General features: G+C 70.9%; 51 protein-coding genes (1 of these 51 cut by a window edge). 17 read left to right on the plus strand and 34 right to left on the minus strand.

What is annotated here, in order from left to right:
- Positions 1–148 precede the first annotated feature (148 nt).
- Together ACZ6K0_RS25070 and ACZ6K0_RS25075 are read left to right on the plus strand one after the other, a co-directional pair.
- Positions 149–1,054: a 5'-3' exonuclease gene (locus ACZ6K0_RS25070; protein ID WP_376411497.1), complete on the plus strand. Its 906-nt coding sequence runs from the start codon at positions 149–151 to the stop codon at positions 1,052–1,054.
- Between the two features lie 82 nt (positions 1,055–1,136).
- The gene (locus tag ACZ6K0_RS25075; RefSeq protein ID WP_376411482.1) at positions 1,137–1,973 is read left to right on the plus strand and encodes a siderophore-interacting protein; all 837 of its coding nucleotides are present in this window, start codon (positions 1,137–1,139) and stop codon (positions 1,971–1,973) included.
- An 80-nt stretch (positions 1,974–2,053) separates the two neighbouring features.
- Here the strand turns inward: ACZ6K0_RS25075 and ACZ6K0_RS25080 are convergent, their stop codons facing one another.
- A complete protein-coding gene (locus tag ACZ6K0_RS25080; protein WP_469234576.1) occupies positions 2,054–2,686 on the minus strand; it encodes a MerR family transcriptional regulator in 633 nt (210 codons plus the stop codon).
- Positions 2,687–2,909: 223 nt separating this feature from the next.
- Between ACZ6K0_RS25080 and ACZ6K0_RS25085 the strand changes: the two genes are divergently transcribed.
- Positions 2,910–3,818: a hypothetical protein gene (locus ACZ6K0_RS25085; RefSeq protein WP_469234693.1), complete on the plus strand. Its 909-nt coding sequence runs from the start codon at positions 2,910–2,912 to the stop codon at positions 3,816–3,818.
- The gene (locus ACZ6K0_RS25090) at positions 3,815–4,240 is read left to right on the plus strand and encodes an ABA4-like family protein (protein ID WP_376407607.1); all 426 of its coding nucleotides are present in this window, start codon (positions 3,815–3,817) and stop codon (positions 4,238–4,240) included. Before ACZ6K0_RS25085 ends, ACZ6K0_RS25090 begins: the two co-directional genes overlap by 4 nt.
- Before the next feature lie 26 nt (positions 4,241–4,266).
- Here the strand turns inward: ACZ6K0_RS25090 and ACZ6K0_RS25095 are convergent, their stop codons facing one another.
- Positions 4,267–5,094: a DUF2182 domain-containing protein gene (locus ACZ6K0_RS25095; RefSeq protein ID WP_376407605.1), complete on the minus strand. Its 828-nt coding sequence runs from the start codon at positions 5,092–5,094 to the stop codon at positions 4,267–4,269.
- A 200-nt stretch (positions 5,095–5,294) separates the two neighbouring features.
- Here ACZ6K0_RS25095 and ACZ6K0_RS25100 point away from each other — a divergent pair, with 200 nt between their 5' ends.
- Positions 5,295–5,948: a DUF1326 domain-containing protein gene (locus ACZ6K0_RS25100; protein WP_469234573.1), complete on the plus strand. Its 654-nt coding sequence runs from the start codon at positions 5,295–5,297 to the stop codon at positions 5,946–5,948.
- A gap of 7 nt (positions 5,949–5,955) precedes the next feature.
- On the opposite strand, the gene ACZ6K0_RS25105 is transcribed toward ACZ6K0_RS25100, so the two are convergent.
- The 14 genes from ACZ6K0_RS25105 to ACZ6K0_RS25170 form a co-directional block, all read right to left on the minus strand.
- On the minus strand, positions 5,956–6,765 hold the full coding sequence (locus ACZ6K0_RS25105; protein WP_469234571.1) for a class I SAM-dependent methyltransferase: 810 nt from the start codon (positions 6,763–6,765) through the stop codon (positions 5,956–5,958).
- An 84-nt stretch (positions 6,766–6,849) separates the two neighbouring features.
- The gene (locus tag ACZ6K0_RS25110; protein WP_469234570.1) at positions 6,850–8,244 is read right to left on the minus strand and encodes a cytochrome P450; all 1,395 of its coding nucleotides are present in this window, start codon (positions 8,242–8,244) and stop codon (positions 6,850–6,852) included.
- Between the two features lie 176 nt (positions 8,245–8,420).
- Positions 8,421–11,246, minus strand: a complete 2,826-nt coding sequence (locus ACZ6K0_RS25115) for a DEAD/DEAH box helicase (RefSeq protein ID WP_376407597.1) — start codon at positions 11,244–11,246, stop codon at positions 8,421–8,423.
- 44 nt (positions 11,247–11,290) lie between these two features.
- Complete coding sequence (locus ACZ6K0_RS25120) at positions 11,291–12,220, minus strand: diacylglycerol kinase (protein ID WP_469234568.1); 930 nt, start codon at positions 12,218–12,220, stop codon at positions 11,291–11,293.
- A 42-nt stretch (positions 12,221–12,262) separates the two neighbouring features.
- Positions 12,263–13,171, minus strand: a complete 909-nt coding sequence (gene tatC, locus ACZ6K0_RS25125; RefSeq protein WP_469234692.1) for a twin-arginine translocase subunit TatC — start codon at positions 13,169–13,171, stop codon at positions 12,263–12,265.
- A gap of 104 nt (positions 13,172–13,275) precedes the next feature.
- Positions 13,276–13,569: a Sec-independent protein translocase subunit TatA gene (gene tatA, locus ACZ6K0_RS25130; RefSeq protein WP_376407593.1), complete on the minus strand. Its 294-nt coding sequence runs from the start codon at positions 13,567–13,569 to the stop codon at positions 13,276–13,278.
- A gap of 186 nt (positions 13,570–13,755) precedes the next feature.
- Positions 13,756–13,953, minus strand: coding sequence for a hypothetical protein (locus ACZ6K0_RS25135; RefSeq protein ID WP_376407591.1), 198 nt, complete (start codon positions 13,951–13,953; stop codon positions 13,756–13,758).
- 35 nt (positions 13,954–13,988) lie between these two features.
- Positions 13,989–14,252: a CpXC domain-containing protein gene (locus tag ACZ6K0_RS25140; RefSeq protein WP_056650226.1), complete on the minus strand. Its 264-nt coding sequence runs from the start codon at positions 14,250–14,252 to the stop codon at positions 13,989–13,991.
- Between the two features lie 75 nt (positions 14,253–14,327).
- Positions 14,328–15,281 (minus strand): helix-turn-helix transcriptional regulator, encoded by a 954-nt coding sequence (locus tag ACZ6K0_RS25145; protein WP_376407589.1) that lies wholly within the window; start codon positions 15,279–15,281, stop codon positions 14,328–14,330.
- Between the two features lie 16 nt (positions 15,282–15,297).
- Positions 15,298–16,254, minus strand: coding sequence for a helix-turn-helix transcriptional regulator (locus ACZ6K0_RS25150; RefSeq protein WP_376407587.1), 957 nt, complete (start codon positions 16,252–16,254; stop codon positions 15,298–15,300).
- A gap of 139 nt (positions 16,255–16,393) precedes the next feature.
- Positions 16,394–16,765, minus strand: coding sequence for an FKBP-type peptidyl-prolyl cis-trans isomerase (locus ACZ6K0_RS25155; RefSeq protein WP_376407585.1), 372 nt, complete (start codon positions 16,763–16,765; stop codon positions 16,394–16,396).
- Between the two features lie 43 nt (positions 16,766–16,808).
- The gene (locus ACZ6K0_RS25160; protein ID WP_376407583.1) at positions 16,809–17,750 is read right to left on the minus strand and encodes an FKBP-type peptidyl-prolyl cis-trans isomerase; all 942 of its coding nucleotides are present in this window, start codon (positions 17,748–17,750) and stop codon (positions 16,809–16,811) included.
- A gap of 119 nt (positions 17,751–17,869) precedes the next feature.
- The gene (gene pafA, locus ACZ6K0_RS25165) at positions 17,870–19,231 is read right to left on the minus strand and encodes a Pup--protein ligase (RefSeq protein ID WP_056650240.1); all 1,362 of its coding nucleotides are present in this window, start codon (positions 19,229–19,231) and stop codon (positions 17,870–17,872) included.
- Positions 19,232–19,300: 69 nt separating this feature from the next.
- Positions 19,301–20,575, minus strand: a complete 1,275-nt coding sequence (locus ACZ6K0_RS25170; protein WP_376407580.1) for an MFS transporter — start codon at positions 20,573–20,575, stop codon at positions 19,301–19,303.
- Between the two features lie 192 nt (positions 20,576–20,767).
- Here ACZ6K0_RS25170 and ACZ6K0_RS25175 point away from each other — a divergent pair, with 192 nt between their 5' ends.
- Positions 20,768–21,787 (plus strand): LacI family DNA-binding transcriptional regulator, encoded by a 1,020-nt coding sequence (locus ACZ6K0_RS25175; protein WP_376407578.1) that lies wholly within the window; start codon positions 20,768–20,770, stop codon positions 21,785–21,787.
- Between the two features lie 88 nt (positions 21,788–21,875).
- Here the strand turns inward: ACZ6K0_RS25175 and prcA are convergent, their stop codons facing one another.
- The 5 genes from prcA to arc form a co-directional block, all read right to left on the minus strand.
- Positions 21,876–22,628 (minus strand): proteasome subunit alpha, encoded by a 753-nt coding sequence (gene prcA, locus ACZ6K0_RS25180; protein WP_376407576.1) that lies wholly within the window; start codon positions 22,626–22,628, stop codon positions 21,876–21,878.
- A 46-nt stretch (positions 22,629–22,674) separates the two neighbouring features.
- Positions 22,675–23,514 carry a proteasome subunit beta gene (prcB, locus tag ACZ6K0_RS25185; RefSeq protein ID WP_376407574.1) on the minus strand — a complete coding sequence of 280 codons (840 nt, stop codon included), beginning with the start codon at positions 23,512–23,514 and terminating at the stop codon, positions 22,675–22,677.
- Between the two features lie 161 nt (positions 23,515–23,675).
- A complete protein-coding gene (locus ACZ6K0_RS25190) occupies positions 23,676–23,888 on the minus strand; it encodes a ubiquitin-like protein Pup (RefSeq protein WP_024755474.1) in 213 nt (70 codons plus the stop codon).
- A 159-nt stretch (positions 23,889–24,047) separates the two neighbouring features.
- Positions 24,048–25,559 carry a depupylase/deamidase Dop gene (gene dop / locus ACZ6K0_RS25195; RefSeq protein WP_376407572.1) on the minus strand — a complete coding sequence of 504 codons (1,512 nt, stop codon included), beginning with the start codon at positions 25,557–25,559 and terminating at the stop codon, positions 24,048–24,050.
- Between the two features lie 200 nt (positions 25,560–25,759).
- Positions 25,760–27,526, minus strand: a complete 1,767-nt coding sequence (arc, locus tag ACZ6K0_RS25200) for a proteasome ATPase (protein WP_141298694.1) — start codon at positions 27,524–27,526, stop codon at positions 25,760–25,762.
- A 242-nt stretch (positions 27,527–27,768) separates the two neighbouring features.
- Between arc and ACZ6K0_RS25205 the strand changes: the two genes are divergently transcribed.
- Positions 27,769–28,080, plus strand: a complete 312-nt coding sequence (locus tag ACZ6K0_RS25205) for a ferredoxin (protein ID WP_376407569.1) — start codon at positions 27,769–27,771, stop codon at positions 28,078–28,080.
- 4 nt (positions 28,081–28,084) lie between these two features.
- Here ACZ6K0_RS25205 and ACZ6K0_RS25210 read toward each other — a convergent pair whose 3' ends face one another.
- From ACZ6K0_RS25210 to ACZ6K0_RS25220, 3 genes are all read right to left on the minus strand, one after another.
- Positions 28,085–28,669 carry a hypothetical protein gene (locus tag ACZ6K0_RS25210; protein ID WP_376407567.1) on the minus strand — a complete coding sequence of 195 codons (585 nt, stop codon included), beginning with the start codon at positions 28,667–28,669 and terminating at the stop codon, positions 28,085–28,087.
- A 272-nt stretch (positions 28,670–28,941) separates the two neighbouring features.
- Entirely contained in the window at positions 28,942–29,829 is an 888-nt protein-coding gene (locus ACZ6K0_RS25215; protein ID WP_015032448.1) for a tRNA (adenine-N1)-methyltransferase, read from the minus strand.
- A gap of 26 nt (positions 29,830–29,855) precedes the next feature.
- Positions 29,856–30,989, minus strand: coding sequence for a site-2 protease family protein (locus ACZ6K0_RS25220; protein ID WP_376407627.1), 1,134 nt, complete (start codon positions 30,987–30,989; stop codon positions 29,856–29,858).
- Between the two features lie 180 nt (positions 30,990–31,169).
- On the opposite strand from ACZ6K0_RS25220, the gene ACZ6K0_RS25225 reads away from it, so the two are divergent.
- Both ACZ6K0_RS25225 and ACZ6K0_RS25230 read left to right on the plus strand, forming a co-directional pair.
- Entirely contained in the window at positions 31,170–32,072 is a 903-nt protein-coding gene (locus tag ACZ6K0_RS25225; protein ID WP_469234563.1) for a RecB family exonuclease, read from the plus strand.
- Positions 32,073–32,118: 46 nt separating this feature from the next.
- The gene (locus ACZ6K0_RS25230) at positions 32,119–32,793 is read left to right on the plus strand and encodes a response regulator (RefSeq protein ID WP_376407563.1); all 675 of its coding nucleotides are present in this window, start codon (positions 32,119–32,121) and stop codon (positions 32,791–32,793) included.
- A 125-nt stretch (positions 32,794–32,918) separates the two neighbouring features.
- Here ACZ6K0_RS25230 and ACZ6K0_RS25235 read toward each other — a convergent pair whose 3' ends face one another.
- From ACZ6K0_RS25235 to metH, 4 genes are all read right to left on the minus strand, one after another.
- Positions 32,919–34,499, minus strand: a complete 1,581-nt coding sequence (locus ACZ6K0_RS25235) for an ABC transporter substrate-binding protein (protein WP_376407561.1) — start codon at positions 34,497–34,499, stop codon at positions 32,919–32,921.
- Between the two features lie 113 nt (positions 34,500–34,612).
- The gene (locus tag ACZ6K0_RS25240) at positions 34,613–36,202 is read right to left on the minus strand and encodes an ABC transporter substrate-binding protein (protein WP_376407559.1); all 1,590 of its coding nucleotides are present in this window, start codon (positions 36,200–36,202) and stop codon (positions 34,613–34,615) included.
- A 463-nt stretch (positions 36,203–36,665) separates the two neighbouring features.
- On the minus strand, positions 36,666–37,364 hold the full coding sequence (locus ACZ6K0_RS25245) for an HAD family hydrolase (RefSeq protein WP_376407557.1): 699 nt from the start codon (positions 37,362–37,364) through the stop codon (positions 36,666–36,668).
- A gap of 247 nt (positions 37,365–37,611) precedes the next feature.
- On the minus strand, positions 37,612–41,142 hold the full coding sequence (gene metH / locus ACZ6K0_RS25250; protein WP_469234560.1) for a methionine synthase: 3,531 nt from the start codon (positions 41,140–41,142) through the stop codon (positions 37,612–37,614).
- A 243-nt stretch (positions 41,143–41,385) separates the two neighbouring features.
- On the opposite strand from metH, the gene ACZ6K0_RS25255 reads away from it, so the two are divergent.
- The 6 genes from ACZ6K0_RS25255 to ACZ6K0_RS25280 all read left to right on the plus strand — a co-directional run bounded on the left by ACZ6K0_RS25255 (position 41,386) and on the right by ACZ6K0_RS25280 (position 48,792).
- A complete protein-coding gene (locus tag ACZ6K0_RS25255; RefSeq protein ID WP_376407553.1) occupies positions 41,386–42,150 on the plus strand; it encodes an IclR family transcriptional regulator in 765 nt (254 codons plus the stop codon).
- Positions 42,151–42,448: 298 nt separating this feature from the next.
- Positions 42,449–43,207: an MIP/aquaporin family protein gene (locus ACZ6K0_RS25260; RefSeq protein ID WP_376407551.1), complete on the plus strand. Its 759-nt coding sequence runs from the start codon at positions 42,449–42,451 to the stop codon at positions 43,205–43,207.
- Between the two features lie 34 nt (positions 43,208–43,241).
- On the plus strand, positions 43,242–44,774 hold the full coding sequence (gene glpK, locus ACZ6K0_RS25265) for a glycerol kinase GlpK (RefSeq protein WP_469234558.1): 1,533 nt from the start codon (positions 43,242–43,244) through the stop codon (positions 44,772–44,774).
- 6 nt (positions 44,775–44,780) lie between these two features.
- On the plus strand, positions 44,781–46,385 hold the full coding sequence (locus tag ACZ6K0_RS25270) for a glycerol-3-phosphate dehydrogenase/oxidase (protein ID WP_469234556.1): 1,605 nt from the start codon (positions 44,781–44,783) through the stop codon (positions 46,383–46,385).
- A 100-nt stretch (positions 46,386–46,485) separates the two neighbouring features.
- On the plus strand, positions 46,486–47,547 hold the full coding sequence (locus tag ACZ6K0_RS25275; protein WP_376407545.1) for an LLM class flavin-dependent oxidoreductase: 1,062 nt from the start codon (positions 46,486–46,488) through the stop codon (positions 47,545–47,547).
- 141 nt (positions 47,548–47,688) lie between these two features.
- The gene (locus ACZ6K0_RS25280) at positions 47,689–48,792 is read left to right on the plus strand and encodes a PAC2 family protein (protein ID WP_469234553.1); all 1,104 of its coding nucleotides are present in this window, start codon (positions 47,689–47,691) and stop codon (positions 48,790–48,792) included.
- A 199-nt stretch (positions 48,793–48,991) separates the two neighbouring features.
- Here ACZ6K0_RS25280 and mshC read toward each other — a convergent pair whose 3' ends face one another.
- From mshC to ACZ6K0_RS25300, 4 genes are all read right to left on the minus strand, one after another.
- Complete coding sequence (gene mshC / locus ACZ6K0_RS25285) at positions 48,992–50,221, minus strand: cysteine--1-D-myo-inosityl 2-amino-2-deoxy-alpha-D-glucopyranoside ligase (protein ID WP_376407541.1); 1,230 nt, start codon at positions 50,219–50,221, stop codon at positions 48,992–48,994.
- Positions 50,222–50,414: 193 nt separating this feature from the next.
- The gene (locus ACZ6K0_RS25290; protein ID WP_469234551.1) at positions 50,415–51,221 is read right to left on the minus strand and encodes an SCO1664 family protein; all 807 of its coding nucleotides are present in this window, start codon (positions 51,219–51,221) and stop codon (positions 50,415–50,417) included.
- Positions 51,218–51,808, minus strand: coding sequence for a DUF3090 domain-containing protein (locus ACZ6K0_RS25295; RefSeq protein WP_376407537.1), 591 nt, complete (start codon positions 51,806–51,808; stop codon positions 51,218–51,220). The genes ACZ6K0_RS25290 and ACZ6K0_RS25295 overlap by 4 nt, the downstream gene beginning before the upstream one ends.
- A gap of 67 nt (positions 51,809–51,875) precedes the next feature.
- Complete coding sequence (locus ACZ6K0_RS25300) at positions 51,876–52,565, minus strand: histidine phosphatase family protein (RefSeq protein WP_376407535.1); 690 nt, start codon at positions 52,563–52,565, stop codon at positions 51,876–51,878.
- 90 nt (positions 52,566–52,655) lie between these two features.
- On the opposite strand from ACZ6K0_RS25300, the gene corA reads away from it, so the two are divergent.
- Entirely contained in the window at positions 52,656–53,648 is a 993-nt protein-coding gene (gene corA, locus ACZ6K0_RS25305; protein ID WP_469234690.1) for a magnesium/cobalt transporter CorA, read from the plus strand.
- Between the two features lie 34 nt (positions 53,649–53,682).
- Here corA and ACZ6K0_RS25310 read toward each other — a convergent pair whose 3' ends face one another.
- Positions 53,683–54,468, minus strand: a complete 786-nt coding sequence (locus ACZ6K0_RS25310; RefSeq protein ID WP_376407528.1) for a ferritin-like domain-containing protein — start codon at positions 54,466–54,468, stop codon at positions 53,683–53,685.
- Positions 54,469–54,701: 233 nt separating this feature from the next.
- Entirely contained in the window at positions 54,702–55,751 is a 1,050-nt protein-coding gene (locus ACZ6K0_RS25315) for an LLM class F420-dependent oxidoreductase (protein ID WP_469234548.1), read from the minus strand.
- 129 nt (positions 55,752–55,880) lie between these two features.
- On the opposite strand from ACZ6K0_RS25315, the gene ACZ6K0_RS25320 reads away from it, so the two are divergent.
- A protein-coding gene (locus ACZ6K0_RS25320) for an aldo/keto reductase (protein ID WP_376407524.1) crosses the window boundary here: on the plus strand, positions 55,881–56,260 show its 5' portion. It continues 598 nt past the right edge of the window; 380 of the gene's 978 nt are visible here — the first part of the coding sequence; it begins with the start codon at positions 55,881–55,883; the stop codon falls past the right edge of the window.

Below are 56,260 nucleotides of genomic sequence, written 5' to 3' on the forward strand. Positions count from 1 at the left end.
AGCACGGTCGGGTCTGTGAGCACGGCTTGAGCGCCCCGGAGGCGAACCGAGCCCCAAAAAGAGGCGCGCACGGTCGGGGCTGTGAGCACGGCTGAAGCGCCCCGGAGGCGAACCGAGCCCTAAAATCAGGCGGGTGACGCGACGTTTGATGCTCCTCGACACCGCCAGCCTCTACTTCCGCGCCTACTTCGGCGTGCCGGACTCCGTCCGGGCACCCGACGGCACTCCGGTGAACGCCGTCCGCGGACTTCTCGACTTCATCACCCGGCTCGTCCAGGACCACCACCCCGACGACCTGGTGGCCTGCTGGGACGAGGACTGGCGGCCGCAGTGGCGGGTGGACCTGATCCCTTCGTACAAGGCGCACCGGGTGGCGGCCGAGACGGAGACCGGCCCGGACGAGGAGGAGATCCCCGACACGCTCTCCCCGCAGGTGCCGGTGATCGAGGAGGTCCTCGCGGCACTCGGGATCGCCCGGGTCGGGTCCGCGGGGTACGAGGCGGACGACGTCATCGGGACACTGGCGGGGCGCGCCGCCGGTCCTGTGGACATCGTCACGGGTGACCGGGACCTGTTCCAGCTGGTGGACGACGCGCGCGGGGTGCGCGTGCTGTACCCGCGCAAGGGCGTCGGCGACTGCGACCTGGTGGACGCGGAGCTGATCCGTACGAAGTACGGCGTGCGCCCCGACCAGTACGCGGACTTCGCGGCGCTGCGCGGGGACGCGAGCGACGGGCTGCCCGGGGTGAAGGGCATCGGCGAGAAGACGGCCGCGCAGCTGATCACGGAGTACGGGGATCTGGCCGGGGTGCGGGCGGCGGCGGAGGACCGGACGTCGAAGCTGACGCCGGCCAAGCGGCGCGGGATCGTGGAGGCGGCCGCGTACCTGGACGTGGCGCCGACCGTGGTGCGGGTCGCCGGCGACGCACCGCTGCCGGAGTTCGACCCGGCCCTGCCGTCGGGGCCGCGTGACCCGGCGGCGCTGGAGGCGCTGGTGAAGCGGTGGGGTCTGGGCGGGGCGGTGGGGCGCCTGCTTCCGGTGCTCGCACGCTGATCACCCGGATATTCCTTGGGCGACAGCACACCGGGATGCTAGCTTAGGCATACCTAAGTTCGTCGAGTCAGGAGAGCCCATCGTGGCAGAGCAGCCGGCCCGCAAGGCACCGAAGGCCACCGAAGCGCGTGTGGTGCGCACCGAGCGGATCACTCCGCACATGGTGCGGGTCGTCCTGGGAGGCCCCGGACTCGACGCCTTCGAGGTCGGCGAGTACACCGACCACTACGTGAAGCTGCTGTTCGCCCCCGAGGGGGTCGCCTACCCGGAGCCGTTCGACATGGAGCGGATCCGGGAGGAGTTCCCCCGGGACCAGTGGCCGACGACGCGGACGTACACGGTACGGGCGTGGGACCCGGTCCACCGCGAGCTCACCGTCGACTTCGTGGTCCACGGCGACGAGGGCCTCGCGGGCCCCTGGGCGGCGCGGGCCCAGGCCGGCGAGACGATCCGTTTCCTCGGCCCGGGCGGCGGCTACGCGCCGGCCCCGGAGGCGGACTGGCACCTGCTCGCGGGCGACGAGAGCGCGCTCCCCGCGATCGCGGTGGCGCTTGAGCGACTGCCCGCGGGGGCGCGGGTGCACGCCTTCGTGGAGGTCTCGGACGCGGCGGAGGAGCAGAAGTTCGCGACGGCCGCGGGGGTGGACGTCACCTGGCTGCACCGGGGCGACCGCCCGGCGGGCGAAGCCGTCGTCGAGGCCGTGCGGACGCTGGACTTCCCGGCGGGCGACGTCCACGCCTTCGTCCACGGCGAGGCGGGTTTCGTGAAGGACCTCCGCCGGCACCTGCGGATGGATCGCGGGGTGGCGCGCGAGCGGCTGTCGATCTCGGGGTACTGGCGCCTGGGGAAGACGGACGAGGCATGGCGTGCGATCAAGCGCGAGTGGAACGACCAGGTGGAGCGCGAACAGGAGAACTGACGCTCGCAGCACACGAGAGGGGGGTGGGGGCCTGAGCCCCCACCCCCCTCCGCGTTTCTCCTCCGCGCCTCCCCTCCGCGTTACGTCGCGCGGCCGAAGACGCGGCCCGAGGCGTCCACGTGGGCCAGTCGCCGCATCGCCGCGAAGATCGCGTCGCCGAGGACCGTGCCGACGACGACGCTCTCCACGAGCTCCTCGCGCGCCACATGGTGCGCCACGTACTCCAGGTCGGCCTGCGCCACCTGCTCCGCCGCGTCCGCGTAGACGTCCAGGACCTCGGCGAAGCCGCCGTGGCCGACGTCTTCCAGTGCCGCGAGGGCCGTCGCCAGCGCCTCCCCCGCCGGGTTGTCCGGATAGGCACGCCAACCGCGCGCGGCGATCAGCTCCGCGACGCTCTTCCGCGCCTCCTCGATCCCGGCGTCCTGCTCGCGGTCGTAGCGCGGCACGATCCGGTTCGCCGCGGCGCCCAGCACCTTGTGCAACGGCCGCTCGGGGTCGTCGACCGCCACGATCACGTCACGGATCCCCGCGACCGACAGGCCGCCCACGTCGAGGAGCGCCCTGATCAGGCGCAGGCGCTGGACGTGCGTCTCCCCGTACGAGGCTTGGTTCGGGCTCGTCAGCTCACCTGCCGGCAGCAGCCCTTCCCGTACGTAGAACTTGATCGTCGGTACGGATACCCCGGTCCTGCGGCTCAATTCTCCGATGCGCACCGCGTGTTCACCTCTCCCGTCCTTCAACGGCCTTGCCGACCGACACCTCCATCATAGATAGTGGCGCTATCAGATAGCGGCGAGTGCCACTATCCATAATTCCCACGGGGGGATCCGTATGTCCTCACTCAGCAGGCCCTCTCCCAGCAGGCCCTCGCTCGGCACGTCCATGCTCCGGCCGCTCGCCCGGCTGCACCGACCGCTGGTCTGGTTCGCCGGCTCGATGGCCGTCCTCGCCCTCGTCTCCGCCGTCGGCCTGGTCGTCGACGACCGGATCCTGGTCGGCGTGCCGATCTGGACCAAGCCGCTCAAGTTCTCGATCGCGTTGATCGCCTACACGCTCTCGCTCGCCTGGATGCTCTCCCTGCTCGCCCCGCCCGCCCGCGCCCACCGCGTCGGCTGGTGGGCCGGAACCGTCGTCGCCGTCGCCTTGCTGATCGAGATGGTGTTCATCACCCTCCAGGCGGTCCGCGGCACCCAGAGCCACTTCAACCACGCGACGCCCTTCGACAACGCCGTCTTCCAGATCATGGGAGCCAGCATCGTCATCCTGTGGCTGAGTGCCCTGGTCATCGCGGTTCTCCTGCTGCGCGCCCGGATCCTCGACCGTGCCACGGCGTGGGCCGTCCGCCTCTCCTCGTTCCTCGCCCTCGCGGGCGCCGCCGTGGGCTTCCTGATGACGTCCCCGACCCCCGAACAGCTGGCGGTCGACGACTCCCCGATCACCGGCGCCCACAGCGTCGGGGTCCCGGACGGCGGCCCCTCGATGCCGCTGACCGGCTGGTCGACCACCGGCGGCGACCTGCGCATCCCTCACTTCTTCGGCATGCACGCGCTCCAGTTGCTCCCGCTGCTCCTGCTCGTCCTGGCCGCTCTCGCACCGCGCGTCGCCCGGCTCGCCGACGAGCGGGTGAAGCTGCGGCTCACGCTCACGGCCGCGGGGGTGTACGCGGCGACCTTCGCCCTGCTGACCTGGCAGGCGCTGCGCGGCCAGGCCCTGTTCTCGCCCGACGGCGTGACGCTCGCCGCGGCGGGAGCGATCGTCCTGCTCGGCGCGGCCGCCACGGCGCTCTCCCTCCGCACCCCCACCCCTGCCCCCGCCCCCGCCCGTACCGAGGAGGTCCCGGCGTGACCGGCTTCCTCTTCGAGCTGACGTTCCTCCTCGCGGCACCCGTCTGGTTCCTGATGATCGTCGCGCCGGCATGGCGGGTCACCGAGCGCGTCGCCGCCTCACCCCTGACCGTCCTCCCGCTCCTCGCGGTCTGGGCCGTCCTGGCCGCCCCCGTCCTGCCGGAGCTGTGGACGGCGGTCAGTAGCCCCGACCTCGACACGTTCCGCGAACTGACGGCCCTCGCGAACGGCGCCGCCGCGGTCTGGGCGCAGGTCATCGCCTGGGACCTGCTCCTCGGCCAGTGGATGTACCGCGAGGCCCGCCGCCTCGCCCTCTCCCCGTTCCTGATGGCCCCCTTGCTCCTCCTGACGATCCTCCTCTCCCCCGTCGCCCTCCCCCCGTTCCTGGCGCTGCGGGCCTGGAAGACACGGCGTGCGGACTAGGGCCCGTGGCGGCCCGAAGGATTCGGCTAGGTGCGGAGCATCTCCGTCATGGGCGACTGCGGCGGGATCAGGCCCGGCAGCAGCCAGGGCTGGAAGAGGCTCAGGACCGCGAGGACGAGGAAGGCGGCCCCGACGACCTGCGAGAAGACGGGGCCAAGCCGCCAGAGCTTCTCCACGAAGATCACCACGGCCACCGCGGCCATCGCCAGGACGTTCATGACGCCCAGCGGGACGAGCACGACCATCAGCCCCCAGCAGCAGCCCACGCAGTACGCCCCGTGGTGCGCCCCGACCCGCAGATCGCGGGCCCGGGGCCGGAAGCCCGCGTAGCGCACGAGCTGCCCCATCGGGCTCCGGCAGTGCCGCAGGCAGAGGTCCTTCCACGGGCCGAACTGGTACAGCCCGGCGACCAGGAAGGCCCCGGCGCCGATCCAGCGCCCGGCGCCCGGGTGCTCGTCCACCAGGGCGCCGGTCCCGGCGAGGAGCCCGTAGGCGATCAGGCCGAAGGCCGTCCAGGCCAGCAGGTACCCGGCGGCGAACTGGGCGGTACGAGCCACCCGCACGACGCCCGTGGCCGACTGGCGCCCGATGGCCCGCGCCCAGGTGAGGGCGACCGGGGCCACCGACGGGAACATCATGGCGATCATCATGACCAGCCACAGCAGCAGGAACAGCGGGAGATCCATGCCCATGGTTCCCGGCTCGACCCCCATGTCACGGGCCTGGTCGACCACCAGCACCCACGCGAGGACGGCGATCGACGCCATCACGGACCAGGCGAACGCGAGCTGCCGGGCCGACAGGAGATTCGCCGGACGCAGAGGCGGTGACAGGGCCTTCCGGTCGAGGCGCACACCTCCAGCACATCACGGCGGACCTGCACATGCGCGCGGGAACGTGTGTACGCGGCACACACCTCCTCCGGGCAACCCTTCCGGTGGGACAATCGGGATGAATACCTGTACGACCCGGGCGTGGGCCGGCGATGGTTTCCCGGGGGCTCCGCCGTCCTCCCGAGACCGACGTCCCGGCACGGTCACGAGGAGGCAGGGAGATGCCCGAGACGACGGCGGCCGTTCCCCGGTGGCACGCGGCGGGCGACTGGTTCGACACCTGCAAGTGCAACGTGCCCTGCCCCTGCTCGTTCGCACAGCTGCCCACCTACGGAGACTGCGACGGCATCCTGGCCTGGCACATTCGCGAGGGCCGTTACGGTGACGTACGGCTGGACGGCCTGAACGTGCTGATGGTGGCCTCGTTCGTCGGCAACATCTGGGCCGAGCACACGGACGCGTACGCCGCGGTCTTCGTCGACGAGCGCGCCGACGACCCCCAGCGCGAGGCACTTCAGATGATCTTCGGCGGGCAGGCGGGCAGTTGGCCCGCCGAGATGGTGAGCATGATGGGCGCCGAAATGCGCGGCATGGAGTTCGCCCCCATCGAGATCGAGGTCGCCGACGACCTCGCGAACTGGCGGGCCGTGGTACCGGGCCGGGTCGAGGCGAGCGCGGTCGCGCTCACGGGACCCACGACCCCGGAGGGCGCGCGCGTCCAGTCGACCAACCTGCCGGGTGCGGAGACCGGACCGGGCCAGGTCGCGACCTGGGGCCGCTCGACGATGGACCACGCCGACGCCCACGGCTTCCTGTGGAGCCGCGAAGGCCGGTCCAGCAAGCACATCACCTTCGACTGGACCGGACCTGACTAGCCGGAGTTCAGGCGGTCCCCTTCCGGGCCGTCAGTTGGAAGAGGCGGGCCGTGTGGGGGTACGGGTGTCGTGCGGTGGTGGCGAGTTCCAGGCGCTCCAGGGCGTCGTAGTAGTCCTTGTCGTACTTGCGCGCGTCGTCGGTGATGTAGTCGCAGAAGCCGCGGATGCCGTAGTGCCGTACGTCCCCGCACCCGAGGTCCCGGAGGACCGGGGCGAGCTCCTCCGCCGTGTGGAGCGTCAGTTCCGAGTCGAACATCGCGGTCCGGAACGTGTCGCTGTCCAGTGCGGCCAGTGCCGCCGCGGGGTCCATCTCGCGGACGGCGATGTTCAGGGGAGCCGAGTGCCGGTTGATCGCCATCAGGGAGAACAGCCCGCCGTCCTTCAGCGGCGCGAGCGCCCCGGCCAGGGTGGCCGGCACGTCGTCCACGTACTGCAGGAGGTTGTGGCACAGCACCACGTCGAACTCCCCGGCCGCGAGGTCGGCCGGCAGGGCCGTCACATCGGCGCGGACGCAGGTCATCCGCGCCGACACCCCGGCCGCCGCCGCGCGTTCGGCCGCGGCGGCCAGCATGGCCGGTGCGTAGTCGACCAGCGTGACGCGGTGGCCACGGGCGGCGAGGCGCAGCGCGTCGCCGCCGTCGCCGCCCGCGAGGTCGAGGACCCGTAGGGGCCGTCCGCCCTCGGGAACGTCGGGGCCGTCGAGGTGCCGCAACAGGTTCGCCTCGGCGACCGTGTAGCGGATGCGGCCCCAGGGGGCCTCCTGCCACTCCTGCCAGGCGGCCATCGCGGTGTCGAACTTCTCGGGATCCTCAGGCATCCGGTGACGATAGCGGCACCCCGCCCCGGCCCCTTCGGAACGCCGGCCCAGGTACGTCGGCCCCGCTACGTCGGCTCCGGTACGTCAGCTCCGGGCGCGGACCGTGGCGAGGACCTCGCGGTCCGGCTGGAGCGTGAGGCTCGGGACCGGGCGTATGTCGTCGGTGGTGAGGTCCAGGTGATAGCGGCGGGCCAGGACGGCGAGCACCAGGACGGCCTCGACGAGGGCGAAGCGGGTGCCGAGGCAGACGCGGGGGCCGCCGCCGAAGGGGAACCAGGCGTACTCCGGGATGTGCTCGGCAGGTTCGCCGTCCTCCGTGGTGAGCCACCGCTCGGGGCGGAAGGCCTCGGCGTCGCCGTACCAGCGGGGGTCGCGCTGCGTGGCCCACTGGCTGGACCAGACGCGGGTGCCGGCGGGCACGGGCGTGCCGCCGAGCGTGGCGCCTTCCTTGGCGATGCCGGTGAGGAGCCAGATCGTCGGGTAGAGACGAAGGGTCTCCTTGACGACGGCCTGGGTGTAGGTGAGGGAGGCGTAGTCGTCGTAGCCGGGCTCGTGGTCGGTGAGGACCCGGTCGAGCTCCTCCGTGAGGGCCTCGCGGACCCGCGGGTTGCGGGAGAGCAGGTGCCAGGCCCAGACGAGGGTCGAACTGGTCGTCTCGTGGCCCCCGATGTAAAGGGTGACCGTCTCGTCCCGGATCTCCTGGTCGGAGAGGCGCGCGCCGGTCTCGTCCCGGGCGGCGAGGAGCCGGCTGAGGAGGTCCGGGCGCTCGGTGTCGCCGTCGCGGTGGCGGGAGACGACGCGGGAGACCTCGGCGTCGATGACGGCGGTGGCGCGCTTGATGCGGGCGCGCCCGGGCGTCGGGACCCAGTCGGGCAGGAGTGCTCCGATGCCGCTGAACTCGGCGCCGATCTCCTGCTGGGCGATGTCCATGGCCTTGCCGATGGCCTCGGCGTCTGCGGCGGTGTCGACGCCGAAGATGGTGCGGACGGCGACGAGTTGGGTGAGGGCGGCCATCTCCTTCTTGATGTCGATGTGCTGCCCGTCGGTCCACCGGTCGGCGAGTGCGACGGCGCATTCCGTCATGGTCGCCGCGTACGAGCGGACCTGCTTGGGGCGGACGGAGGGCTGGACGAGGGAGCGCTTGCGCCGCCAGTCGGCGCCCTTGGCGACGACGACCCCGTTGCCGAGGAGCGTGCGGAAGGCGATGCCGAGGTCGGGCTGGTCGAAGGTGCGCTCGACCTCGGTGAGGAGTTCGCCGATGGTGTCGGGGTGGGCGATGAAGAGGGCGGGGCCGCGGCCGAAGCGCCAGCGGACGAAGTCGCCGCGCTCCCGCAGCTGTTCGAAGAAGGCCAGGGGGTCTTTGCCGAAGGCGGGCAGGTTCCCGAGGAGGGGCACCCCTCGGGGGCCTTCGACGATGCCCGGTGTCGGCTGTGCCGCGTCACCGCGTGTCCCAGCGTCCGGACCGGCTTGCATGGTCATGCGCGTCCCCTCCCCAACTGGCCTTCCCCGTGTGCGAGTCCATGCAAGCGGAAGGGCCGACCCGGGCGCCACCCCTGTGGACGACGCCCTGTGGACAACCCTGCGCACAGGGGGCGGAACGCCCGGTGCCCGTGGCGTGATCGCCACGGGCACCGGCCTGAAGGGAACCGGAGTCGTCAGCCCACCGAGCTGTAAGCGACGACACCCCGCAGCAGCGACTCGACGGCCTTGCGGGCGTTCTTGGAGACCGTGCTGTTCTCCTTGGGCGCCGCGGCGGCGATCTGTCCGAGGACGTCGATGACCTGCTTGCACCAGCGGACGAAGTCACCGGCGGGCATCTCCGCCTCGCGGAGCACCTCGTCGAGGCTCTTGTCGGAGGCCCACTGGTAGGCGGCCCAGGCGAAGCCGAGGTCGGGCTCGCGCTGGCCGACGCCCTCCGCCTGGTTGATCTTGAACTCCTCTTCAAGGGCGTCGAGACGCCCCCAGATCCGGACCATCTCACCGAGCGCCGCCTTGGCGTTGCCCGTGGGCAGCTTCGGCGCGACGGCGTCGTCGGCCTGGCGCGACTCGAACACCAACGCCGAGACGCAGGCGGCGAGTTCGGCGGGCGTGAGGCCTTCCCAGACGCGGTCCCTGAGGCATTCGCTCGCGAGCAGGTCGAGCTCGCCGTAGAGCCTGGCCAGCCGCTTGCCGTTGTCGGTGACCTCGTCGCCCCGCAGGTAGTCGAGTTCCGTGAGGAGCGCGACGATCCGGTCGAAGGTCCGGGCGATCGTGTTGGTACGGCCCTCGATGCGCCGCTCCAGCTGGTGCGTGTCGCGCTGGAGGCGGTGGTAGCGCTCGGCCCAGCGGGCGTGGTCCTCGCGCTCGTCGCAGCCGTGGCAGGGATGGGCGCGGAGTTCCGTGCGCAGCCGGGCGATCTCGCGGTCGTCGGCGGCGGCGGAGCGCTGCTTGTGGTGCCGCTCGGGGTTGATGTGCCCGGCCTTGGTGCGCAGCGCGGTGGCGAGGTCCCTGCGGGACTGCGGGGAGCGGGGGTTGAAGGACTTGGGAATCCGCATGCGGTCGAGCGCCTCGACGGGGACCGGGAAGTCGATGGAGGCGAGCCTCTTCACCTGCCGCTCGGCGGTGAGGACGAGGGGCCGGGGCCCGTCGTGGTAATCGAAGCCGCGGTGGCCGTTGGTCCGTCCCGCGGGGATGCCCGGGTCGAGGACGAGGGCGAGGCCCGCGAACTTGCCCGTGGGGACGTGGATGACGTCGCCCGGCTTGAGCTTCTCCAGCGAGCCGGCGGCCTGGGCGCGCCGCTGTGCGGCGCCCTGCCGGGCCAGCTCCGTCTCGCGGTCCTTGAGGTCGCGGCGGAGCCGCGCGTACTCCTCGAAGTCGCCGAGGTGGCAGGTCATGCCCTCGCGGTAGCCCTCCAGGCCCTCCTCGTTCTTCTGCACCTGGCGCGAGATGCCCACGACGGAGCGGTCGGCCTGGAACTGGGCGAAGGAGGTTTCGAGGAGCTCGCGGGAGCGGTGGCGGCCGAACTGGTCGACGAGGTTGACCGCCATGTTGTACGAGGGCCGGAAGCTGGAGCGCAGCGGGTACGTCCGCGTGCCCGCGAGTCCGGCGAGGTGCCCGGGGTCGAAGCCGCGCTGCCAGAGGACCACGGCGTGGCCTTCGACGTCGATGCCGCGGCGGCCGGCGCGGCCGGTGAGCTGGGTGTACTCGCCGGGCGTGATGTCGGCGTGCTGCTCGCCGTTCCACTTGACGAGCTTTTCCAGGACGACGGACCGCGCGGGCATGTTGATGCCGAGGGCGAGGGTCTCGGTGGCGAAGACGGCCTTCACGAGGCCGCGGACGAAGAGCTCTTCGACGACCTCCTTGAAGGTGGGGAGCATGCCGGCGTGGTGGGCGGCGATGCCCCGCTCCAGCGCTTCGAGCCACTCGTAGTAGCCGAGGACGTGGAGGTCCTCGCTGGGGATGGAGGCGGTCCGCTCCTCGACGATCTCGCGGACGCGCTGACGTCCCTCTTCGTTGTTGAGGCGGAGTCCCGCGTAGAGGCACTGCTGGACGGCGGCCTCGCAGCCGGCACGGCTGAAGATGAAGGTGATGGCGGGCAGGAGCCCTTCGGCGTCGAGGCGCTCGATGACCTCGGGGCGGCCGGGGGTCCAGATGCGGGAGCGCTGGCGGCGCTCGCGCTCGCGGTCGGCCTCGCGGATCATCTTGCCGCGGCGCCGGTCACGCGGGTTGTACGTCGAGTTCTCGGAGCGGGCGAGGCGGACGAGGTCGGGGTTGACCTCGCGGCGGGCGGAGCCGCGGCCGCCGTGGTCGGTCTCCTCCTCGAAGAGGTCGTACATCCGGCGTCCGGCCAGGACGTGCTGCCAGAGGGGGACGGGACGGCTCTCGGAGACGATGACCTCGGTGTCGCCGCGGACGGTGTCCAGCCAGTCGCCGAACTCCTCGGCGTTGGACACGGTCGCGGAGAGCGACACGAGCGTGACGGATTCGGGGAGGTGGATGATCACTTCCTCCCAGACGGCGCCACGGAAGCGGTCGGAGAGGTAGTGCACCTCGTCCATGACGACGTAGCCGAGGCCGGAGAGGGCCTGGGACCCCGCGTACAGCATGTTGCGGAGGACTTCGGTGGTCATGACGACGATCGGCGCGTCACCGTTGACACTGTTGTCGCCGGTGAGCAGGCCGACCTTGTCGGCGCCGTACCGCTTGACGAGGTCGGCGTACTTCTGGTTCGACAGCGCCTTGATGGGCGTCGTGTAGAAGCACTTGCGGCCCTCGCTGAGGGCGAGGTGGACGGCGAACTCGCCGACGATGGTCTTGCCGGATCCCGTCGGTGCGGCGACGAGCACGCCCTTGCCCGATTCGAGGGCCCGGCACGCCTCGATCTGGAAGGGGTCCAGATCGAATTCGTACATCTCGCGGAAGGGGGCCAGCGCGGTCCGCTGCTCGGCGTTTCGGGCGAGAGCGGCTGCGTACGCTTCGGCTGGTGTGAGGTCCTCTGTCATCTTGTTGTCGAGCCTACCCGCCGCCTCTGACAGTGACGCGATCTTTATCGGGGCAATGCTCCCGGGGCCACGGGAGGCGCCAGGACGCGCAGCGCGCCGGGCACGCACTCCACCGCGAGGGGCAGCGGACCGAGGGGCTCGCCGTCGGCGTAGCCCGTGATTCCGGGGGCGTCGAGCGTGAGGGACCGGACCCGGTACGTCGTGACCTTGGGGTGGTCGAGGTGGGTGCCGCGGTAGACGCGGGGGAACACCTTGATCAGGGTGGCGCGGGAACAGTCGCCGACGACGGTGACGTCGAGGAGTCCGTCGTCGGTACGGGCGTCGGCGCAGATCCGCATGCCGCCGCCGTAGGACGTGCCGTTGCCGACGGCGACCAGGGTCGCGTCCGTCTCGACGACCCGTCCGTCGTCGAGGGTCAGCCGGTAGGGGACGGGCCGGAAGGCCGCGAGCTCGGCGAGGATGGCGAGGTCGTACTTGAAGCGTCCGGCGGGGATGCGCATGCGGTTGCCGCGGTCGTTGACGCGGGAGTCGAAGCCGGAGGCGAGGACGGTGCCGAACCAGCGGGTGGTGGTGGCCGCGGTGATCCGCCCGAGGTCCATCGCGTGCCCGCCGGTGTCCTTGAGGAGCTCGGCGGTGACGCGGGCGGCGGCGGCCGGGTCGCGGACCGGCAGGCCGAGGGTGCGGGCGAAGTCGTTCCCCGTGCCGACGGCGATGACCCCGAGGGGTGTTCGGGTCCCCGCGACCGCCTGCAGCGCGAGGGAGATCATGCCGTCGCCGCCGACGGCGACGAGGGCGCCGGTCCCGGTCTCGACGGCCTCGCGGGCGCGCCGCAGGGCGTCCTCGGCGTCGTGCCCGAGGAGGGTACGGACGGAGAATCCGGCGTCCCTGAGCGCCTGGGCGGCGGGTTGCGCGGCGTGGGCGCCGCGGCCGCGGCCGGCGGTGGGGTTGACGAAGAGAGTGATGTCGCTGGTCATGTGGGGGTCCCCCCGGACGGAGTCTGGGGGGACCCTACAAGATCAGGTGATGTCGTCGTAACCGTTGACCCGGTGGGCGGCGGAAGCCCCGGTCTCCCCCGGCCCGGTGGCCTGCTCGGGCAGGGCCCGCGTGGCGCCGACGGGTTCGATGGCGCCGACGGCCTCGGGGGTGAGGTCGAGTTCGGAGGCCTCGTCGTCGTCGAGAGCGGCGTCGGGGTTGTTGCGCTTGCGTCGCCGGTCGTTCAGGAGCGAGAAGCCGACGGCCCCGAAGTACAGGATCGTGATGGGTCCCGCGAGGGCGATCATGCCGACGGGGTCGGTGGTGGGGGTGATGACGGCGCCGAAGACGAAGACGCCCATGATCACGCCGCGCCACCAGCCGGCCATGCGGCGACCGGTGAGGACACCGGTCAGGTTGAGCATCACCAGGACGAGCGGGAGCTCGAAGGCGAGGCCGAAGACGAGCACCATGCGCAGGGTGAAGTCGAGGACGTCGCCGAGCGAGAGGAGGTTCGCCGAGCCGGCGGGCGTGAGGCTGATGAGCACCTTCACGCTGATGGGGAGGATCAGGTACGCGAGGTAGGCGCCGGCGGAGAACAGCGGCACGGCCGCGGCGACGAAGGCGTACGTGTACTTCTTCTCGCTCTTGTGCAGTCCGGGCGCGACGAAGGCCCACAGCTGGTAGAGCCAGACGGGGCTGGCGACGACGAGGCCCGCGGTCAGCGACAGCTGGATCGTCGTGCTGAAGGGGGCCATCAGCGAGCTGAAGACGACCTGCGCGCAGTTGCCGCCGTCACTGGTGACGCCCGGTGGGCACTTGGGCACCGGATCCGACAGGAACTGCATCAGCTCCTCGCTGTACACGAGGGCCACGATCGTCACCGCGGTGATGGCGAGGAGACCCTTCGCCAGGCGGTTGCGGAGTTCGCGCAGGTGCTCCACGAGGGGCATCCGACCCTCGGGATCCTTCTCCTGCTTGCGGGCAGACTTGGGCAACCCACGTCCTCATCTCGTGCGGCAGCCGCCGCACGGTGCGGCGGCCGCGGCGGACCGGGTCAGCGCTTGGTGGTGTCCGAAGGCTCGGTCACGGGACGCGAGCTGGTCACGTCGCCGGGAGCGGCCTGGATCGTGCGCGGCGCGGGCTGCGCGTCCTGCGCTCCGGTTCCGGCCTGCGGCGGGTCGGCGGGGGCGCTCTGCTGGTCGTCCGACTTCATCGCCTTGGCCTCGCTCTTGAGGATGCGAGCCGACTTGCCCAGCGAGCGGGCCATGTCAGGGAGCTTCTTGGCGCCGAACAGGAGAATGATGACGACGAGGATGAGAATGATCTCGGTGGGGCCGAGCCTACCCATAGCTGTTTACCTTCTTCACCGAGGCGACATGGAGTGCGGTGCCCGGCGGGTCGGACATGCGTCCGGCCACCGCGCTGCCTGCGATCGTAACCCGCAGGAGTAAACGTGAGGCAATGCCCTTGCATACTCCGGATTGCGTCCCACGAGCCCGGACCGAGGCCGCTTCGTGCAGCGTACGGCACCGACTCAGGGCAGTGTCTCGCCGGTTCGGGCCAGTCCCACGGCGGCCGTTTCGAGCTCTTCGGCGGCCTGGGTGATCCGTTCTGTGGTGCGGGCCACTTGACGGCCGAGGCGCTGGACCTCCAGGAAGACCTTGATGCCGAGGACGCCGAGGACGGCGATGCCGAGGAATCCGAGGGCGATGGCGAGCATGGGCCAGAACATGGGCAGAGCCTAGACCTTGAGCGGGTACGGGTCGGTCAGACGGTGGTGTGGAGGCGCAGCGTGCGGACGCCGCCGCCGGTGAGGAGCTCGACGATGCGCTCGCCCGCGGGCTTGCGGACGGAGCTGCCGCACTCGGGGCAGGTGAAGGAGTAGAAGGTGGTGCGCCGACTGGCCCCGATGGCGAGGCGCAGGGCGCTCGCGGAGAGTTCGAAGCGGGAGCGGCAGTCGGGGCAGGCCGCTTTGAAGAGGACCGGGGCCATCGTCGCCGCAAGACCGTGCATCACGGACATTTCCCTCATCTCTCTACGGCAACCGCTACGTCAACGCCTGCATCTACGACTACACCCCTACCAGCGCCCGCGAAGCGGAGAACGTCACACGCCCTCGTACGCGGCGAGTGCGGCGGTCGCCGCCTCCCGGGCACTGTCGGCGAGCTCGCGCGGCGCGACGATCCGCCCGTCGCTGCCCAGCCGGAGGGCGAGCCTCCGCAGCGAGGCGGGGTCCGGCGTCCGCAGGGTGATCCGCAGGCCGCCGTCGGGCAGCTCGTCCGCCCGGTCGTGCGGGTAGTACTCGGCGACCCACCGGCCGCCGGGACCGACCTCGACCACGACCTCGGGGTCGTCGGCGGAGGGCTGGACAAGACCCTCGGAGAGGTCGCGCAGCTCCAGCTCCGGCGGCGCGGCGTGCTCGTCGAGGAGCCGGATCTCCACGACCCGGTCGAGGCGGAAGGTGCGGCGCGCCTCGGAGAGCCGGCACCACGCCTCCATGTAGGTGTGGCCGACGGCGAAGAGCCGGATCGGGTCGACCTCGCGCTCGGTGAGCTCGTCGCGCGCGGGCGAGTAGTAGCGCACCCACAGCCGCCTGCGCTCGGAGATCGCCCGGTCGACCTCGGCGAAGACGCCGCCCTCGGACTCGAAGGTGACCGAGAGCCGGGAGCTGGCCCCGGCGGCCTCGCCGGCCGCGGCCTCCAGCTTGGCGGTGGCGCGGACCAGCGCGTCCCGGTCGCTCTCGCGGAGCCCCGGCAGGGTGGCGACGGCGCGGGCGGCGACCAGGAGGGCGGTCGCCTCGTCGGCGGCGAGCCGCAGCGGCTCCGCGACGTCGTCGGGGTTGTGCCACCAGATCCGGTCGCCGTCGGTGTCGATGTCGAGCAGATCGCCGCCGCGGAAGCTGGTGCCGCACATGGGCAGCACGTCCAGGTCGGAGATCAGCTCGTCCTCGGTGATGCCGAAGGCGCGCGCGACGTCGGCGACGTGGGCGCCGGGGCGCTCACGGAGATAGGTGACGAGGGACAGCATCCGCCTCGTCTGGTCGATCGCGTTGGCAGCCATGCGGTACGTCTCCCCCTCAGTCCTTGGCCACGGCGCGCAGCCGGTCCAGTACATCCGCCCGCAGGTCGGCGGGTTCCCTCACGACGACGTCCGGGCCGAACTCGACGAGCCAGGCGTCGAGCCCGTGCCCGTACGGGATCTCCAGCTCGTCCCAGCCGTCGTCGCCGACCTGTACGGACTGGGCGCGGGCCCGCAGCGGGTAGCCGCAGCCCGCGCGCAGCCGGATCCGGGCGGAGCGGGTCGCGGTCTCCCCCGCCCAGCTCTCGACGGTCTCGCGGACGGTGACGACGTCGGGCACGGGCGCGGTGAAGGCGCCGGCCCGGGAGCGGACCTTGCCGGTGATCCGGGAGAGGCGGAAGACGCGCTCGGCGCCCCGGTCGCGGTCCCAGCCCGCGAGGTACCAGTGGCCGCGCCAGCATTCGAGGGTCCAGGGCTCGACGTGGCGGGTCTCGGGGCGGGCGGCGTTGGCCTTGCGGTAGTCGAAGACGACGGGCCGGCGGTCGCGGCAGGCCAGCATGAGGGGCTCGAAGGCGGCCTCGTGGACCGGGATGCGGGGTTCGAGGGCGCTGGGCTGGACGTCGTACGAGTCCTCCGCCTCGGGCATGCCGGCGGCGCGCAGCTTCTGGAGGGCGCCGCTGGCGGCTCCCGCGAGCCGGGCCTGCTGCCAGACCCTGGCGGCGAGGCCGAGCGCGGCGGCCTCCTCGGCGTCGAGGGTGATGGGCGGCAGCCGGTTGGAGTCGCGACGGGCGAGGTAGCCGGTCTCGCCCTCCAGGTTCTCGACGGTCTCGATGACGAGGCCCAGCTCGCGCAGGTCGTCCTTGTCACGCTCGAACATCCGGTTGAAGGCGTCGTCCCCGCTCGCTTCGAGGTAGGCCTCGATGGAGCCGCGGAGTTCGCGCTTGCTCAGCGGGCGGCGCGTCCCGAGCAGGCACAGCGCGAGATTCATCAGCCGCTCGGACTTGGCAATCGCCATCGACGCCCCGCACCCCTTTTACCGGATCCACTTGTCGGACGTCCGACCGTACCGCCCCGGAGTCTCGGGACAAAAGCCGAGGGCCCCCGCCACGGATGGCGGGGGCCCTCGGAGGCCGTCATCGGCCGGACATGACCGGTCAGACGCCCATCAGGTCGCAGACGAAGATCAGCGTCTCGCCCGGAGCGATCTTGGCGCCGGCACCACGGTCGCCGTAGGCGAGGTGCGCGGGAATGATCAGCTCGCGACGGCCGCCGACCTTCATGCCCTGGACACCCTGGTCCCAACCCGAGATGACCTGGCCGACACCGAGCCGGAACTGAAGCGGCTCGCCGCGGTTCCAGGAGGAGTCGAACTCCTCACCGGTGGAGAAGGCGACGCCCACGTAGTGGACGGAGACGGTGGCGCCGGCCTTGGCCTCGGCGCCGTCGCCCTCCCAGATGTCCCTGATCTTCAGGTCCGCCGGCGGCTCGCCGCCCGGGAAGTCGACCTCGGGCTTCTCGATGCTCACTGAACTGCTCCTCATACTGATGAACTGCGTGATCGGGACAGTCTTACATCTTCGTCAGGATGTCGACGGCGAACACCAGCGTGGAGTTCTTCGGGATGCCCTGCTTCTCCTCGTTGCCGAACGCCTCGGACGGCGGGGCGACGATGAGGACGCGGCTGCCGACCTTCTTGCCGACGAGACCGTCCTTGAGGCCCTTCAGCGTGAGCTGCGCGAGCGGGAAGTTCGTGGGCTTGCCGGTGGTGTAGGTCGAGTCGAAGACCTTGCCGTCCTTCCAGAGGGCGGCGACGTAGTTCACGACGACCGTGTCGGTGGCCTTGACGACCTCGCCCTTGGACTCGAGCACGTAGTTCGAGACGAGCTTGGTCGGCGGGGCGACCTTGGGGACGGTCAGCGAGGGCGCCTTGCCGTCGGTGTTCGTCCCGACCTTCGGCAGGTCCTTGTTGTCCTGCGCGACCGGCGTGCCGGTGGCGGACTTCGGAATGGTGACCGACTTCAGGATGTCCACGACGAAGACGAGGGTGGCGTTGGGCTTGATGCTCGGCGGCGAGCCGGCCTCGCCGTATCCGAGCTCCGGCGGGATGCCCACCTCGATGCGGCTGCCGACCTTCTGCCCTTCGAGGGCCTGCTCCCAGCCCTTGATGACCTGTCCGGCGCCCAGCGTGACATCGAACGGCTGACCGCGGTCGAAGCTGTTGTCGAAGGGGGTGGTGGAGTCCCAGGCCTGGCCCAGGTAGTTCACCTGGAGCGCGTCGCCCTTCTTCGTCACCGGGCCGTCGCCCTCGCTGATGACGTTGACCTTCAGTTCCTTGGGCGGGTCGCCCTCGCCCTTGGAGAGGGTCGGCTTCTCGCCGAACTTGACCCCCGCGGTGATGGCGGGCAGCCCGTTCTTCATCGAGGCGGAATCGGAGCCCTTGTCGTCGCTGCCGCACGCCGCTGTCGAGAGCAGCAGCAGCGGGACGACGAGAAGGCCGGCAAGTCGGCGCACGTGTTCCTCAGATCTCAGACGGCACAGTAGTTGTGCCGACACTCTAGGCGGTCCTCCTGTCACGTCGAGGGCCCCGCACGCCAAACCGTGCGGGGCCCTGCGGCTCGTGTGCGCCGGTCCTACATTCCGGCGATCAGCTTTTCCACCCGGTCGTCGACGGAGCGGAACGGGTCCTTGCACAACACGGTGCGCTGTGCCTGGTCGTTGAGCTTGAGGTGGACCCAGTCGACGGTGAAGTCCCGGCGCTGCTCCTGTGCGCGGCGGATGAAGTCGCCGCGGAGTCGCGCCCGGGTGGTCTGCGGGGGCACCGACTTGCCCTCGAAGATCTTCATGTCGTTGCAGATCCGGGCCGCCTGCCCGTTCTTCTGCAGGAGGTAGTAGAGCCCGCGGCGGCGGTGGATGTCGTGGTACGCGAGGTCTATCTGAGCGACTCGCGGGTTCGACATGGTCATGTTGTGCTTGGCCCGGTACCGCTCGATGAGCCGGTGCTTCATGACCCAGTCGATCTCGGTCTCGATGCGGTCGAGCCGCTCGCTCTCGATGGCGTCGAGCGTGCGGCCCCACAGTTCCAGGACCTGGGCGACGGTGCCGGTGCGGATGCCGCGCCGGTCGACGAAGTCGACGGCCTTGTCGTAGTACTCGCGCTGGACCTCCAGGGCGGAGGCCTCGCGGCCGCTGGCGAGCCGGACCTTACGCTGGCCCGTGATGTCGTGGCTGACCTCGCGGATCGCCCGGATCGGGTTCTCCAGGGTCAGGTCGCGCATCACGGTGCCGGCCTCGATCATGCGGAGCACCAGGTCGGTGGCGCCGACCTTGAGCAGCATGGTCGTCTCGGACATGTTCGAGTCGCCGACGATGACGTGGAGGCGGCGGTAGCGCTCGGCGTCGGCGTGCGGCTCGTCCCGGGTGTTGATGATGGGCCGCGAGCGGGTCGTGGCGGAGCTGACGCCCTCCCAGATGTGCTCGGCACGCTGGGAGACGCAGAAGACCGCGCCACGCGGGGTCTGGAGGACCTTTCCCGCGCCGCAGATCAGCTGCCGGGTGACGAGGAAGGGAATGAGAATGTCCGCGAGCCGGGAGAACTCCCCGTGGCGGGCGACGAGATAGTTCTCGTGGCAGCCGTAGGAGTTTCCGGCCGAGTCGGTGTTGTTCTTGAAGAGATAGACGTCGCCCGCGATTCCCTCCTCGTGCAGGCGGCGTTCGGCGTCGACGAGCAGGCCCTCGAGAATGCGCTCGCCTGCCTTGTCGTGGGTGACCAGTTCGGTCACGTCGTCGCATTCCGGTGTGGCATATTCCGGATGCGAACCCACGTCCAGGTACAGGCGGGCGCCGTTCCGCAGGAAGACATTGCTGCTGCGGCCCCATGACACGACACGGCGGAAGAGGTAGCGCGCCACTTCGTCAGGAGACAGTCGGCGCTGTCCCCTGAACGTGCACGTGACGCCGTACTCGTTCTCCAGCCCGAAAATGCGGCGGTCCATGTCTGAACATTACGCCTGACGGCGTGTGATGAAACCGGGTTGGGCGTTCCCGTTTCGATCATTTTCCGATCAGTGCGTGTTCTTTTCGGTGTGTACGGGGGTGGGGTCGCCCGCGCTGACGGCGTGTCGCGCGGCGGGCCCCGCCGGGGACACGGGCGCGTCGAGGACACGGCCGGTGGCGAGGAGGACGAGGAAGGCGATGAGGCCGCCCACTCCGGCCACGGCGAATCCGGCGACGGTCCCGGCGAGTTCGACGGCGGGACCCGCGACCGCGGAGCCGAGGGCGGAGCCGACGCCGAACGTGGTGACGAGCCAGGAGAAGGCCTCGGTGACGGTGCCGGCCGGGGCGTGCCGGTCGACGACGATGAACGCACAGGCGAGGGCGGGGGCGAGGAAGACGCCCGAGAGGACCGAGAGGCCGGTCATGGCGGCCGGACCGGGGGTCAGGGTGAGCGGCAGGTAGCAGACCGCGAGGAACAGGACGAGGACCCGCAGCCGCTTCTCGGGCGCCCCGGCCCACGGGCGGGCGCCGTAGGCGACGCCGCCGAGGAGGGCGCCGAGGCCGAGGGCGGCCATCAGCCAGCCGTAGACGGAGGGGGTGCCCGCGTCGTCGGCGTAGGAGAGGGCGGCGACGGTGATGGAGCCGAGGGCGATGCCGACGAAGAAGAAGGAGCCGAGGAGGGCGAGGAGGCCGGGCGAGCGCAGGGCGCCCAGCCAGTGGGCCTCGCGGGGCGCGGAGCGCCAGGTGCGGGAGGGCTCGGAGAGGACCACGGCGAGGGCGCCGAGGACGCCGAGGACGTTGATGACGAGGAGCGCGGCGGCGGGCGACCAGAGCGAGACGAGGAGGGTCAGCAGGAGCGGCCCGACGGTGAACATGACCTCCTGGGCGACCGCGTCGAGGGCGTAGGCGCGGTGGACCCGGTCCTCGCGGCCGAGGACGCTCGGCCAGAGGGCGCGCAGTCCGCCCTCCAGCGGCGGGGTGAAGAGACCGGCGAGGACGACGGCCGCGTAGGCGACGGCGAGGTTGCCGATGCCGGTGAGGGCCAGCAGGACCATGCCGAGGGCGGAGAGGACCGCGGCGGGCAGCTGGACGCGCGGCTGGCCCTTGAGGTCGACGGCGCGGCCGAGGAGGGGCTGGCCGACGGCGGTGGCGACGCCGTAGGCCGCGATGAGGCCGCCGGCGAGGGTGTAGCTGCCGCCCTGGTCGCGGACGAACAGGGTCAGGGCGATGGGTCCGACGCCGTTGGGCAGGCGCCCGACGAGCGTGCCGGTGAGCAGCCGGGCGGCGTGCGGTGCCCGGAGTATGTCGAGATAGCCGCCGTGTGCCGTGGCCTCGGTGGCCATGTCGGTCTCCCCTCGCCCTCGGACCCCGCCGAGGTTTTACGTATAACGTCAGGCGTTATACGTACCATGGCGGTGGTACGCGGGTCCACCCCGCGCCCGGGGAGCGACCGGGTACTGTCCGGATTCCACCCGACGTACCGCAGCGCCCGAGCACGGCGGTGCGGACGAGAACCGTCCGACGCGGAGGCTTGTGTGCAGACCCCGGAGCCGCTCGGCGGCACGCGCCCGACCAGCCGGGACGTCGCCCGGGAGGCCGGCGTCTCGCAGGCCACCGTGTCGCTCGTCCTCGGCGACAAGTGGCGCGGGCGCGTCTCGGAGCGCACGGCCGACGCCGTACGGGAGGCGGCGCGGAGCCTCGGCTACCGCCCCAACCTCGCCGCCCGCAACCTCCGCCTCGGCCACACGCGGACGGCCCTGCTCGTCGTCCCGGCGCTGACCAACGAGTTCTTCGCCCGCGTCTACACGGGTGCGGCGACCGTCGCCGCCCGGCACGGCTTCGGCGTCGTCCTGTACCCCTCGCCCGACGGCGTCGGCCCCGCCAGGGATCCCTTCGCCTCGGCCCGGGCGGCCCTCGACGGGATCATCGCCTCCTCGATGGCCTCGGACGCTCTCAAGGCCTTCCGGGGCACCGACCTGCCCCTGGTCATGCTCGACAGCGACCCCGCCGACACCGGCGCCGCGGCCCACGTCAACCTCGACATCGCGGACGGCATGCGCCAGGTCACGGGCCACCTGCTCGCCCTCGGCCACCGGCGCTTCGTGCACCTCGCCTCGGCCGTGCCGTCCTGGACCTTCGACGTCCGCGCCGCCGCGCTCGGCGAGGCCCTCGCCGGCGTGTCGGTACGGACCGTCCGCGCGCCCCTGGACGTGCACGGCGCCATGGCCGCCACCGAGCGCGCCCTCGCTGCGCCAGGACCGCGCCCCACCGCCCTCGTGTGCGACGACGACATCCTCGCCGCGGGCGCCTGCAAGGCCCTGCGGCGCCTGGGACTGCGAGTCCCCGAGGACGTCTCGGTCACCGGCTTCGACGACCTCGCGCTCGCGACCGCCGTCGAACCGGAGCTGACGACCGTCTCGCTGCCCGCGGAGCGCATCGGCGAGCAGGGCATGGCGGCCCTCCTGGCCGTCCTCGCCGGCGAACCGCCGCGGCCGGACGACCTCCCGGTCACCCTGGTCCCCCGCGGCTCCTCGGGGCCCGCACCGGCCGCCTGAGCCACGCACCGGCCGTCTGAGCCACGCACCCCGGAAACGCCGAGGGGCCCCGGTCCGCTCGCGCGCACCGGGGCCCCTCGGGCAGGGCCTAGTCCTCGGGAGCCTCGTCCGAGGGCTCGTCCGTCTTCGCGATGGCCGCGTTGTCCGCCTCCAGGAGGCGGGACAGCTGGCGGCCGACGATCCGCTTGAACTTGCGCTGCTGCGGGCGCGTACGGTCCAGGACCGCCACCTCCAGGCGCTCCGCGGGGATCTCCCGCTCGCTGCCGTTGGTGTCCCGCGAGAGCGCCTGCACGGCCAGCTTCAGGGCCTCGGCCAGGGACATGCCGTCCCGGTGGCGCTGGTCCAGGAAGGAGCTGATCTGCTCCGCGTTCCCGCCGACCGCGACCGAGCCGTGCTCGTCCACGATCGAGCCGTCGTGGGGCAGCCGGTAGATCTGGTCGCCCTCCGGCTCGGTGCCGACCTCGGCGACGACCAGCTCCACCTCGTACGGCTTCTCCCCCGCGCTGGAGAAGATCGTGCCCAGGGTCTGGGCGTAGACGTTGGCCAGGCCGCGCGCGGTGACGTCCTCCCGGTCATAGGTGTAGCCGCGCAGGTCGGCGTAGCGCACGCCGCCGATGCGGAGGTTCTCGTACTCGTTGTACTTGCCGGCGGCGGCGAAGCCGATCCGGTCGTAGATCTCGCTGAACTTGTGCAGGGCGCGCGACGGGTTCTCGCCGACGAAGACGATGCCGTCGGTGTACTGGAGGACGACCAGGCTGCGGCCTCGGGCGATGCCCTTGCGGGCGTACTCCGCCCGGTCGGCCATGGCCTGCTGGGGTGAGACGTAGAACGGAGTGGACACCGGCGGTCCGTCCCTTTCTTCTGGGCTTCTACAGAGCGACGAGTGGTCAGAGCAGGGCGGCGCGCGGCCCGTCGGGCTGCTCGAGACGCCGCTCGGTGACCGACCTGGCCAGCTCGGAGGACTCGGCCTCGGTGAGCCTGCGGAAACCCTCCTCGGTGATGACGGTGACGAGCGGGAAGATCCGGCGGGCCATGTCGGGGCCACCGGTCGCCGAGTCGTCGTCCGCCGCGTCGTAGAGCGCCTGCACGACCAGGGTCGTGGCCTGCTGCTCGGTGAGGTCGGCGCGGTAGAGCTTCTTCATCGACCCGCGCGCGAAGATCGAGCCGGAGCCGGTGGCGGCGTATCCCTGCTCCTCGGAGCGGCCGCCGGTGACGTCGTAGGAGAAGATCCGGCCCTTCCCCTTGGCCTCGTCCCAGCCTGCGAAGAGCGGCACGACGGCGAGCCCCTGCATGGCCATGGAGAGGTTGCCACGGATCATGGTGGACAGGCGGTTCGCCTTGCCCTCCAGGGAGAGCGTGGCGCCCTCCACCTTCTCGAAGTGCTCCAGCTCCAGCTGGAACAGCTTGACCATCTCCACGGCGAGACCGGCGGTGCCGGCGATGGCGACCGCGGAGTACTCGTCGGCCGGGAAGACCTTCTCCATGTCGCGCTGCGCGATCATGTTGCCCATGGTGGCGCGCCGGTCGCCGGCGAGGACGACCCCGCCGGGGAACGTGACCGCCACGATGGTCGTGCCGTGCGGGGCGTCGAGGACGCCCTCCGGCAGCCTCCGGCGGCTCGGCAGCAGCTCCGGCGAGTGGTCCGCCAGGAAGTCCAGGAACGAGGACGATCCCGGCGTCAGGAAGGCCGCCGGCAGACGCCCGGTGCTACGAGGGTTGGCTTCCACGCGATTCCTTCCGGGTGGGAGAGTCGGCCCGCCGTGGGACGCACGGGTCGATCTTGGTTGCTGTGCACGGACCATACCCGTGCCGGTGCCTGTCATCCGTCCCCGGACCCACGGCTTTCTCCGGGGCTCCGGGGACGGAGGAGTAAAGGCACGAGAGGCGGCTACTCGCCGCCCTTCTGGACGAAGCTACGAACGAACTCCTCGGCGTTGGACTCGAGGACGTCGTCGATCTCGTCCAGCACGGAGTCCACGTCGTCGCTCAGCTTCTCCTGGCGCTCCTGGAGGTCGGAGTTCGCCTCCGTGGTGGTCTCCTCGACCTCCTCCGTGGAACGCGTCGCCTTCTGCTGTCCGCCGCCGGTGTCCTTGGTCGCCATATCCCTCACCCCGCTCGAATCGGCCCGCTCGGTTGAGTCCGTACAAGATCAGACCCTATAGGTCGGGTCCGACTTCGGCCCCGTGGTTTCCACAACGCCCGGGCACTGTTTCCATGATTCCCAGCGCCGGGGTATTTCAGGCCCTCGTCGGGCCCCCGATCATCCGCCGGACAGCACGCGGACGAGTTCCTCCGCCGTGCGGCAGCGGTCCAGGAGCGCCTTCACATGGGCCTTCGTGCCGCGCAGCGGCTCCATGGTCGGGACGCGCTGGAGCGAGTCCCGGCCCGGCAGGTCGAAGATCACCGAGTCCCAGGAGGCCGCGGCGACGTCGTCGGCGTACTGCTCCAGGCAGCGGCCCCGGAAGTAGGCCCTGGTGTCCTCCGGAGGCGCCGTCTCGGCCTGCCGCACCTCGGTCTCGTCCAGGAGCCGCTTCATGCGCCCGCGGGCCACCAGACGGTTGTACAGGCCCTTCTCGGGCCGCACGTCCGCGTACTGGAGGTCCACGAGGTGCAGGCGGGCCGCGTCCCACTCCAGGTTGTCCCGGCGCCGGTAGCCCTCCATGAGCTCCCGCTTGGCGATCCAGTCGAGCTCGCCGGCGAGGCTCATCGGGTCGTTCTCGAGCCGGTTGAGGGTGTCCTCCCAGCGCGTGAGGACGTCCTTCGTCTGCTCGTCCGCGTCGGAGCCGTACCGCTCCTCCACGTACTTCCTGGCCAGCTCGAAGTACTCCATCTGCAGCTGGACCGCGGTGAGCGTCCGGCCGCTGCGGAGCGTGACCAGGTACTGGAGGGTCGGGTCGTGCGAGACCTGGTGGAGCGTCCTGACCGGCTGGTCGACGGCGAGGTCCACGGTGATGAACCCGTCCTCGATCATCGACAGGACCAGCGCGGTCGTGCCGAGCTTGAGGTAGGTCGAGATCTCCGAGAGGTTCGCGTCACCGATGATCACGTGCAGGCGGCGGTACCTCTCGGCGTCCGCGTGCGGCTCGTCGCGCGTGTTGATGATGGGGCGCTTGAGGGTGGTCTCCAGACCCACCTCGACCTCGAAGTAGTCGGCGCGCTGACTGATCTGGAAGCCGTTCTCCCGGCCGTCCTGGCCGATGCCGACCCGGCCCGCACCGGTCACGACCTGGCGGGAGACGAAGAAGGGGGTCAGGTGGCGCACGATGTCCGAGAAGGGGGTCTCCCGCTTCATCAGGTAGTTCTCGTGCGTGCCGTAGGAGGCGCCCTTGTTGTCGGTGTTGTTCTTGTAGAGGTGGATCGGCTGGGCCCCGGGGAGCTGGGCGGCACGGACGGCCGCCTCCGCCATGATCCGCTCGCCGGCCTTGTCCCAGAGGACGGCGTCGCGCGGATTGGTGACCTCCGGCGAGCTGTACTCGGGGTGGGCGTGGTCCACGTAGAGGCGTGCCCCGTTGGTGAGGATCACGTTCGCGAGGCCGATGTCCTCGTCGGTGAGCTGGCTGGAGTCCGCGACCTCGCGGGCGAGGTCGAAGCCGCGGGCGTCCCGCAGCGGATTCTCCTCCTCGAAATCCCAGCGGGCGCGGCGCGCCCGGTGCATCGCCGCCGCGTAGGCGTTGACGATCTGGGACGAGGTGAGCATGGCATTGGCGTTCGGGTGTCCCGGGACGGAGATCCCGTACTCCGTCTCGATGCCCATTACTCGCCGTACGGTCATGCGGCCCTCCTTGCCCGGCGTCGCTCACAGTGCGCGACTCGGCGTTACCGAAGAGCCTAGAGCGGCTCAGCGCTGGTGGGGAGATCACTTGCGGTATTTCCTGTGCCGCCGGGAGAAACCCGTGCCGCCGGGAGAAATACCGGACGGAATGCGCCGGCTGCGGATGCCCGGTTTCCGGACATCCGCAGCCGGTGTGCGTTTTACAGGTACTGACCGGTGTTGGCCACCGTGTCGATGGAGCGTCCCGTGTCCGCGCCCTGCTTTCCGGTGACAAGGGTGCGGATGAAGACGATCCGCTCGCCCTTCTTTCCGGAGATCCTGGCCCAGTCGTCGGGGTTGGTGGTGTTGGGCAGGTCCTCGTTCTCCTTGAACTCGTCCACGCACGCCTGGAGGAGGTGGGAGACCCGGATGCCCTTCTGGTTGTGGTCGAGGAAGGCCTTGATGGCCATCTTCTTGGCCCGGTCGACGATGTTCTGGATCATCGCGCCGGAGTTGAAGTCCTTGAAGTAGAGGACTTCCTTGTCGCCGTTGGCGTACGTGACTTCGAGGAAGCGGTTCTCCTCGGATTCCGCGTACATCTGCTCGACGACCGACTGGATCATTCCGTGGGCGGCGGCGGCCTTGGAGCCGCTGTGCTCGGAGATGTCGTCCGTGTGGAGCGGCAGGGTGGCCGTGAGGTACTTCGCGAAGATGTCCTTCGCGGCCTCCGCGTCCGGACGCTCGATCTTGATCTTGACGTCGAGCCGGCCGGGCCGCAGGATCGCGGGGTCGATCATGTCCTCGCGGTTGGAGGCGCCGATGACGATGACGTTCTCCAGGCCCTCCACACCGTCGATCTCGGCGAGCAGCTGCGGGACGATGGTGTTCTCCACGTCCGAGCTGACACCGGATCCGCGGGTGCGGAAGAGGGATTCCATCTCGTCGAAGAAGACGATGACGGGGGTGCCCTCGCTCGCCTTCTCCCTCGCACGCTGGAAGACGAGGCGGATGTGCCGCTCGGTCTCGCCGACGTACTTGTTGAGGAGCTCGGGCCCCTTGATGTTGAGGAAGTAGGACTTCCCCGCGGGCTGACCGGTCACCTCGGCGACCTTCTTGGCCAGCGAGTTGGCCACGGCCTTCGCGATCAGCGTCTTGCCGCAGCCCGGCGGCCCGTAGAGCAGGATGCCCTTGGGCGGTCGGAGTTCGTGCTCCTTGAAGAGGTCGGGGTAGAGGTACGGGAGCTCGACCGCGTCGCGGATCAGCTCGATCTGGTTGCCCAGACCGCCGATCTTGTCGTAGTCGACGTCCGGGACCTCTTCCAGAACGAGCTCTTCGACCTCGCTCTTGGGGATGACCTCGTAGACGTAGCCCGACCTCGCGTCGAGCAGCAGGGCGTCGCCGGGGCGGATGGTGACGTCCAGCAGAGGCTCGGCGAGCCTCACCACCCGTTCCTCGTCGGTGTGCCCGACCACCAGAGCGCGCTCGCCGTCCTCGAGGATCTCCTTGAGGGTGACGATGTCGCCGGCGCGCTCGTACTCCATGGCCTCGACCACGTTGAGCGCTTCGTTGAGCATGACTTCCTGGCCACGCCTGAGCTCTTCGAGCTCGACGCTGGGGCTCACGTTCACCCGGAGCTTGCGGCCCCCGGTGAAGATGTCGCACGTGCCGTCCTCATTGGCCTGCAGGAAGACACCGAAGCCGGCCGGCGGCTGTGCGAGCCGGTCGACCTCCTCCTTGAGGGCCACGATCTGGTCGCGGGCCTCACGGAGCGTATTGGCGAGCCGCTCGTTCTGCGCGGACACGCCGGCCAGGTTCGTCTGCAGCTCGACGATCCGCTCTTCGAGAATCCTCGTGTGTCGCGGAGAGTCGGCGAGCTTGCGGCGCAGGACGGCGATTTCCTGCTCGAGATAGGCAACCTGTCCGGCGGGGTCTTCAGACCCCCGTCCGGGCCGGATGCCGCGGTTGATGTCGTCGTCGTGGGCTGCCACGGTCCTCACCTCCTCCAAGGGGAGCTGGACGCTTCCTGACCCTACCTGCGTGGGTGGTGATTGAAACCCCTAGATCAAAAAGACTCCGGGCCGTGTCCGATCTTCACCCTTGCGGTTCCCCTCTCGCCAGGGGAATACCCACCCTTTCGCCGTCTGAAAGCGGGCGGTTGTATCGTCGTCATGGGCCAACACCCTTCAGAGGTGGCCCGACTTACCCGCGCGAAGCAGAAACGGCAGGAGAAATGACCGTGCAGAACGAGGCCCCGGCGACGGGCGTCGAAGAGGCCCTGGAGGTCTGGATCGACCAGGACCTGTGCACCGGGGACGGGATCTGCGCGCAGTACGCTCCCGAGGTCTTCGAGCTGGACATCGACGGGCTCGCGTATGTGAAGAGCGCCGACGACGAGCTGCTCCAGCACGGCGGGGCGACGACCCCGGTGCCGCTGCCGCTGCTCCAGGACGTCGTGGACTCCGCGAAGGAGTGCCCGGGCGACTGCATCCACGTGCGCAGGGTCGCCGACAAGGTCGAGGTGTACGGCCCCGACGCGGAGTGACGGGTCAGACGCTCCGCGCCTCGGCAGGGGCGGAGCGGACGAAGGCACCGCCCTGCCACGCCCAGCTGACCTGCTCCTTCTCGTCGGGGCAGCACCTGGGCACGTCGAGGGACGAGTAGCCGACCAGCGTGGCGCGCACCGCTCCGTCGCGTACGGCGAGCGCGGTGACGTTCTGGTGCCGGCCGGGATCCAGGAGCGTGGCCACCACGCGCGCGGGGGCGCTCGCGCCCTTGCCGCGGGTGAGGACGTAGATCCCGCTCGGCGGGGTGCCGGAGCCGGCTTCGCAGTGCACGACCGCAACGGTCTCCGGGTTTCCGTCGCCGTCGAGGTCCCCGGAGACGCGCTTCGCGATCTTGTGGGGGCCTCCCCCGCACTCCAGGGGGTAGTCGGCCGTGGCGGCCTCCGGAGCGGGCGCGGGGCGCGGGGCGGCGGGGGCCGCGGTGGCTCCCGCGGGACCGGGCTGGAGCAGTCCGGCGAGGGCGACGACCGCGGCGGTCGCGGTGGCGGTCGCCAGCCAGTGCGCCGGCCTGGCGTGGGTGTGCGCGAGGTCAGGCAGATCCGCGGAATCCGGGACGGCGGAAGGCTGCACGCGAGACGTCTCCTGTAGGGCTGGGCGGAGGGTTTCGGGCATCGTGCCATACGTCACAGGGGGACGGAACAGTCGGGGTCTCACCGCGCGGAGCGCGCGGTCGTCGCGCGCGCCGGAGCCCGAACATGAGGACGCCGCCGCCGAGTTCCCACCCGTGGGCAGAAAACTCGGCGGCGGCGCGGAACAAATGTCGGGACGTCAGCCCTCGTGCGGGGCGTGAGCCCTGCGTCTGGACGTCGGCATCGGTACTGGGGCGGGCCCCGTTTCAGGACTCAGCCCTTGTTGGGGCCTTCGTAGTCCTCGCCGTACGCGCCCTTGGCGGGGCGGCGGCGGCGCATCGGGGGCTCGACGCCGTCCGCGAGTCGGCGGGCGGTGACGAGGAAGCCGGTGTGGCCGATCATGCGGTGATCGGGCCGGACGGCGAGGCCCTCGACGTGCCAGTTGCGGATCATGGACTCCCACGGCTGCGGCTCGGCGTAGCAGCCGAACTCGCGGATGGACTCCACGGTGCGCGCGAGCTGGGTGGTGGTCGCCACGTAGCAGCACAGGATGCCGCCGGGGACGAGGGCCTTGGAGACGGCCTCCAGGCACTCCCAGGGGGCCAGCATGTCCAGGATGACGCGGTCGACGTCCGTGTCGGACAGGTTGTCCTGGAGGTCGCCGACGGTCAGCTGCCAGGCCGGGTGGGGGCCGCCGAAGTAACGCTCGACGTTGCCCTTCGCGATCTCGGCGAAGTCCTCGCGGCGCTCGTAGGAGTGCAGCATGCCGCTGTCGCCGATGGCGCGGAGCAGGAAGCTGCTGAGCGAGCCGGAGCCCACACCCGCCTCGACGACGCGAGCGCCGGGGAAGATGTCGGCGAAGGCGAGGATCTGTCCCGCGTCCTTCGGGTAGACCACGGCGGCGCCGCGGGGCATGGACAGGACGTAGTCGGGGAGCAGGGGGCGCAGCGCGAGGTAGGCGACGTTTCCGGTGGTGCGGACAACGCTGCCCTCGGGGGCGCCGATCAGTTCGTCGTGCGGGAAAGAACCCTTGTGGGTGTGGAAGTTCTTTCCCTCTTCGAGCGTGAACGTGTAGTGACGGCCCTTGGGGTCGGTCAGCTGAACCTGGTCCCCGACCTTGAAGGGCCCGCGTCGGCGGGCGGCACCGGTCGGTTCGGACATGTGAGCACCTTATCAAGGGCCCAAGGTTACGAAGACGGTCGCGCCATGGCCTTGACGAAGGCGCGCTCGACGTCGGTGGTGGCGAGGACGCCGTAGATCTCGCCGGTCTCCTCGACGACCAGGTACTCCGTGGCGGGGCTGGCGCGGAGGTGGTCGAGGAGGGGCTGTCCGGCGAGCTCGGCGGGGACGCGCATGCCGTCGGCGAGGTCCTGGGCGAGGGTGCTGACGGCGACCCAGGGGCGGCGGTGCTCGGGGACGGCGGCGATGGCCGCCTCGCGGACGATGCCGGTGGGGTCGCCGACGCCGTCGACGACGACGAGGGCGCGGGCGCCGGAGTCGTTGGCGCGGCGGAGGGCCTCGGAGAGGGGGGTGGCGGGTTCGACGGGGATGGCGCGCCGGGTGAGGGTGCGGGCGCGGAGCTCGGGGAGGTGCTCGCGGAGCCGCGCCATGCGGAGGCTGTTGCCGGCGCCGGTCCAGATGATCGCGGCCAGGATGGCGGCGAGGAGGGCGTCGGTGACGGTGTTGAGGCCGCTGATGTCGTCGGTGGTGTTGCCGAGGATGCCGGTGCGGGTGAGCAGGGGCAGGCCGACGAGGACGAGGACGGCGAGGGCGCGGCCGGCCCAGGCGGCGGCGACGGTGCCGCTCATGGGCTTGCCGGTGATCTTCCAGACGACGGCGCGGAGCATGCGGCCGCCGTCGAGGGGGAGGCCGGGGAGCAGGTTGAAGGCGGCGACGATCAGGTTGGAGATCATCAGGCCGGCGAGGAGGACGCCGGGGACGGTTCCGGGCTCGACGGCGTACAGGGAGAGGTAGAACACGCCGGCGAGGACGAGGGAGAAGAGCGGGCCGACGAAGGCGAGGACGAACTCGCGGCCGGGGGTCTCGGTCTCCTTCTCGATCTCGGAGACGCCGCCGAAGAACTGGAGCTGGATGCGGCGCACGGGCAGCTTGAAGCGGAGCGCGGCGATCGTGTGGGCCAGTTCGTGGACGAAGACGGAGGCGTAGAAGGCGACGGCGAAGAAGAGGGAGACGAGGTAGCGGGCGGCGCCGAGCTCGGGCAGGACCCGTTCGATCTGGTCGCCGAAGACCCAGGTGATGAGGGCGGCGACCAGGAACCAGCTGGGTGCGACGTAGACGGGCACGCCGAAGGGGCGGCCCATGAGGATCCCGCCGCCGGGCTCCTCGGTCCGCTGCGGCTTGCGCTCGTCCTGGTTCACGGGTTCCTTTCGTCGCGACGGGTGACCCACGTCGGTGCGTCACGGTTCGATCATGCAGTGCGACGGGGTCCCAGGTCGATGGTATTCCGCTCGCTGTCGGTGGCGGGTCGTAGGGTCTGTGGCATGAGTACGAGCGAGCAGGTGCCGGCGGAGCCCCGGGCGCCCATGTCGTTGTCGCCGTCGCGGGCGAGCGATTTCATGCAGTGTCCGCTGCTGTACCGGTTCCGGGTGATCGACCGGCTGCCGGAGAAGCCGAGTGCGGCGGCGACGCGGGGCACTCTGGTGCACGCGGTGCTCGAGCGGCTCTTCGACGACGAGGCGGCGGAGCGGACGGCGCCGCGGGCGAAGGCGATGGTTCCGGGGCAGTGGGAGCGGCTCCTGGAGTCGAAGCCGGAGCTGGGCGAGCTGTTCGCGGAGGACCCGGAGGGCGAGCGGCTCGCGGGCTGGCTCGGCGAGGCGGAGCGGCTGGTCGAGCGGTGGTTCACGCTGGAGGATCCGACGCGTCTCGAACCGGCCGAGCGCGAGCTGTTCGTGGAGACGGAGCTGGACTCGGGGCTGCGGCTGCGCGGGGTGATCGACCGGGTCGACGTGGCGCCGTCGGGTGACGTGCGGATCGTCGACTACAAGACGGGCAAGGCGCCCCGGCCCGAGTACCGCGAGGGCGCGCTGTTCCAGATGACGTTCTACGCGCTGGTGGTGTGGCGCCTGCGGCAGGTGCTGCCGCGGCGGTTGCAGCTGGTCTACCTGGGCAGTGGGGACGTGCTGACGTACGACCCGGTGGAGGCGGACCTGCTGCGGGTGGAGCGGAAGCTCCTGGCACTGTGGGACGCGATCCGGCTGGCGACCGAGACGGGCGACTGGCGGCCGCGGCCGACGAAGCTGTGCGGCTGGTGCGACCATCAGGAGGTCTGTCCGGGGTTCGGCGGGACTCCCCCGGTGTATCCGCTGAAGATCGTTTCCGCGCGCCCGCCGGAGTCGGGCGAATCCGGGCAGGGCAGAATGGACCCGGCGCCGCCGGCCCCGTGACGGCGGCGCGTCTCGTGAGCCCGGCCCGCCCTCTGAAGGAGCCCTTGTGACGATCCGCGTCCTCCTGGTCGACGATCAGCCGCTGCTGCGCACCGGCTTCCGGATGATTCTGGAGGCGGAGCAGGACATCGCGGTGGTGGGCGAGGCCGGTGACGGTCTCCAGGCGCAGGAGCAGGTGCGCGCGCTCCAGCCGGACGTGGTGCTGATGGACATCCGCATGCCGCGGATGGACGGCGTGGAGGCGACCCGGCAGATCACCGGTCCGGGTCGGGACGGTCCGGCGAAGGTACTCGTGCTGACCACGTTCGATCTGGACGAGTACGTGGTGGAGGCGCTGCGGGCGGGGGCGAGCGGCTTCCTGCTGAAGGACGCCCCGGCGAACGAGCTGGTGCAGGCGATCCGCGTGGTGGCGGCGGGCGAGGCGATGCTGGCGCCGTCGATCACGCGCCGGCTGCTCGACAAGTACTCGGCGCATCTGCCGACGGGCGAGGAGCAGGTCCCGGACACGCTGAGCACCTTGACCGATCGCGAGGTCGAGGTGCTGAAGCTGGTGGCGCGGGGCCTGTCGAACGCGGAGATCGCGGCGGATCTGTTCGTCAGCGAGACGACGGTGAAGACGCACGTGGGCCATGTGCTGACGAAGCTGAGCCTGCGGGACCGGGTGCAGGCCGCGGTGTACGCGTACGAGAGCGGTCTGGTGCGGCCCGGCGGCAACCAGTAGCGCGGTCGCGCCGCCGACGAGGTGGGGCGAGGGGCCCGGTGCGCGTGTCGCGCGCCGGGCCCCTCGTCGTTCACCTGTGCCATGGGCTGCCTCAGGGCTGTCCCCCGGGCTTCCTGGGAGCCGGCTCAGCCCTTCTTGAGCTCCCAGAAGCGGAAGACGGTCGAGGCGTCGAGGGTCCATTCGAGGCCGGTGACGTCGTCGCGGGCGACCGCGTACTGCTTGCCCTGCCAGAGCGGGAGGATCGGGACCTGCTCGGCGACGATGTCCTGGAGCTGCCCGTACTCGTCGGCGGTGGCGGCGCGATCGGCGAGGGCGGCGGTCTTCGGGAGGATGCCGCCGGTGATGGCGGTGTTCTCGTAGTGGTTGCCGAGGACGTTGCCCTCGCCGAAGAAGGGGGCGGTGAAGTTGTCGGCGTCGGGGTAGTCGGGGACCCAGCCCTTGACGTAGACGCCGTACTTGCCGGCCGCGATGTCCTTCTCGTACTGGTCGAAGGCGACGGACTTGACGTCGGCGTCGAAGAGGCCGCTGGCGTTGAGCTGGCCGGCGATGGCCTTGAGCTCCTGGTCGGTGGCCGGGCCGTAGCGGCTGGGCGTGGACCAGAGGGTGAGCTTCACCTTGTCGGTGATGCCGGCGTCGCGCAGGGCCTTCTTCGCCTTGGCCTTGTCGGGGCTGCCGTAGGCGTCGAAGAAGGCGGTGTTGTGGCCGGCGACGCCTGCCGGGACGATCGAGTAGAGCGGCGTGGCCGTCGACTTGTAGACGTCCTCGACGAGGGCCTCGCGGTTGACGAGCTGGGCGATGGCCCGGCGGACGCCGAGCTTGCCGACGACGGGGTCCTTCATGTTGAAGACGAGGTGCTGGACCTCGGCGCTGCTGCCCTGCGTGACCTCGAAGCCCCGGTCGTCGGTGGTGTCGGAGGCTTCGAGGGCGGCGATGTCGTCGGCGGAGAGGCCTCGGTAGGCGACGTCGAGGTCGCCGTCGGCGAGGGCCTTGGAGAGGGCCGCGCGGTCCCCGCCGTAGAGCTTGAGGGTGACGGCGTCGTTCTTGGGCTTGGCGGAGCCCCGGTAGCCGCCGTTGGCGGAGAAGGTGGCCTCGGTCTCGCTGATGGAGTCCAGCTTGTAGGGGCCGGAGCCGGTCGCCTTGCCGTCGGTGCGCAGGGCGTCGGCGGGGTAGTCCCGGTGGTCGACGATGGAGCCGGCGCCGGAGGCGATCTTGCTGGGGAAGGTGGCGTCCGGGACCTTGAGGCGGAAGACGACGGTCCGCTCGTCGGGGGTCTCGATGGAGTCGATCGTGGAGAGCAGCGGCGCGGGACCGGACGGGTCGGCGATCCTGAGGGCCCGCTCGAAGGAGAACTTGACGTCCTTCGAGGTGAGCGGGTTGCCGTTGGAGAAGGTGAGGCCGTCCCTGAGGGTGCAGGTGTAGACCTTGCTGCCGGCGGCGAAGCCGCACTTGTCGGCGGCCTCGGGCTCGGGCGCGGAGCTGCCCTTGGGGAAGGCCAGCAAGGACTGGAAGACGTTGTTGAACAGCAGCCAGGAGCCGGGGTCGTAGCCGGCCGCCGGGTCGGTGGCGAGGATCTCGTCGGACATGCCGACGCGTATGCCGCCGCCCGAGCCGGCGCCCCCGCCCTGCTCGGTGCCGCAACCGCTGAGGAGGGCGGCGGACAGTCCCGCGGCGAGCGGGGCGGTCAGCCACTTGTTGTGTGCCTTCACAGAACTTGCCTCTTGATCTCTTGCCAGGCCGGCCGCGCGCTGGTGCGCGGCCGGTGTAACCGATCCAGTCGAGGGGGTTAGGGCCTGTCCGGCGGATCAGGGTCGGATAGGCCCTAGGCGGTGCCGCGGCCCAGTTCCCAGAGCAGCAGGTCGGACGAGGTGTTGAGCGCGTACTCGACTCCGGTGAGGTCGTCGCGCGCGGCCACGTACTGCTTGCCCTGCCACAGCGGCAGGACGGGTACGTCCTCGGCGACGATCTTCTGGATCTGCTCGTAGACGGGGCTGGCGGCGGTGCGGTCGGCCTGGCGGCGCGACCGCGGGATGAGCTGGTCGCGGACGACCTTGTTGACGTACGGGGTGTTGAGGAAGTTGTCGCTGTCGAGGAACGGAGCGATGTAGTTGTCCGGGTCCGGGTAGTCCGGGAACCAGCCGAGGCCGTAGACGGCGTAGTCGCCGCGCTTCTGGGCCGGTCGGAAGGTGGACCACTCCGCGCCGCGGGTGGTGGCGTCGAAGAGGCCGCTGGCGACGAGCTGCTTCTTGAGCGCCTCGAACTCCTGGGCCGTCTCGGCGCCGTAGTGGTCGGTGGTGTAGTTGAGGGTCACCTTGACCGGGGTCGTGACGCCGGCGTCCTTGAGGATCTTGGCGGCGCGCTGGGTGTCGGGGTCGCCGTACGCGTCGTAGAAGGGGGTCGCGTGGCCGGTGATGCTGGAGGGGATCAGCGAGTAGAGCGGCTGGGCGGTGGGGCCGTAGACGCCGTTGACGAGGGCGCCCCGGTCGACGACGGCGGCCATGGCCTGGCGCACGGCCTTCTCCTTGACGGAGGGGGCCTTGGTGTTGAAGCCGAGGTAGCGGATCTCCAGGCCGGGGACCTCGGTGACCCGGATGCTCTCCTTGGGGGTCTCGGTGAGGTCCTTGATCTGCTTCTGCGACAGGGAGCGGGCCATCATGTCGATGTCGTCGCTCTCCAGGGCCTTGCCCATGGCGCCGGCGTCGGCGAAGGCGCGCAGTTCGACCTTGTCGTTGCGCGGGACGATGTCACCCTTGTACTTCGGGTTCTTGGTGAAGACGAAGCGGGCGGCCTTCTCGCCCTCACGCTCGACCTTCATGGTGTACGGGCCCGAGCCGTCGACGTCGAAGCCGTCACGGAGCTTCCCGGCGGCGTACTTGTCCTTGCTGAGGATGCCGGCGACCGGGGTGGCCAGCTTGTACGGGAAGGTGGCGTCCGGCGCCTTGAGGTGGAAGACGACCTCGTCGGCGCCCTTGGTCTCGACGGTGTCGACGTTGGAGAGCAGCGCGGCCGTTCCGTTGTCCGACTTGATCCGCAGGACGCGCTCGATGGAGTACTTGACGTCCTCGGCGGTGACCGGCGTGCCGTCGGCGAAGGTGAGGCCGGAGCGGAGCTTGCAGCGGTAGCTCTCGCTGGCCTTGTCGGAGAAGCCGCAGGTCTGGGCGGCCTCGGGGACGGGCTCGCCGCCGCCGCGGGGCACGTGCAGCAGGGTCTGGACGGTCTGCCGCAGGATGTTCCAGGTGCCGGTGTCGTAGGCGAAGGCCGGGTCGAGGGGGGCGGGGGCGTCCCCGGTCGCGATGAACTGGTCCGTGGTGCCGACAACGATGGCTCTGCCGTCCTCGGCTCCGCCACAGGCGGCGAGCAGGGGGGTCAGCAGTACGGCCGCGGCGGGCAGCACCAGGGTCTTGCGGTTCATCAGGGACGTTCTCCTCATCCGGCACTGGGATGCAGTGGTCTGTGGACACTCCGCCGCCGGCCGCCCGGTCGGGGCGGGAGCGATCGGGCCGGGTGTTGCGATCGGTCCTGTGTTCACGGCGACTTGGGTATGCGCCGGTGCACGCGGTTATGCGGCGAAGTACTCGGAAAAGATTAGTGGGCGCCGCCGCTATTGCCCGACCGCGGGCAGGCTCGGGGGTAATCGCACGGTGATCGGAATGCGGGAGGCTCGATAGTCATGCGGCGCCGTGATGCGGACGGGGACCCTCGAACCGGGACACATGGGATCGGCGAAACCAGGCGATTCCGGGCGCGAAACGCGACCAGGCCACCCACCGTCGAGCACTCTGGGTGACGAAGGTCACGTGGAGGCTTTATCGGTGAATGGCCTGGGTGATTTCTGCGCGTGAAAGCGCATTCAACGGAGAAAGCTCAGAAGAAGCTCAGATTCCGGTGATCAGAGTGCGCAGGAAGGGCACGTCGACTTCCTCCAGCGAACGCACGACGACCCGGCCGGGAGAGGGCGCGATCGGGGCGACGGAGGGCACCGCGACGACCCGGCAGCCCGCCGCTTCCGCAGCCGCCACACCGGTCGCCGTGTCCTCGATGACGGCGCACAGGGTCGGGTCGGCGCCCACGCCGCGCGCGGCCGTCAGGTAGGGCTCGGGGTGCGGCTTGGTGCGGACGACCTCGTCCCCGGCGACGGTGAGCGCGAAGCGGTCCCGGCCGAGCGAGGCGAGGATCCGGTCGATGATCCGCCGGTGCGAGGCGGAGACCAGGGCGGTGGGGATGTTGTGCCGGGCCAGCTCGGCGAGGAGACGCTCGGCGCCGGGCATGAGCGGGACGCCCCGCCCGATGCGCTGCTCGAACTTCTCGTTGAGCAGGACCGTCAGCTCCTCGATGGTGATGTCGGCGCCGGTGGACTCGATGAGGTAGCCCGCGCTGCGGGTCATCGGGCCGCCGACGACGATGTCGCGCCAGGCTTCGTCCAGCCGGTGCCCGAGATCGGCGAAGACCTCCACCTCGGCGTCCCACCAGAACCCCTCCGTGTCGACGAGGGTCCCGTCCATGTCGAGGAAGACCGCCTGCAGCGCGGAGCTTCCGTTCGTGCGGAACAGGGACGCGGGGACCGTACTGGTCATCCGGCACACCTTCCTTGGAGGGACGAGAAGGCCGGCCTCCCTCCCCGGTACGGGGAGGAGGACCGGCCTGCACTGGACCGACAAGTGTACGTCTCGATCAGCGGCGACGCCGAGATTTACGCCCGGTCGTCGCCGCGACGGTCGCTGTCGTCGCCACACCGGTGGGCGTAGTCGCCTCGCCGGTCGTCGTCGCCACACCGGTAGGCGTAGTCGCCTCGCCGGTCGGCGTCGCCGCCTCCGGAGACGGTCACCGTGCGTTGAAGTACTTCGCCTCGGGGTGATGGATCACGATGGCGTCGGTCGACTGCTCGGGGTGGAGCTGGAACTCCTCCGACAGGTGCACACCGATCCGCTCCGGCTGCAGCAGGTCCGCGATCTTCGCGCGGTCCTCCAGGTCGGGGCAGGCCCCGTACCCGAGGGAGAAGCGCGCGCCCCGGTACTTGAGGTCGAACATGTCCTCGACCTTGGCCGGGTCCTCGCCGCCGAACCCGAGCTCGGCGCGGACCCGGGCGTGCCAGTACTCGGCCATGGCCTCGGCGAGCTGGACGGACAGGCCGTGGAGCTCCAGGTAGTCGCGGTAGGAGTCGGACGCGAAGAGCTTGGCCGTGGCCTCGCCGATCTTCGAGCCGACGGTGACGACCTGGAGGCCGACGACGTCGGTCTCGCCGGACTCCTCCGGGCGGAAGAAGTCCGCGAGGCACAGGCGGCGGCCCCGGCGCTGGCGCGGGAAGGTGAAGCGGGTCCGCTCGTTGCCCGCCTCGTCGAGGATGATCAGGTCGTCGCCCTTGGAGACGCAGGGGAAGTACCCGTAGACCACGGCCGCTTCGAGCAGGTTCTCGGTGTGCAGCTTCTCCAGGAGGCCCCGCAGGCGCGGCCGGCCCTCGCTCTCGACGAGCTCCTCGTACGTGGCTCCGCCCGCGCGGGCCTGCTTGAGGCCCCACTGCCCCTTGAAGAGGGCGCCCTCGTCGAGCCAGGAGGCGTAGTCCTTGAGCGGGATGCCCTTGACCACGCGGGTGCCCCAGAACGGCGGGGTGGGGACGGGGTTGTCGACGGCCACGTCGGAGCGGCCGCCGGGCTCCTCCGGCTCCTCCACCTGGAGGGCCGGCGTGTCGCGCTTGGCGACGCGGCGCGGCTTGAGCTCGGGCAGGGCGGCTCCGGGGACGCCGCGCTTGACTGAGATGAGGGCGTCCATGAGGCGCAGGCCCTCGAAGGCGTCGCGGGCGTACCGCACCTCGCCCTGGTAGATCTCGTGGAGGTCCTGCTCGACGTAGGCCCGGGTGAGGGCCGCGCCGCCGAGGATCACGGGGTACTTGGCCGCCAGCTCGCGCTGGTTCAGCTCCTGGAGGTTCTCCTTCATGATCACGGTGGACTTCACCAGGAGACCCGACATGCCGATGACGTCGGCCCGGTGCTCCTCGGCGGCCTCCAGGATCGCGGAGACGGGCTGCTTGATGCCGATGTTGACGACGTTGTAGCCGTTGTTGGAGAGGATGATGTCGACGAGGTTCTTGCCGATGTCGTGGACGTCGCCGCGGACGGTGGCGAGGACGATGGTGCCCTTGCCCTCGGCGTCCGACTTCTCCATGTGCGGTTCGAGGTGGGCGACCGCGGTCTTCATGACCTCGGCCGACTGGAGCACGAACGGCAGCTGCATCTGGCCGGAGCCGAAGAGCTCGCCCACGGTCTTCATGCCGTCGAGGAGGGTCTCGTTGACGATGTCGAGGGCCGGCCGCGAGGTGAGGGCCTCGTCGAGGTCCGCCTCCAGGCCGTTCTTCTCGCCGTCGATGATCCGGCGCTTGAGCCGCTCGTCGAGCGGCAGCGCGAGGAGCTCCTCGGTCTTGCCGGCCTTCATCGACTTGGTGTTGACGCCCTCGAAGAGCGCCATCAGCTTCTGCAGCGGGTCGTAGGCGGGTTCGTCCCCCTGCTGGGGGCGTCGCCGGTCGTAGATCAGGTCGAGGGCGGTCGTGACCTGCTCGTCGTCGAAGCGGGCGATCGGCAGGATCTTCGAGGCGTGCACGATCGCCGAGTCGAGACCGGCCTTCACGCACTCGTCGAGGAAGACCGAGTTGAGGAGGATGCGCGCGGCCGGGTTGAGGCCGAAGGAGATGTTCGACAGGCCGAGCGTGGTCTGGACGTCGGGGTGGCGCCGCTTCAGCTCGCGGATCGCCCCGATCGTGGCGATGCCGTCCTTGCGCGACTCCTCCTGACCGGTGCAGATGGTGAAGGTCAGGGTGTCGATGAGGATGTCCGACTCGTGGATGCCCCAGTTGCCGGTGAGGTCGTCGATGAGCCGCTCGGCGATGGCGACCTTGTGCTCGACGGTACGGGCCTGGCCCTCCTCGTCGATGGTGAGCGCGATGAGCGCGGCACCGTGCTCCTGCGCCAGGCGGGTGACCTTGGCGAAGCGGGACTCGGGGCCGTCGCCGTCCTCGTAGTTCACCGAGTTGATGACGGCCCGGCCGCCGAGCTTCTCCAGGCCGGCCCGGATGACGTCGACCTCGGTGGAGTCGAGGACGATCGGCAGGGTGGAGGCGGTGGCGAAGCGGCCGGCCAGCTCCTCCATGTCGGCGACGCCGTCGCGGCCGACGTAGTCCACGCAGAGGTCGAGCATGTGCGCGCCCTCGCGGATCTGGTCGCGGGCCATCTCGACGCAGTCGTCCCAGCGGGCTTCGAGCATGGCATCGCGGAACTTCTTCGAGCCGTTGGCGTTCGTCCGCTCGCCGATCGCCATGTACGCGGTGTCCTGGCGGAACGGCACGGTCTGGTAGAGCGAGGCGGCGCCGGGCTCGGGGTGGGGAGTGCGCTCGGGGGGCGTGACGCCCTGCACGCGCTCGACGACGTGGCGCAGGTGCTCGGGCGTCGAGCCGCAGCAGCCGCCGATCAGCGACAGGCCGTAGTCGCGGACGAAGTTCTCCTGGGCGTCGGCCATCTCCGGCGGCGTCAGCGGGAAGTACGCGCCGTCCTTGGTCAGCACGGGCAGGCCGGCGTTGGGCATGCACATCAGGGGCGTACGCGAGTGACGGGCGAGGTAGCGCAGGTGCTCGCTCATCTCGGCCGGACCGGTGGAGCAGTTCAGGCCGATCATGTCGATGCCGAGCGGCTCCAGGGCGGTCAGCGCCGCACCGATCTCCGAGCCGAGCAGCATGACGCCCGTGGTCTCGAAGGCGAGCGAACAGATCAGCGGGACGTCCACGCCCAGGGCGTTCATCGCCCGGCGGGCGCCGATCAGGCTCGACTTGGTCTGGAGCAGGTCCTGGGTCGTCTCGACGATCAGGGCGTCGGCGCCGCCGGCCAGCAGGCCCTCGGCGTTCTGCTGGTAGCCGTCGCGCAGCACGTCGTACGTGGTGTGGCCGAGGGAGGGCAGCTTGGTGCCGGGGCCGATGGAGCCCAGCACCCAGCGCTGGCGGCCGTCCTTGGCGCCGTACTCGTCGGCGACCTCGCGGGCGATCCGGGCGCCGGCCTCGGAGAGCTCGAAGATGCGGTCGGCGATCTCGTACTCGCCGGCCGCCGAGTGGTTGGAGCCGAAGGTGTTCGTCTCGACGCAGTCGACGCCGACCTCGAAGTACGCCTCGTGGACCGAACGGACGATGTCGGGCCGGGTCACGTTCAGGATCTCGTTGCAGCCTTCGAGGTCCTGGAAGTCCTCGAGGGTGGGGTCCTGGGCCTGGAGCATGGTGCCCATGGCTCCGTCGGCGACGACCACTCGGGTGGCGAGTGCCTCACGGAGGGCTGCGGCGCGGTTCCGGCTGTCAGCGGAAGGGGTCGGCAACGAGGCCATGGATGAGCTCCCTGGGATGCGACGGCTGTCGGCTTTGCACTCTCGGTGGAGGGTGCACGGGGCCAGCGTAACCGTGCTTACCCCGGGGTGGACATGGTGTCCCACGGGGCGGACGGCATCCTGTGTGCGGGGACTCCCGGTAAGGCCCGTTCTTGACCGACACTGTCATGTGTGAGCCAAGGTCGGCATCGACCGATAGTGTTCAGCATTGTCGAACAGCGTTAAGAGGGAGAGGGCCGGGCGATGGCGAAGAACATCCAGTCGCTTGAACGGGCGGCTGCGATGCTGCGACTGCTCGCGGGCGGCGAGCGCCGGCTCGGCCTGTCCGACATCGCGTCCTCGCTGGGGCTCGCGAAGGGCACGGCCCACGGGATCCTGCGCACCCTCCAGGCGGAGGGCTTCGTGGAGCAGGAGCCGACCTCGGGCCGCTACCAGCTGGGGGCGGAGCTCCTGCGGCTCGGCAACAGCTATCTGGACGTGCACGAGCTGCGGGCCCGGGCCCTCGTCTGGACGGACGACCTCGCGCGGTCGAGCGGCGAGAGCGTGCACCTGGGGGTGCTGCACCAGCGGGGCGTCCTGATCGTGCACCACGTCTTCCGGCCCGACGACAGCCGTCAGGTCCTGGAGGTGGGGGCCATGCAGCCGCTGCACTCCACCGCGCTCGGGAAGGTCCTCTCGGCCTACGACCCGGTGGCGCACAGCGAGGTGCTGGAGGTCGACCGGGAGGCGTTCACGCCCCGGACGACGACGGAGCTCCCCGCCTTCGAGTCCCTGCTCGACCTCACCCGGGCCAAGGGCTGGGCGGCGGACGTGGAGGAGACCTGGGAGGGCGTGGCCTCGGTGGCCGCGCCGATCCACGACCGGCGGCGGATGCCGGTGGGCGCGGTGGCTGTCACGGGCGCGGTGGAGCGGCTCTGTCCGGGCGGGGAGCTGCGGCCCGAACTGGTGGCGGCGGTACGGGACTGCGCTCGCGCGGTCTCCCGGGACCTGGGGGCCGGCCGCTTCTGACGCGACCCGGCGCTTCCGACCCGGCCGGGCACCCGTCCCTCCACAACTGAACCCGTACGACCGAACCCGTCGGTAACGATCCCGTTATCGGCGGGTTTTTCGCATCCCGGACCCTTGACGCGCTGTTAACCCGGGGGCAAAACTTCCGTTCACCGGTCGGCATTGCCGAACACCTAACGGCAATCACACGCTAGAGTGTGGCAGTGCCAAGGGCCGGTAACGCCCTCACACGAGGGCGCGGACCACCGGTGGGACCCGGGGTTCGCCTTCCCCTGGACGAAGGACAAAGGAGTCGCGGGTGTCCAGCTCCGACATCTTCCTCGGCGAGACCATCGGTACCGCCGTACTCATCCTGCTCGGCGGTGGCGTCTGTGCCGCCGTCACGCTCAAGAGCTCGAAGGCCCGCAACGCGGGCTGGCTCGCGATCACCTTCGGGTGGGGCTTCGCCGTCATGACGGCCGTCTACATGACGGCTTCCCTCTCCGGCGCCCATCTGAACCCCGCCGTCACGGTCGGAATCGCGATCAAGGACGGGGAGTGGGACAACGTCCCCGTCTACATCGCCGGCCAGATGCTCGGCGCGATGATCGGCGCGGCGCTGGTCTGGGTGGCCTACTACGGACAGTTCCAGGCCCACCTCAGGGACCCGGAGACGGTCGGCGAGAAGCCGGTCGAGGGCCCCGGCCCGGTGCTCGGCATCTTCTCCACCGGCCCCGAGATCCGGAACACCTGGCAGAACCTGGCCACCGAGATCATCGGCACCGTCGTGCTGGTCCTGGCCGTGCTCACCCAGGGCCTCAACGACAGCGGCAAGGGCCTCGGCGTCATAGGCGCGCTCATCACCGCCTTCGTCGTCGTCTCCATCGGCCTCTCGCTCGGCGGTCCGACGGGCTACGCGATCAACCCGGCCCGTGACCTCGGCCCGCGCATCGTGCACGCCCTGCTCCCGCTGCCGAACAAGGGCGGCTCCGACTGGAGCTACGCCTGGATCCCGGTCGCCGGTCCGCTGATCGGTGGCGCCATCGCCGCGGGTATCTACAACATCGCGTTCGCCTGAGCCGTCCTTCTTCCAGACCCCCTTGGAGCACACCGTGACCGACGCACACACGTCCGGCCCCTTCATCGCGGCCATCGACCAGGGCACCACCTCCTCGCGCTGCATCGTCTTCGACAAGGACGGCCGGATCGTCTCGGTCGACCAGAAGGAGCACGAGCAGATCTTCCCGAAGCCGGGCTGGGTCGAGCACGACGCCGCCGAGATCTGGACCAACGTCCAGGAGGTCGTCGCCGGCGCCCTGACGAAGGGCGGCATCGCCGCCTCCGACGTCAAGGCCGTGGGCATCACCAACCAGCGCGAGACCACGCTGCTCTGGGACAAGAACACCGGTGAGCCCGTCCACAACGCCCTCGTCTGGCAGGACACCCGCACCGACGCCCTCTGCAAGGAGCTCGGCCGCAACGTCGGCCAGGACCGCTTCCGCCGCGAGACCGGACTGCCCCTGGCGAGCTACTTCGCCGGTCCGAAGATCCGCTGGATGCTCGACAACGTCGAGGGCCTGCGCGAGCGCGCCGAGGCCGGCGACATCCTCTTCGGCACGATGGACTCGTGGGTCATCTGGAACCTCACGGGCGGCACCGACGGCGGCGTGCACGTCACCGACGTCACCAACGCCTCGCGCACCATGCTGATGAACCTGCACACGCTGGCCTGGGACGAGAAGATCGCCGAGTCGATGGGGGTCCCCCTCAACGTCCTCCCCGAGATCCGCTCCTCCGCCGAGGTGTACGGCACGGTCAAGGGCGGCGTCCTCGACGGCGTCCCGGTCGCCTCCGCGCTCGGCGACCAGCAGGCCGCCCTGTTCGGCCAGACCTGTTTCGCCGAGGGCGAGGCCAAGTCCACGTACGGCACCGGCACCTTCATGCTGATGAACACCGGTGACAAGATCATCAACTCCTACAGCGGCCTGCTGACCACGGTCGGCTACCAGATCGGCGACGCGAAGCCGGTCTACGCCCTGGAGGGCTCGATCGCCGTCACCGGTTCGCTGGTGCAGTGGATGCGCGACCAGATGGGCCTCATCAAGTCCGCCGCCGAGATCGAGACCCTCGCGTCCTCGGTCGAGGACAACGGCGGCGCCTACTTCGTGCCGGCCTTCTCCGGCCTCTTCGCCCCCTACTGGCGCTCCGACGCCCGCGGTGTCATCGCCGGCCTCACCCGGTACGTCACCAAGGCGCACATCGCCCGCGCCGTCCTGGAGGCCACCGCCTGGCAGACCCGCGAGATCACCGACGCCATGACGAAGGACTCCGGCGTCGAGCTGACCGCGCTCAAGGTCGACGGCGGCATGACCTCCAACAACCTGCTCATGCAGACGCTCTCGGACTTCCTCGACGCGCCGGTCGTGCGTCCGATGGTCGCCGAGACCACCTGCCTCGGTGCCGCCTACGCCGCCGGCCTGGCCGTCGGCTTCTGGCCGGACACCGACGCCCTGCGCGCCAACTGGCGCCGCGCGGCGGAATGGACCCCTCGCATGGACGCCGACAAGCGCGACCGCGAGTACAAGAGCTGGCTCAAGGCCGTGGAACGTTCCATGGGCTGGCTCGAAGACGCATCCGAGGAGTAGATCGACATGACCACCCTGCAGAGCGTCCCTGCCCTTGGGACGCACCCGGCGTCCGGCTCCCTCCCGAGCCGCGCCGAGACCCGGGAACAGCTTTCCAAGGCGACGTACGACCTCCTGGTGATCGGCGGCGGCATCCTGGGCATCTCCACCGCCTGGCACGCCGCGCAGTCGGGCCTGCGGGTGGCCCTGGTGGACGCCGGCGACTTCGCCGGCGCCACCTCCTCCGCCTCCTCCAAGCTCCTCCACGGCGGTCTGCGCTACCTGCAGACCGGCGCGGTGAAGCTGGTGGCGGAGAACCACTTCGAGCGGCGTGCGGTCTCCCGCCAGGTGGCACCGCACCTCGCCAACCCGCTCACCTTCTACCTGCCCGTCTACAAGGGCGGCCCGCACGGCGCGGCCAAGCTGGGCGCCGGCGTCTTCGCGTACTCCGCCCTGTCCGCCTTCGGCGACGGCGTCGGGCACCTGCTCTCCCCCGCCAAGGCCGCGCAGGACGTGCCGGAGCTGCGGACGGACAACCTGAAGGCCGTGGCCGTCTACGGCGACGACCAGATGAACGACGCCCGCATGGCGCTGATGACGGTCCGCGCCGCGGTCGACGCCGGGGCCACCGTCCTCAACCACGCCGAGGTCACCGGCCTGCGCTTCACCCGCGGCCGGGTCACGGGCGCCGAGCTGAAGGACCGCACCAGCGGCGACGAGTTCGGCGTCACCGCCCGCCTCGTGCTGAACGCGACCGGCCCGTGGGTCGACCACCTGCGCAAGATGGAGGACCCGAACGCGGCCCCCTCCATCCGGCTCTCCAAGGGCGCGCACCTGGTCCTCAAGCGGACCTCGCCGTGGAAGGCCGCGCTGGCCACCCCGATCGACAAGTACCGCATCACCTTCGCCCTCCCCTGGGAGGACATGCTGCTCCTCGGCACCACCGACGAGGAGTACGAGGGCGACCCCGGCCAGGTCGAGGTCACCGAGAAGGACACCGCCCAGATCCTGGACGAGGCCGCCTTCTCCATCCGCGACCAGCAGCTCTCCCGCGATCTGATCACCTACTCCTTCGCCGGTCTGCGGGTGCTCCCGGGCGGTCCCGGCGACACCTCGAAGGCCAAGCGCGAGACGGTCGTCACCGAGGGCCGCGGCGGCATGCTGTCGGTGGCCGGCGGCAAGTGGACGACCTTCCGTCACATCGGCCGTACGGTGATGAAGAAGCTGGAGGCCCTCCCGGGCCACCCGCTGGGCGACGACTACGAGTCGGTCTCCACGCTGCCGAAGCGGCTCCCGCTGCCCGGCATCGCCAACCCCAACGCGGTCGCGCACCGGCTGCTCTCCGACGGCCCGGCGCCCGGCCCGCGGATGGCCGCCGACACCGCCAAGCACCTGGCGACGCACTACGGCTCGCTCGCCTTCGACATCGCCCGCATGGCGAACGAGAACCCGGAGCTCGCCCGGCGGATCCACCCGGACGCGCCGGAGATCTGGGCGCAGGTCGCCTACGCCCGCGACCACGAGTGGGCCGAGACGGCGGACGACGTCCTGCGCCGCCGCACGACGCTGACGATACGAGGTCTGGCGACGGACGAGGTCCGCGCCGGGGTCGAGTCCATGCTGCGGAAGTAACTCCGCGGTTCTCGGGGGCGGTTCCTCTTGGAGGGGCCGCCCCTGAGGCGTGCCATGCTCCGTCCACACGGCCGCAACACTCCGCGCGCAGAGTGGACGCATGAAATTCCAGGTCCTCTCGATCGTCCCCCACTCCCCGCACCCGCTCACCGGCGAACTGCCCTCCGCCGCAGACCGGTTGGAGCAGGTCGTCACGCTCGGCGAGACCGCCGAGCGCCTCGGCTTCGACGCGTACGCGATCGGCGAGCGCCACGCGGGCCCGTTCCTCTCCTCGGCGCCGACCGTGCTGCTCGCCGCGCTGGCGGCCCGTACGACCCGGATCCGTCTGCTCACCGGCGTCACCGTCGTCGCGATCCTCGACCCCGTCCGGGTCGCCGAGGACTACGCCACCCTCGACCAGCTCTCGCGCGGCCGGCTCGAACTCGTCGTCGGCAAGGGCGCGGAGGCCGGTCACTTCGACCTCTTCGGCCTGGACGAGGAGCGGCAGTGGGACCTCCAGAAGGAGAAGTACGAGCTGCTGCGCCGCCTCTGGTCGGAGGAGGGCGTCGACTGGGAGGGCGAGTTCCGGCCTCCGCTGAAGAACGTCACCACGGTGCCGCGCCCGTACGCCGGTCCGCCCCGGATCTGGCACGGCTCGGCGACCAGCCTCAACTCCCCCGAGCTCGCGGCGAAGCACGGCGATCCGCTGTTCACCGCCAACGCGATCCAGCCGAGGGAGGCGTACGCGCGGCTCATCGCCCACTACCGCGAGAAGTTCGAGGAGTACGGGCACGACCCGGCCCACGCGCGCGTGGCGGCCGGTTCGGGCGGGCTGCTCATCGCCGACACCACCGAGCAGGCGGTCACCCGCTACCGGGACCTGTACGAGGCGAAGGTCCGGCAGAGCTTCCGACCGCATCTGGAGGGGAAGGCCGGCTACAACACCCCGTTCCGCACGATCGAGGACGCGATCGCGGGCGGACCCCAGTTGATCGGTTCGCCGCAGCGGATCATCGACAAGATCCTCGGCTACCACGAGCACTACGGGCACGACCTCCAGTCCATCACGGTCGACGCGTTCGGCCAGTCCACGGCCGAGCAGACCGAGACGCTCCAGCGCTTCGCCGAGGAGATCGCGCCGGTCGTGCGGAGGGAGGCGCCGAGCACGCTCTGGGAGGAGTGAGACCGCCGTGTGCGGAGGCGAGTTCCTGGGTAGTCGATCAAGGCCGCACGGGTTTTCGGGGACGTCCGGGGGCTGCGGACGGACCGCCGGAAAGCCGTAAGGTTGGTCCGTACGACAGGAACTTCGAAAAGGAGGCGCTGGGTGATCGAGCTCGAGGGGGTACCCGAGCTGATCGACCCGGTCATGGTGGCCGCGTTCGAGGGCTGGAACGACGCCGGCGACGCCGCCTCCACCGCGGTCGCCCATCTGGACCGGGAATGGAAGGGCGAGGTGTTCGCGGCCCTCGACGCCGAGGACTACTACGACTTCCAGGTCAACCGGCCGACGGTCTTCCTGGACAACGGCGTCCGGAAGATCACCTGGCCGACGACCCGGCTCTCCGTGGTCCGGATCGGCGGCGACAAGCCGCGTGACCTGGTGCTCGTGCGCGGGATCGAGCCGTCGATGCGCTGGCGCTCCTTCTGCAACGAGCTGCTCGCCTTCGCCCACGAGCTGGGGGTGGAGATGGTCGTGATCCTGGGCGCGCTGCTCGGGGACACCCCGCACACCCGGCCGGTCCCCGTCAGCGGGGTGACGTCCGATCCGGACCTGGCGCGGACGATGGATCTGGAGGAGACCCGGTACGAGGGTCCGACGGGCATCGTCGGCATCCTCCAGGAGGCGTGCACGCACGCGGGCGTGCCGGCGGTGAGCCTCTGGGCGGCGGTGCCGCACTACGTGTCGCAGCCGCCGAACCCGAAGGCGACGCTGGCGCTCCTCAACCGCCTGGAGGACCTGATCGGTCTGCGCATCCCGCTGGGCGAGCTGCCCGAGGACGCGCGGGCGTGGCAACTGGGCGTGGACCAGCTGGCCGCCGAGGACAGCGAGGTCGCCGAGTACGTGCAGACCCTGGAGGAGGCGCGGGACACGGCGGAGCTGCCGGAGGCCTCGGGCGAGGCGATCGCCCGCGAGTTCGAGCGCTATCTGCGGCGGCGTGAACCGGGCACCGGGCCCGGGGGCGGCCCCGGGGTGGCGACGGAGGGCGGCGACTCGCCGTTCCTGCGGGACCCCGGGAGCGGCCGGCCGAGGCCGCCGAAGCCGGAGCGACCGGCTCAGGCTCCGGCTCCGGGTCCGGAGTCGACACCGCCGGACTCCCTACCGGAGCCCGGTGCCGAGCCCGGTGCGGAGCCGGGTCCCGGAGGGACCGCCGAGGGAACCGCCGACGACTCGTCCGACGAGAGCGGGAGCGGCGACTCCGAGAAGTAGACAGCGGTACGGGAGGGGTGCCCGAGGGCGCCCCTCCCGTTCGCGTGTCGGGGCGTCAGGGCGTCAGGGTCGCGGAGTCGCCCGTCAGCCGGGGCGGCCGGGGCAGCCGGGGCCTCCGGGGCGAAAAAGCAACCGCCCCCGGACTTCGTCAGGAAGTCCGGGGGCGGTTGCGCACGAGCGAGTCACCCCGCAGGGCTCGCTACAGGGCGACACCCAGGAGCGCGTCGACGGCGCGCGAGACGAGACCGGGGGCGGACTCGTCGGTGCCGCCCTCGGCCGTCTGGAGCGCGGCCCAGCGGTCGACGGCGGCCAGGGCGGCCGGGGCGTCGAGGTCGTCGGAGAGGGCCTCGCGGAGCTCCTCGACGAGCGCGTCGGCGGACGGGCCGTCGGGGCGGGAGACCGCGGCGCGCCAGCGGTCGAGGCGCTCCACGGCGTCCTGGAGGACCTGGTCGGTCCACTCCCAGTCGGCGCGGTAGTGGTGGGAGAGGAGCGCGAGCCGGATGGCGGCCGGGTCGACGCCGTCCCGGCGCAGGCGCGAGACGAAGACGAGGTTGCCCCGGGACTTGGACATCTTCTCGCCGTCCAGGGCGACCATGCCGGCGTGGACGTACGCCTTGGCCATGGGGAACTCGCCGGTGAGGGCCTGGGCGTGGGAGGCGCCCATCTCGTGGTGCGGGAAGATCAGGTCGGAGCCGCCGCCCTGCACGTCGAAGCCCATGCCGAGGTGGTCGAGGGCGATGGCGACGCACTCGATGTGCCAGCCGGGGCGCCCGGCGCCGAGGCTGGCGCCGTCCCAGCTCGGCTCGCCCTCGCGGGCGGCCATCCACAGCATCGGGTCGAGCGGGTTCTTCTTGCCGGGGCGCTCCGGGTCTCCGCCGCGCTCGGCGGAGAGGTGGCGCATCAGCTCGGTGGAGTAGTTCGAGACCTGACCGAAGTGCGGGTCGGCGTCGACGGAGAAGTAGACGTCGCCTTCGAGTTCGTACGCGGCGCCGGAGTCACGGAGCCGCTCGACGAGCGGGACGATGCCCGGTATGGCCTCGACCGCGCCGATGTAGTGCTGCGGGGGCAGCATCCGCAGGGCGGTCATGTCCTCGCGGAAGAGAGCGGTCTCCCGCTCGGCGAGGCCGACCCAGTCGATGCCGTCACGGATGGCGCGCTCCAGCAGCGGGTCGTCCACGTCCGTCACGTTCTGGACGTAGTGCACCTGCCGCTTGGTGTCGAGCCACACGCGCTGAACGAGGTCGAACGCGTTGTAGGTCGCCGCGTGACCCATATGGGTCGCGTCGTACGGCGTGATGCCGCAGACGTAGATACGGGCGACGGGGCCGGGGGCGAGGGTGACTCGTCCGCCGGTCGCGGTGTCGTGGATCCGGAGGTCGCGGCCCTTGCCAGGAAGGGCGGGGACCTCAGAAGCGGGCCAGGCATGCATGACCCGAGCGTAACCGGACAGGTGTTCCGGATACGAACCGGATCCGGGATCTTGACCGATTAGGCGCTCTTGCGGGTCGGAGGCGTGCATGCATACCCCCCAGGGGTCCAGACCCACCCGGCGTGTGATGGCCGAATCTTTTCGGTCCGTTCGCGCCAACCGGAAGGCCGGGGCCGAGGCCGGAACCTCGGCCTCAGACCGGCGGCCAGGGGATCGGCGGCCACAGCCCCGAGGGCTCCGGGTGCCGCCCGCTCGCCCGCAGCGCGGCCACGCGGGCACGTACCGCCGCCACCTCGGCCCCGGTCAGCAGTTCCGCCAGACGGGTCGCGAGCGGCCCTCCGGGCGCCAGGGAGCGGTCGAGGCCGTCGAGGACGGCGGCCGACTCGGTGGGCAGCTCCTCGCCGGCCCAGCCCCAGAGGAGCGTCCGCAGCTTGTCGTCCACGTGGAAGCTGACCCCGTGGTCGATGCCGTACAGGCGCCCGTCGGGGGCCGGCAGCAGGTGTCCGCCCTTGCGGTCGCCGTTGTTGATGACGGCGTCCAGGACGGCGAGGCGGCGGAGCTCCGGGGTGTCGGCGTGGACGAGGAGCGCGGTGCGGTCCTCGGCGATCTGGGCGGGCCCGACGGCCTTCCAGCCCTCCCCGGCCTCGTCGTCCTCGGTGAGGGCGAGGAGCCGCGCCTCGGGGTCGGCCTCGATCCACAGCTGGACCATGCCCTCCCCGTACGGGCCCTCGCGGAGCACCGTCGGCGGGATCAGGCCCCAGCCCGTGGCCTCGGAGATCTCGTACGCGGCGACCTCGCGCTGCGCGAGGGTGCCGTCCGGGAAGTCCCACAGGGGCTGCTCCCCCGCGACCGGCTTGTACACGCAGGCGGCCTCACGGCCCTCGTACGCGACGGAGCAGTAGAGCACGGCGTTGGACGCCTCGCCGACCCGGCCGCGCACGGTCAGCTCACCGTGGGCGAGCAGCTCGGCGGCCGACAGGGTCTCGGGGCTGCTGCTCATGCTCCGCGGCGGTATCCGTTCTGGCGGGGGCAGACGTGCCCCTCGGGGTCGAGCGGCAGGCTGCACAGCGGGCACGGCGGCCGACCGGCGTTGACGACGTCCAGGGCCCGCTTGGCGAAGGACCGGGCCTGGGCGCCGCTGAGCCGGACGCGGAGCATCGGCGGGCCGTTCTCCTCGTCCTGGAGCAGCCGCTCCTCGGCCTCGGCGAGGTCCTCCTCGGATTCCACGTCGAGCTCGACGAGCGCCTGCGCCTCGACGATCAGGCGCTGCTCCTCGCCGTCCCAGGCGAGCGCCATGGTGCCGACCCGGAACTCCTCCTCGACGGGGGCGTCGAGCGGAGCGGTGTCCGCGATCTCGGCGGGCGCGATCGAGGGGACCGGGGCGTTGCCGCCGGTACGGCGCACGACCTCGTCCAGCAGCTCGTCTATGCGCTCGGCGAGCGCCGCGACCTGCGCCTTCTCCAGGGCGACGCTCGTGACCCGGCCGCTCGCGGACGCCTGGAGGAAGAACGTACGACGGCCAGGCAATCCGACCGTACCGGCCACGAAACGCTCCGGTGGGTCGTAGAGGAACACCTGACGCGACACGTTCCCGGCTCCCTAAGGTCTCGACAGTCGTACGACAGCGGCGCGTCCACCCTACTGCGCGAAGGGATCACGGTGCGCCCGCACCACCCCCGACCTCCGCCGCACCACTGCTGTCGGGAGCCTCTCGGGGGACGAGCCCGGCGAAGTCGCCGGTGTCGCCGAGCCGGAGGAGGAAGGGCCGCAGACGCGTGTAGCGGATGACGGTGACCGAGCAGGGGTCGACGTGGATGCGCTGGAAGAGGTCGAGGTGAAGGCCGAGGGCGTCCGCCACGATCGACTTGACGATGTCCCCGTGGGAGCACATGACGTACGTCGCGTCCTCGCCGTGCTCGGCCTCGATCCGGGCGTTCCAGTCCCGTACGGCCTCGACGGCGCGGGCCTGCATGGCGCGCATGGACTCGCCGCCGGGGAACGCGGCCGCGGAGGCGTGGGCCTGGACGATCTCCATGAGGGGTTCGTCGCTCAGCTCGGCCAGCTTGCGGCCGGACCAGTCGCCGTAGTCGCACTCGCTGATCCGCTCCTCGACGTGGAGCGGGAGCTCGGGGCGGGCGTCGAGGAGCGGCCGCAGGGTTTCGCGGCAGCGCTGGAGGGGACTGGAGACGGCGGCGGCGAGCGGAACGCCCGCGAGCCGCCCGGGGAGCGCGGCGGCCTGCGCCGCACCGCGCTCGTCGAGCGCGACCCCGGGCATGCGCCCGGCGAGGACTCCGGAGGTGTTGGCGGTGGAGCGTCCGTGCCGGACGAGGATCAACGTGGCCATGCCGGCCAGCCTAGGTCCACGCGCGCGTGGATGGCGGGGAGAGGGTGGTGCGGGCACGCGCGCGTGCGTGGTCGGGGACGGCGGGGGAGAATACGGCGCGTGATCGTCGACTCAGCCATCTACCGGGACGGGCGCCGGACCCCCGGGCCCGCCGACCTGTCCGACGCGCTGGACGAGGCACGGGCGACGGGGGACGCCTTTCTCTGGGTGGGACTGCACGAGCCGTCGGAGGCCGAGTTCGCCCATGTCGCCTCGGAGTTCGCGCTGCACCCGCTGGCCGTCGAGGACGCCCTGAAGGCCCATCAGCGGCCCAAGCTGGAGGTCTACGACGACTCGCTGTTCGTGGTGCTCAAGCCGGTCGTCTACGAGCCGGAGAGCGACCGGGTCTCCTCCGGCGAGCTGATGCTGTTCGTCGGCGACTCCTTCGTCGTGACGGTCCGGCACGGCGAGGGAGCCGCGCTGGCGGCGGTGCGCACCCGGCTGGAGGCGGAGCCGGCGGTGCTGAGGCACGGGCCGACGGCGGTGCTGTACGCGGTGAGCGACGCGGTCGTGGACCACTACCTCGACGTGGCGGGCGAGCTCCAGGTGGACCTGGAGGAGCTGGAGGCGGACGTGTTCGCGCCGACCGGCGGCACCGCGTCGAACACCGCGGAGCGGATCTACACCGCGAAGCGGCAGGTCCTGGAGTTCCGGCGGGCGAGCGGCCCGCTGGCGGGGCCGCTCGCCCGGCTGACGGCCGGTTCGGTGCCGTTCGTCCACGAGCACGCCCAGCCCTTCTTCCGCGACGTCAACGACCATCTGCTGCGCTCCAACGAGCAGGTGGAGGGGCTCGACCGGCTGCTGTCCGACGTGCTCTCGGCCCATCTCGCGCAGATGGGCGTGCGGCAGAACGACGACATGCGGAAGATCTCGGCGTGGGCCGCCATGGCCGCGGTCCCCACGATGATCGCGGGGATCTACGGCATGAACTTCGACCACATGCCCGAGCTGAGTTGGACCTGGTCGTACCCGGCGCTGATCGCCGTGATGGCGGGGATCGTCGCCGGTCTGTACCGGCAGTTCAAGCGGCGCGGCTGGCTGTGAGGCCGGCTCGGCGCCCGCGGTGAGCCCCGCGCCCTCAGAAGGCGGGGGCGGGGGTCACGGGCCCGCCGAGGGCGTCGCGCCGCTCGGGCATCCGCAGGTCGACCATCTTGTGCCAGCCGGCGGCTCGCTCGTACGCGTACATGCCGCGGATCCCGGCGACGAGGACGGCCGCCTTGGGCTTGGGCCAGCGCAGGATGCGGCCCATGTGGCCCATGACGGCGAGGCTGACGTCGCGGTAGACCTGGATCTCGGCGAGCGCGGACTCGCGCAGGGTGCGCTGGATGAGCCGGCCGTGGCCCTCGCGGGCCAGCCGGAGCAGCTCCTCGTGGCAGTAGGCGAGGTGGTTCGCCTCGTCGTTGTCGATCATGTGGATGGCCTTGCCCAGTTCGGGATGGTCCCCGAAGTACGTGACGAGCATGTCCATCTGGTCGGCGGCCCGCTGCTCGGTGACCCGGCTGTGCGCGAGGTAGACGATGATGTCCGCCTCGGTCAGCGGCTCGTCGCGGCGCAGCTTGTCGTGGGCGAGGCCGATCCCGCGCTGTTCGAGCAGCGCCGTGTAATCGGCCTCGGGCGGCACGGGGACGGGTTCGAGGCCGCGCTTCTTCATCAGGGCGTTGAAGATCCGGCCGTGCTTGTCCTCGTCGGCGCCGTGCCGGGTGATCTTGGGCGCGAGCCCGCGCATGCCGGGCGCGACGAGGGCCGCGATCCGCGCGTTCTCCCAGCCGCCCTGGGACTCGCCGCTGGCGGCGATGGAGCAGAAGAGCCGGAAGGACTCGTCGTCGTCGATGATTTCCTGGAACAGGCTCTTGGCCGTGAGCATCGCCGCCACCTCCGTGCGTAACCGCACTTCGTCGCCCCCGGAACAACGAGTCAAATGCGGTCCGGGGCGAAGGGCAACAGGAGGGCCGGACGACTCGGCCGAAAGAGTGAGACCCGGAGGCGTAACCGAGGGGCGCCGTGGAGCGTTGTGCTGCGTGACGGCCGTGGCGGGGAAGACCCCCGAGCCCCCACCACGGCCGCAGACCACTCCCCCTCCACGACGCCCTGCGGGGGTTACGCGAGTCCCGCGTGCTCCATCGCCTCGACGCCTGCCCGCAGGGCCGCCAGCCGCTCGTCGAGCGTGAACCCGGCCGGGGCGAGGGTGAGGGTGGTGACCCCGGCCTCCGCGTAGCCCGTCATCCGCTCGGCGATCCGCTCGACGGAGCCGAGCAGGGTCGTCTGGTCGATCAGGCTGTGGGGCACGGCGGCCGCGGCGCCCGCCTTGTCGCCGGCCAGGTACTTGTCCTGGATCTCGGCGGCCTCCTTCTCGTAGCCCATGCGCTGCGCGAGCTGGTTGTAGAAGTTCTGCTTGCGGCTGCCCATGCCGCCGACGTACAGCGCGGTGTACGGCCGGAAGACGTCGGCGAGCGCGCCGACGTCCTCGCCGAGGGCGAGCGGCAGGGTCGGACAGACGTCGAAGCCGTCCATGGTCAGCCCGGCCTTCTCGCGGCCCGCGCGCAGGTGCCGGAGCGCGGTCTCCTCCAGGTGCTCGGCGGAGGGGAAGATCAGCAGCGCGCCGTCGGCGATCTCGCCGGTCTGCTCCAGGTTCTTGGGGCCGATGGCGGCGATGTAGAGCGGGATGTGCTCGCGCTGCGGGTGGACGGTGAGCTTGATGGGCTTGCCGGGCCCGTCGGGCAGCGGCAGCGTCCAGTGCTCGCCCTCGTAGCTGAGGCGCTCGCGGGACATCGCGCGGCGGACGATCTCGACGTACTCGCGGGTCCTGGCCAGCGGCTTGTCGAACTTCACGCCGTACCAGCCCTCGGAGACCTGGGGGCCGGAGACGCCCAGGCCGAGGCGGAACCGGCCGCCGGTGAGCGAGTCGAGGGTGGCGGCGGTCATCGCCGTCATCGCGGGCTGGCGCGCCGGGATCTGCATGATCGCGGAGCCGACGTCGATCCGTTCCGTCTTCGCCGCTACCCAGGCGAGGACCGTGGGGGCGTCCGACCCGTAGGCCTCGGCGGCCCAGCACACGTCGTAGCCGAGGCGGTCCGCCTCCTGGGCGACGGCGAGGTTGTCGCCGTCCATTCCGGCGCCCCAGTAGCCGAGGTTGATGCCGAGCCGCATTCCACACACCCCTTACCCATCGGTAACGTCCCTGTGGGCCGGACTCTAGCGCGCGGTTCCGCCATCCGTCAGGGGCCGGTTGTCCACAGGCTCTCTCCGCGTGGTGCCCTGGCCAGTAATCTCGCGGCCATGGAGCAGAGGCATCTCGGACGTACCGGCCTGCGCGTGTCGCGCATCGGACTGGGCACGCTCACCTGGGGGCGGGACACCGACGAGCACGACGCCGCCGAGCAGTTGAAGGTGTTCTGGGACGCGGGCGGCACGCTCGTGGACACCGCCGACGTGTACGGCGGGGGCGAAGCGGAGTATCTGCTCGGGCGGCTGATGGAGCGCCTGGTGCCCCGGCAGGACCTCGTCCTGTCGACCAAGGCGGGCAGCGTGGCGGACCTCGACCGGCGCACCGACGGCTCGCGCGGGCATCTGCTCGCCGCACTCGACGCCTCCCTCGCGCGGCTCGGCACCGACCACGTGGACCTGTGGCAGCTGCACGCCTTCGACCCGTGCACGCC

Source organism: Streptomyces sp. NPDC042346 (assembly GCF_055581845.1).

What these genes read in the sequence shown, in the direction of transcription:
- ACZ6K0_RS25070 (WP_376411497.1), top strand. Translation starts at nt 149, where the DNA reads ATGCTCCTCGACACCGCCAGCCTCTACTTCCGCGCCTACTTCGGCGTG.
- ACZ6K0_RS25085 (WP_469234693.1), top strand. Translation starts at nt 2,910, where the DNA reads ATGGCCGTCCTCGCCCTCGTCTCCGCCGTCGGCCTGGTCGTCGACGAC.
- ACZ6K0_RS25100 (WP_469234573.1), top strand. Translation starts at nt 5,295, where the DNA reads ATGCCCGAGACGACGGCGGCCGTTCCCCGGTGGCACGCGGCGGGCGAC.
- ACZ6K0_RS25105 (WP_469234571.1), bottom strand. Translation starts at nt 6,765, where the DNA reads ATGCCTGAGGATCCCGAGAAGTTCGACACCGCGATGGCCGCCTGGCAG.
- ACZ6K0_RS25110 (WP_469234570.1), bottom strand. Translation starts at nt 8,244, where the DNA reads ATGACCATGCAAGCCGGTCCGGACGCTGGGACACGCGGTGACGCGGCA.
- ACZ6K0_RS25115 (WP_376407597.1), bottom strand. Translation starts at nt 11,246, where the DNA reads ATGACAGAGGACCTCACACCAGCCGAAGCGTACGCAGCCGCTCTCGCC.
- ACZ6K0_RS25120 (WP_469234568.1), bottom strand. Translation starts at nt 12,220, where the DNA reads ATGACCAGCGACATCACTCTCTTCGTCAACCCCACCGCCGGCCGCGGC.
- tatC (WP_469234692.1), bottom strand. Translation starts at nt 13,171, where the DNA reads ATGCCCCTCGTGGAGCACCTGCGCGAACTCCGCAACCGCCTGGCGAAG.
- tatA (WP_376407593.1), bottom strand. Translation starts at nt 13,569, where the DNA reads ATGGGTAGGCTCGGCCCCACCGAGATCATTCTCATCCTCGTCGTCATC.
- ACZ6K0_RS25135 (WP_376407591.1), bottom strand. Translation starts at nt 13,953, where the DNA reads ATGTTCTGGCCCATGCTCGCCATCGCCCTCGGATTCCTCGGCATCGCC.
- ACZ6K0_RS25140 (WP_056650226.1), bottom strand. Translation starts at nt 14,252, where the DNA reads ATGAGGGAAATGTCCGTGATGCACGGTCTTGCGGCGACGATGGCCCCG.
- ACZ6K0_RS25145 (WP_376407589.1), bottom strand. Translation starts at nt 15,281, where the DNA reads ATGGCTGCCAACGCGATCGACCAGACGAGGCGGATGCTGTCCCTCGTC.
- ACZ6K0_RS25150 (WP_376407587.1), bottom strand. Translation starts at nt 16,254, where the DNA reads ATGGCGATTGCCAAGTCCGAGCGGCTGATGAATCTCGCGCTGTGCCTG.
- pafA (WP_056650240.1), bottom strand. Translation starts at nt 19,231, where the DNA reads ATGGACCGCCGCATTTTCGGGCTGGAGAACGAGTACGGCGTCACGTGC.
- ACZ6K0_RS25170 (WP_376407580.1), bottom strand. Translation starts at nt 20,575, where the DNA reads ATGGCCACCGAGGCCACGGCACACGGCGGCTATCTCGACATACTCCGG.
- ACZ6K0_RS25190 (WP_024755474.1), bottom strand. Translation starts at nt 23,888, where the DNA reads ATGGCGACCAAGGACACCGGCGGCGGACAGCAGAAGGCGACGCGTTCC.
- dop (WP_376407572.1), bottom strand. Translation starts at nt 25,559, where the DNA reads ATGACCGTACGGCGAGTAATGGGCATCGAGACGGAGTACGGGATCTCC.
- ACZ6K0_RS25205 (WP_376407569.1), top strand. Translation starts at nt 27,769, where the DNA reads ATGACCGTGCAGAACGAGGCCCCGGCGACGGGCGTCGAAGAGGCCCTG.
- ACZ6K0_RS25215 (WP_015032448.1), bottom strand. Translation starts at nt 29,829, where the DNA reads ATGTCCGAACCGACCGGTGCCGCCCGCCGACGCGGGCCCTTCAAGGTC.
- ACZ6K0_RS25220 (WP_376407627.1), bottom strand. Translation starts at nt 30,989, where the DNA reads ATGGGCCGCCCCTTCGGCGTGCCCGTCTACGTCGCACCCAGCTGGTTC.
- ACZ6K0_RS25225 (WP_469234563.1), top strand. Translation starts at nt 31,170, where the DNA reads ATGAGTACGAGCGAGCAGGTGCCGGCGGAGCCCCGGGCGCCCATGTCG.
- ACZ6K0_RS25240 (WP_376407559.1), bottom strand. Translation starts at nt 36,202, where the DNA reads ATGAACCGCAAGACCCTGGTGCTGCCCGCCGCGGCCGTACTGCTGACC.
- ACZ6K0_RS25245 (WP_376407557.1), bottom strand. Translation starts at nt 37,364, where the DNA reads ATGACCAGTACGGTCCCCGCGTCCCTGTTCCGCACGAACGGAAGCTCC.
- metH (WP_469234560.1), bottom strand. Translation starts at nt 41,142, where the DNA reads ATGGCCTCGTTGCCGACCCCTTCCGCTGACAGCCGGAACCGCGCCGCA.
- ACZ6K0_RS25255 (WP_376407553.1), top strand. Translation starts at nt 41,386, where the DNA reads ATGGCGAAGAACATCCAGTCGCTTGAACGGGCGGCTGCGATGCTGCGA.
- ACZ6K0_RS25270 (WP_469234556.1), top strand. Translation starts at nt 44,781, where the DNA reads ATGACCACCCTGCAGAGCGTCCCTGCCCTTGGGACGCACCCGGCGTCC.
- ACZ6K0_RS25275 (WP_376407545.1), top strand. Translation starts at nt 46,486, where the DNA reads ATGAAATTCCAGGTCCTCTCGATCGTCCCCCACTCCCCGCACCCGCTC.
- mshC (WP_376407541.1), bottom strand. Translation starts at nt 50,221, where the DNA reads ATGCATGCCTGGCCCGCTTCTGAGGTCCCCGCCCTTCCTGGCAAGGGC.
- ACZ6K0_RS25290 (WP_469234551.1), bottom strand. Translation starts at nt 51,221, where the DNA reads ATGAGCAGCAGCCCCGAGACCCTGTCGGCCGCCGAGCTGCTCGCCCAC.
- ACZ6K0_RS25300 (WP_376407535.1), bottom strand. Translation starts at nt 52,565, where the DNA reads ATGGCCACGTTGATCCTCGTCCGGCACGGACGCTCCACCGCCAACACC.
- ACZ6K0_RS25310 (WP_376407528.1), bottom strand. Translation starts at nt 54,468, where the DNA reads ATGCTCACGGCCAAGAGCCTGTTCCAGGAAATCATCGACGACGACGAG.
- ACZ6K0_RS25315 (WP_469234548.1), bottom strand. Translation starts at nt 55,751, where the DNA reads ATGCGGCTCGGCATCAACCTCGGCTACTGGGGCGCCGGAATGGACGGC.